This is a genomic window from Pseudomonas sp. P7779, assembly GCF_013386315.1.
In the GTDB taxonomy this organism is placed as follows: Bacteria; Pseudomonadota; Gammaproteobacteria; order Pseudomonadales; family Pseudomonadaceae; genus Aquipseudomonas.
On sequence record NZ_JACARZ010000005.1, the window covers coordinates 224,132 to 280,926 of the forward strand.

Genomic DNA, 56,795 nt, shown 5'->3' on the forward strand with positions numbered 1-56,795 from the left:
TGATGGCGCTGGTGGCTGGTTTGCTGCTGTGGAACCTCAAGCCAGTGCTGCTGATGTTCGGCCAGACCGAAACCAACGTCGCGTCCGCCGGCCAGTTCCTGACCATCCTGCCGTTCGCCCTGCCCGGCTACCTGACGTTCATGGCGCTACGCGGCTTCACCAGCGCTATCGGCAAGGCCACGCCGGTGATGGTGATCAGCCTGGGCGGCACGGTGATCAACTACCTGCTCAACCACGCGTTGATCGAAGGCATGTTCGGCCTGCCGAAACTCGGGCTGGTGGGCATTGGCCTGGTCACCGCCATCGTTGCCAACTGCATGGCCCTGGCGCTGATCTGGTACATCAAATACAACCGTGCCTACGACGCGTATCCGCTGCGCAAGGGTCTGCTGCGGCCCAACCTGCATTACCTGCGGGAACTGTGGCGCCTGGGCCTGCCGATTGGTGGCACCTATGCGGTGGAAGTCGGGCTGTTTGCGTTCGCCGCGCTGTGCATGGGCACCATGGGCAGTACGCAATTGGCTGCGCACCAGATCGCCCTGCAGATCGTGTCGGTGGCGTTCATGGTGCCGGCGGGCATGTCGTACGCGATCACCATGCGTATCGGCCAGCATTATGGTGCCGGGCAGTTGCTGGAAGCGCGGCTGGCCGGGCGAGTTGGCATAGGCTTTGGCGCGGTGGTGATGCTGGGCTTTGCAGCGGTGCTGTGGTTGTTCTCGCACCCACTGATCAGCCTGTTCCTCGACCAGCATGACCCAGCGTTTCGCGACGTGATCAACCTCGCCGTCAGCCTGCTGGCGGTGGCCGCATGGTTTGAGCTGTTCGACGGCGTGCAGACCATCGCCATGGGCTGCATTCGCGGGCTCAAGGATGCCAAGACCACCTTCCTGGTCGGGCTGGGCTGCTACTGGCTGATCGGCGCACCGGCCGCATGGTTGATGGCGTTCAATCTCGGCTGGGGGCCGACGGGCGTTTGGTGGGGCCTGGCCCTGGGCCTGGCGTGCGCGGCAGTCAGCCTGACCTGGGCGTTTGAACGGAAGATGAAGCGGATGATTCGCCAGGAGCCTGAAACCCACCAAGGATTTCAAGCCGCGCAGCCGGAGTAACGGCTGTACTCGGTCAAATGTGGGAGCGGGCTTGCTCGCGAATGCGGTGGGTCAGCCATGAATTGGTTGGCTGAAATACCGCATTCGCGAGCAAGCCCGCTCCCACATTTTTGATCGGGTTCACAACATCAGATCACGCCGCCCACCAGTTCCTGGCTGTCACCAAACGTCAGATAGTCCACCAGTTCCGCCAACGGCAACGGCTTGCTGATCAGGTAACCCTGGGCCTGATCGCAGCCGAACAACCGCAGCAACGCCAGTTGCTCGGCGGTTTCCACGCCCTCGGCGACCACTTCCAGGTTCAGGTTATGAGCCAGGTTGATCATGGCGTGCACCAGCTTGCGATTCTCTTCGCGCTCTTCCATGCCGCCGACAAAGCTCTTGTCGATCTTCAGCAAGGCAATCGGCAGGCTGTTGAGGTGCACGAACGACGAAAAGCCGGTGCCAAAGTCATCCAGGGAAAAGCGCACACCCAGGCGGCCCAGCGCATCCATGGTCTGCTTGACCAGGTCGCTGCGGCGCATCACGGCGGTTTCCGTCAGCTCAAATTCCAGCCACTGGGCTTCCACGCCGCGCTCGGCAATCAGCCGGCTGAGGGTGCTGAGCAGTTGGCTGTCCTGAAACTGGCGGAACGACAGGTTGACCGCCATGTGCAACGGCGCAATCCCGCGTTCGCGCAGGTCCTGCATGTCGCGCAGGGCCCGGGAAATCACCCAGTAGCCCAGCGGCACGATCAAGCCGCTCTGCTCGGCCAGCGGCACGAACTCGCTCGGCGGCAACAGGCCGCGCTCACCGTGGCGCCAGCGCACCAGTGCTTCCAGGCCGACGATATGCCCATCGTCGAGGTCCAGGCGGGGCTGGTAATGCAGTTCCAGTTCGTCACGGCGCAACGCCCGGCGCAGTTCGCTCTCAAGGTCGGCGAGGCTGCGGGCATTGCGGTTGATGCGTTCGTTGAAGATATGAAAGGTGCAGCCCTGGGTGCTTTTGGCTTGCTGCATGGCGATGTGGGCGTGCCACATCAACGGGTCGGCGCCGGCCTTGGCGCGGGCATGGGCCACGCCGAGGCTGCAACCGATCAGCAGGCTTTCGCCATCGACCCAATAGGGTTCGGCCATGGCTTCGACGATGCGCTCGGCCATCCATTCGGCGCGCTGGGGCGCACGACGGGTGTCGATCAGCAGGGCGAATTCGTCGCTGCCCAGGCGCGCCAGTTGATCGCCGGCCTCCAGCTGGCTCTTGAGCCGCGAGACCACTTGCAGGATCAGCCGGTCGCCGGCCTGGTGGCCGAGGGCGTCGTTGGCGTGACGGAAGTTGTCCAGGTCGAGGTGGCCGAGGGCAACGCCACGGCCTTCGTTTTCCGCCAGGCGGGCGGTCAGCAGGGTCTGGAAGCCCTGGCGGTTGGCGATACCGGTCAGCGGGTCCTGTTCGGCCAGGCGTTGCAGGGTGTTTTCCAGTACACCGCGCTCGCGCACATGCCGCAGGCAACGGCGCAATGTATCGACATCCAATGCATTCAGGATCAGCCAGTCGCTGACGCCGAGGGGCGAAACCAGGGGTTCCTCTTCCAACAGCAATACCGTTGGCAAGCTGCAGCGACCGGGGCCGGGCTGAAGGTTGGCCGTGGTCAACAGCACCGCGCTGTGATCGTCGTCGAACAGGTTGCTCACAGACTCCCAGTTTGGCGCGCTGATCAGCACAGCTCCGTCGCCCATCGGCGCCAGGCACTCGCGCAATAACGCTGCCCACGCTGGCTCATCGGCCAGTAGCAGCAAACGCAAGGGTTCGACAGGCGTAGACAAGCTAGCTCCCTAGACTCTGCAAAATTTCGTTGGCGGCGGGCATTATGACGTGCGCCCCGATAATGACCAATGATATGGGTTATCAAATGCGCACTGTGCAGCTCTAGACCGAACAATAGTCCTAAATACCCTGCACATCCTGCGGCAAAGTAACAAAACCGGCAAATTTAGATCGAGTGGTACGTCACACTGTCGTTCAGAGGCAGCAGAATCTTGCCAGCCTGTTAAAATGCCCGCCCTTTTGATCAATGACCTCCTGAATTTCGTATGTCCCGACTCAATCCCCGGCAGCAAGAAGCCGTGAACTACGTCGGCGGCCCTCTATTGGTGCTCGCCGGTGCCGGTTCCGGCAAGACCAGCGTGATCACCCGCAAGATCGCGCACCTGATCCAGAGCTGTGGCATCCGTGCCCAGTACATCGTCGCCATGACCTTTACCAACAAGGCGGCGCGGGAAATGAAAGAGCGCGTCGGCACCCTGCTCAAGGGTGGCGAAGGCCGTGGCCTCACCGTGTGTACCTTCCACAACCTGGGGCTGAACATCATCCGCAAGGAGCACGTGCGGTTGGGCTACAAGCCGGGCTTCTCGATCTTTGACGAGACAGACGTCAAGGCGCTGATGACCGACATCATGCAGAAGGAATACGCGGGCGACGACGGCGTCGACGAGATCAAGAACATGATCGGCTCGTGGAAAAACGACCTGATCCTGCCCGCCGAAGCCCTGGAAGCTGCGCGCAACCCCAAGGAGCAGACTGCCGCCATTGTCTACACCCACTACCAGCGCACGCTCAAGGCGTTCAACGCAGTGGACTTCGACGACCTGATCCTGCTGCCGGTGAAGCTGTTCCAGGAACACGCCGACATCCTCGAAAAGTGGCAGAACAAAGTCCGCTACCTGCTGGTGGACGAATACCAGGACACCAACGCCAGCCAATACCTGCTGGTGAAGCTGCTGATCGGCAAGCGCAACCAGTTCACCGTGGTGGGCGATGACGACCAGTCGATCTACGCCTGGCGCGGCGCCCGCCCGGAAAACCTGATGCTGCTCAAGGACGACTACCCGTCCCTGAAAGTGGTGATGCTGGAGCAGAACTACCGCTCCACCAGCCGCATCCTGCGTTGCGCCAACGTGCTGATCTCCAACAACCCCCACGAGTTTGAAAAGCAACTGTGGAGCGAGATGGGCCACGGCGACGAGATCCGCGTGATCCGCTGCCGCAACGAAGACGCCGAAGCCGAGCGCGTGGCCGTCGAACTGCTCACGCTGCACCTGCGTACCGACCGGCCCTACAGCGATTTCGCGATCCTGTACCGCGGTAACTACCAGGCCAAGCTGATCGAGCTGAAGCTGCAGCACCACCAGATTCCGTATCGCCTGTCGGGCGGCAACAGCTTTTTCGGACGCCAGGAAGTGAAAGACCTGATGGCCTACTTCCGGCTGATCGTGAACCCGGACGACGACAACGCCTTCCTGCGGGTGATCAACGTCCCACGCCGGGAAATCGGTTCGACTACCCTGGAAAAGCTCGGCAACTACGCCACCGAACGCAAGATCTCGATGTACGCCGCCACCGACGAAATCGGCCTGGGCGAGCACCTCGACACTCGTTTCACCGACCGCCTGGCGCGCTTCAAGCGCTTCATGGACAAGGTGCGCGAGCAGTGCGCCGGCGAAGACCCGATCAGCGCCCTGCGCAGCATGGTCATGGACATCGACTACGAGAACTGGCTGCGCACCAACAGCTCCAGCGACAAGGCTGCCGATTACCGCATGGGCAACGTGTGGTTCCTGATCGAGGCGTTGAAAAATACCCTGGAGAAGGACGAAGAAGGCGAGATGACCGTCGAGGACGCCATCGGCAAGCTTGTGCTGCGGGACATGCTTGAACGCCAGCAGGAAGAGGAAGACGGCGCCGAAGGCGTGCAGATGATGACCTTGCATGCGTCCAAGGGCCTGGAATTCCCCTACGTGTTCATCATGGGCATGGAAGAGGAAATCCTCCCGCACCGCTCCAGCATCGAAGCCGACACCATCGAGGAAGAACGGCGCCTGGCCTACGTGGGCATTACCCGCGCGCGTCAGACCCTGGCCTTCACCTTTGCCGCCAAGCGCAAGCAGTACGGCGAGATCATCGATTGTGCCCCGAGCCGGTTCCTCGACGAACTGCCGCCGGATGACCTGGCGTGGGAAGGCAACGACGACACACCAACCGAAGTCAAAGCCGTTCGCGGCAATACCGCCCTGGCGGATATACGCGCGATGTTAAAGCGCTAGAATCGACTACTTTTTAATCTACTTTCGGCGCGTGTTGCGCCAACAGAGGAAGCTTTCGTGGAAGCACTGCACAAGAAAATTCGCGAAGAAGGCATCGTGCTTTCCGATCAGGTACTCAAGGTCGACGCCTTTCTGAACCACCAGATCGACCCAGCGCTGATGAAACTGATCGGCGACGAGTTCGCTGCGTTGTTCAAGGATTCGGGGATCACCAAGATCGTCACCATCGAAGCCTCGGGCATTGCACCGGCGATCATGACCGGCCTGAACCTCGGCGTACCGGTGATTTTCGCGCGCAAGCAACAGTCCCTGACCCTGACCGAAAACCTGCTGTCGGCGACGGTGTATTCCTTCACCAAGAAAACCGAAAGCACCGTGGCGATTTCCCCGCGCCACCTGACCAGCAGCGACCGCGTGCTGATCATCGATGACTTCCTGGCCAACGGTAAGGCGTCCCAGGCGCTGATCTCGATCATCAAACAGGCCGGCGCGACCGTTGCAGGTTTGGGGATTGTGATCGAGAAGTCGTTCCAGGGTGGCCGTGCGGAGCTGGATGCCCAGGGTTACCGGGTTGAGTCGCTGGCGCGGGTGCAGTCGTTGGCGGGTGGGGTTGTGACCTTTATCGAGTAATCGGTGCGGGTACGGTTAAACATGTGGGAGCGGGCTTGCTCGCGAAAGCGGTGGATCAGTCGACCTATCCGGTGACTGACACACCGCTTTCGCGAGCAAGCCCGCTTCCACATTTGATCTCCTGTGTTTGTTAGTGCGCGGTAGCTTGTAGGCCCGCTAGCAACAGGCGCTGATACAAGTCCTCCTTCAACCCCTCCGGCTTATCCAGTCGCATCCGTACCAAATGCTCGGGAAACGCTTCCGGCTCCGGTGCATCCAGCGCCGCCTTGCCCAGCTCCAGAATCTCCGTCAGCTTGAATTTGCTCTTGAGCCAGTTCAACGCCCGCAACAAATCCCGCTCTTCATCGGTGAAGTCACTGCCCAGCGGATACTCCGGGAACAGCCGTGGATGCCGCGCCTGAATCCCCTGCAGACGCTCCGGCGTGTTGTCGGCAAACCGCGGATCCAGCTGGAAATCCTTCGGCAACTTCCCGGCCTTCTGCGCCTGTTCGATCAAATCTTCCTGGAACCGTGAGTCGGTGATATTCAGCAGCGCCTCGATCACCCTGGCATCAGTCTGCCCGCGTAAATCCGCGATGCCGTATTCGGTGATGACGATGTCTCGCAGGTGCCGGGGGATCGTGCAGTGGCCGTATTCCCAGACGATATTGGAACTGACCTCGCCGCCCGATTCGCGCCAGCTGCGCAGGATCAGGATCGAACGCGCGCCTTCCAGCGCATGGCCCTGGGCGACAAAGTTGTATTGCCCGCCAACACCGCTGAGCACGCGGCCGTCTTCCAACTGGTCGGCCACGCCCGCGCCCAACAGGGTCACGGTAAACGCGCTGTTGATGAAGCGCGCATCCAGGCGCTGCAAACGCTTGAGTTCTTCCTGGCCGTACAGCTCGTTGATGTAGCTGATGCGGGTCATGTTGAATTCCAGGCGCTTGCTCTGCGGCAAGTCCCGCAAACGCTCGTAAAAGCTACGAGGCCCGAGGAAGAAGCCGCCATGCACCGAGATGCCGTCGGTCTGTGCCGCTTCGTCCAGGGTGCCGGCGTTGGCCCGCTCCTGGGTCGCGACGTCCGGGTATACCTTGCGCCGCACAATCCCGGCATCGGCCAGCACCAGCAGGCCATTGACGAACATTTCGCTGCAACCGTACAGGCCACGGGCAAACGGCGCGACGCCGCCTTCGTGGCTGATCAGCGGTGCCCATTGGTACACATCCAGGTCGGTGAGCAACAGGCGATACGCCTCGTTATCGGCCTGGCGCGCCAGCAAGGCCGCAGTCAGTGCATCGCCCATGGAGCCGATGCCGATCTGCAAGGTACCGCCGTCGCGCACCAGGGTGCTGGCGTGCAAACCGATAAAGTGATCCTGGAAACCCACCGGCATGTTCGGGGTGGAGAACAGCGTGGTGCTGTCCTTCTCGTCGATCAGGAAGTCGAACTCATCCATGCCCAGCTCGGCGTCGCCGGGCATGTAGGGCAAATCACTGTGAACCTGGCCCACCACCAGGATGGTTTCACCGGCCTCGCGGCGCTTGGCGATCATCGGCAACAGGTCGAGGGTGATGTCGGGGTTGCAGCTCAGGCTCAGGCGATCCGGATGTTCGGCACTGCTGGCCACCAGTTGCGCGACGAGGTTCAGGCCGGCGGCATTGATATCACGGGCGGCGTGGCTGTAGTTGCTGCTGACGTAATCCTGCTGCGCCGAAAGGCTGTGGAGCAAACTGCCGGGCTGCATGAAGAACTGTTGCACGTGAATGTTCGACGGCAGGCTGTCCTTGCGCAGTGCGGCGAGGAAGTCCAGCTCGGGATAGTCACCGAAGACCCGTTCGATAAAGGGCTCGAGAAAGCGCTTCTGCAAACCATCGCCCAAGGTAGGGCGACCCAGGGCCAGGGCGGTGTAGATGGTCAGCGCCCGGTCCGGCAACTTGGCGATACGCCGGTACAGCGCGTTGACGAACAGGTTGGGTTTGCCCAGGCCCAGGGGCATGCCCATGTGAATATGCGCCGGCAGCCGTGCCAGTACGTCGTCGACTGCTTGCTCGATTGAACACAACTGCACCATCCGACTTCTCCCGAACATTCCATGAATTGGGGTTGGACCGAGCTTGCCGGGTCTTTGCTGCAAAGAACAGCCTCAAAAGGCAAATCGCGGGCACAAAAAAGCCGCTGGTCAGCGGCTCTTTTGGCGAAGATCGGTTTATTTAAGACCCGACATCTTCTCGATTGCACCTTTAAGCTCGGCATCCGAGCAATCGGCGCAGGTGCCTTTTGGCGGCATGGCGTTCAAGCCGGTAATGGCCTTGGCCAGCAGGCCATCGAGGCCACCCTGATGGTCCGCGCGGTCTTTCCAGGCGGCGGTGTCACCGATTTTCGGTGCGCCCAACAGGCCGGTACCGTGGCAAGCGTTGCAGTGCTTGGCGATTACGTCATCCGGCGATTTCGCACCGCCGCCGCCGCCCGCAGCCACTGCCACTTCCATCCCCTTGCACTCTTGCCCCTGGACGCACACCTGGCCTACAGGCTCCAGGCGCTTGGCAATTTCATCATTGGTCGCAGCTTGAGCGCTGACAGCCCATAGGGCCAGTACGGTTGCTGGTGCAGCCAGCATTTTCATAATTAGGTTCACGCGTTCACCCTCAATGGTGGCTATTCACGCCTGCGGCCACGGTTTCGCAGGCGGCGAAAGTATAACGGTTAGCCCGCCCCGCCGAAACAACCCTATTAACCAAGGGGAGATTCAGCAAGACAGAATGCTGCTGCGGGCGTCTCTGCGACATAGGCAGGACGCCTCTTTTCTTAAAAGTTCGCGGGTGTGGCTGCGCTGATTAGTCGCGCCGGCACTTCGAACGGATTGCGAAAACGGTGCGGCTTGGTGCTTTCAAAGTAGTAGCTATCGCCGGCTTCGAGCACAAAAGTTTCAAGGCCGACCACCAGTTCCAGGCGACCTTCTACCAGGATCCCGGTTTCCTCGCCCTCGTGGGTGAGCATCTCTTCGCCGGTATCAGCACCTGGCGGGTAGATCTCGTTGAGGAACGCAATCGCCCGGCTCGGGTGCGCGCGGCCCACCAGTTTCATGGTGACGGCGCCGTCGGAGATATCGATCAGCTCATTGGCTTTATAGACGATCTGGGTCGGTTTTTCCTGGAGGATCTCCTCGGAAAAGAACTCCACCATCGACATGGGAATGCCGCCCAGCACCTTGCGCAAGGAGCTGATGGAGGGGCTGACACTGTTTTTTTCGATCATCGAAATGGTGCTGTTGGTGACGCCCGCGCGCTTGGCTAGCTCACGCTGGGAAAGACCTTTCAGTTTACGGATGGATTGCAGTCGTTCGCCGACGTCCAATGCAGGAGCCTCCTAGGATTCAGGCGTTGTTGTAATTGAGCGTTATCATGGCGACAGCGTTCAGTATTTACAACACTTTGGCCTAAATCCCGGGATCTGCCATTCGTGGGTGCCGCTCAAGCGCCGGAATAGAGCCGTGGCACTCGGCGCAGGTTGCAGAAGATCTGGTACGGAATGGTGTCGGCGGCGGTGGCAACATCACTGGCGAGGATGTTTTTGCCCCACAATTCGACGGTGGAACCGAGCCCGGCCTGGGGCACGTCGGTCAGGTCGACACACAGCATGTCCATCGACACACGGCCCAGCAACTGGCTGCGCTGGCCGGCCACCAGCACCGGGGTGCCGGTGGGTGCGTGGCGCGGGTAGCCGTCGGCGTAGCCCATGGCAACTACCCCGATGCGCATCGGTTTCGGGGTAATGAACCTGGCGCCGTAGCCCACAGGTTCGCCGGCCGGCAGTTCACGTACGCAGATGACTTTCGATTCGAGGGTCATCACCGGCTGCAAACGCGCGGCGATGGCCTGGTCTTCGCCAAACGGCGTGGCGCCGTAGAGCATGATGCCCGGGCGTACCCAGTCACTGGAAACGTTCGGCCAGCCCAGCACCGACGGCGAGTTGCGCAGGCTGACCTGGGCCGACAAGCCCTGGCGCGCCGCTTCAAACACCGCTACTTGCTCTTCGCTGCTGGTGCTGTCCAGCTCATCGGCGCGGGCGAAGTGGCTCATCAGCACGATCTTCGCGACTTTGCCGCTGGCCAGCAGGCGCTGGTAAGCGTCGTGATAATCCTTGGGGTGCAAGCCAACGCGGTGCATGCCCGAATCAAGCTTGAGCCAGACGGTCAGCGGCTTGCTGAGTTGCGCCTGTTCAATCGCGTCCAGCTGCCACAGCGAATGCACCACGCACCAGAAATCATGCTCGATGATCAGCGGCAGCTCGTCGGCTTCGAAAAAACCTTCGAGCAACAGCACCGGCCCGCGAATCCCGGCGGCCCGCAGCTCCAGCGCTTCCTCGATGCAGGCCACGGCAAACCCGTCCGCCTCGGCTTCCAGCGCCTGGGCAACACGCACGGCACCGTGGCCGTAGGCATCCGCCTTGATCACGGCGAGGGCCTTGGCCCCACCCGTGACTTCACGGGCCAGTTGGTAGTTATGGCGCAGGGCTTGGAGGTCGATCAGGGCACGGGCAGGACGCATGGCGGCAGGCTTCTAGGCGGCGGTGGGAAGAAAAAACCGGTACCCGCTGACAACGCAGGCACCGGGAGAGGATTTTTTGCTTACGGCAGAGCGGCCACAACCGACAGCTCCACCAGGATTTCCGGTTCGCAGAGTTTCGCTTCAACCGTGGCACGGGCCGGCGCGACGCCTTTTGGCAGCCACTTGTCCCATACCGCGTTCATCCCGGCGAAATCGGCGTCAATGTCTTTCAGGTAGATGGTCACCGACAGCAGCTTGGTCTTGTCGGTACCGGCCAGGTCCAGCAAACGCTCAATATTGACGAGGGTTTCGCGGGTCTGCTGTTCAATCCCGGCACTCATGTCGTCGCCGACCTGCCCTGCCAGATACACGGTACCGCTGTGAACAACGATCTGGCTCATGCGCTCATTGGTGAGCTGGCGCTGGATTGACATGTTTTGCAGACTCCTGGTGGTTGCCATAACGGGAAATATCGAGGCCTTCGGCACTGATTTGCGGGGTTTTCTTCGCCATCAGGTCGGCCAGCAAACGACCAGAGCCACAGGCCATGGTCCAACCGAGGGTGCCGTGGCCGGTGTTCAGAAACAGGTTTTTGAACGGGGTAGCACCCACGATCGGCGTGCCGTCTGGCGTGGTCGGGCGCAGGCCGGTCCAGAAACTGGCCTGGCTCAAATCACCGCCCTGAGGATAAAGGTCGTTGACGATCATCTCCAGGGTTTCCCGCCGACGCGGGTTCAGCGACAGGTCAAAACCGGCTATCTCAGCCATGCCACCGACGCGGATACGGTTGTCGAAACGGGTGATCGCGACCTTGTAGGTCTCATCGAGAATGGTCGAGGTCGGGGCCATCGCCGGGTTGGTGATCGGCACGGTCATCGAGTAACCCTTGAGCGGGTACACCGGCGCCTTGATTCCCAGCGGCTTGAGCAATTTCGGCGAGTAGCTGCCGAGGGCCAGCACGTAGCGGTCGGCAGTTTCCAGCTTGCCGTCGATCCACACGCCGTTGATCCGGTCACCGGCGTAGTCCAGGCGCTGGATATCTTGCTCGAAGCGGAATTCGACACCCAGTTGCTTGCACATTTCGGCAAGACGGGTGGTAAACATCTGACAGTCGCCGGTCTGGTCGTTCGGCAGGCGCAGGGCACCGGCGAGGATATCGGTGACGCTGGCCAGGGCTGGTTCAACCCGGGCAATGCCGGCGCGGTCCAGCAGCTCGTAAGGCACACCGGACTCTTTCAACACGGCGATGTCCTTGGCAGCACCGTCCAGCTGAGCCTGGGTACGGAACAGTTGGGTAGTCCCCAAAGTGCGCCCTTCGTAGGCGATGCCGGTCTCGGCACGCAGCTCGTCGATGCAATCGCGGCTGTATTCGGACAGGCGCACCATACGCTCCTTGTTCACCGCATAACGGCTGGCGGTGCAGTTGCGCAGCATCTGCGCCATCCACAAGTACTGGTCGATATCGGCGGTGGCCTTGATCGCCAGGGGCGCATGGCGCTCCAACAGCCATTTGATAGCCTTGAGCGGCACACCCGGCGCAGCCCATGGCGAGGCGTAGCCTGGCGAGATCTGCCCGGCGTTGGCGAAACTGGTCTCCATGGCCACAGCCGGCTGACGGTCGACCACGACCACTTCAAAACCAGCTCGTGCCAAATAGTAGGCACTGGCCACGCCAATGACACCGCTACCCAAGACCAGAACGCGCATTTTTATTCCCTCATCACGGCTTGACCGCTGACGTTTGTTGTTCAGCACAAAGATGTGGGCAGTATAAAAAGCAATCACCAGTGCATTTCACTATATAACTGCCTATATTTGGCGACAATTCTCGGCAAAAACCCTTTTCACGGAGGAGCATCCCCTATGCGGACCAACACTCAGACCAAGCGGGAGCTGGACAAGATCGACCGCAACATCCTGCGCATCCTGCAGGCCGACGGGCGAATTTCGTTTACTGAACTGGGGGAAAAGGTCGGGCTGTCGACCACGCCGTGCACCGAGCGGGTCCGGCGCCTGGAGCGCGAAGGGATCATCATGGGCTACAACGCCCGGCTCAACCCGCAGCATTTGAAGGGTAGCCTGCTGGTGTTTGTCGAGATCAGCCTCGACTACAAGTCCGGCGACACCTTTGAAGAATTCCGACGCGCCGTGCTGAAACTGCCCCACGTGCTGGAGTGCCACCTGGTGTCGGGGGATTTCGACTATCTGGTGAAGGCGCGCATTTCGGAGATGGCGTCGTACCGCAAATTGCTCGGCGATATCCTGCTCAAGCTGCCCCACGTACGGGAGTCCAAGAGCTATATCGTGATGGAAGAGGTGAAAGAGAGCCTGAACCTGCCGATCCCGGATTAAGACAGCACCACAGGCCAATGTGGGAGCGGGGACATCCGCTAGACCAATACCTGACGCGTCGACGCCATGTACGCATGAATCTGCTTTTCCACCCGTGGGTGGATCAGCTCCACCGGGCGGCGGTCGTTGGGGCATGGCAAGGTCGGCGTGGTGCCGAACAAGCGGCAAATCAGCGGGCGCTCGTCGTACACGGTGCAGCCATTGGGGCCAAGGTGCACGCAGTTGAGTTCGTCCATCGCCGCTTCCTGCTCGGCAGCGGTCTTGCGCGGCAGGCGCGACATTTCCTCGGTGGACGTGGTCACCGGCCCACAGCAGTCGTGGCAACCCGGGACACACTCGAACGAGGGAATCTGCCGGCGCAGCGCGTTGACTTTCTGACTGTTGCAACTCATCGACACAGGGACCGAACGGCGAATAGGCGTGGATTCTGCCCTAAAAGCCCCCGGTGAGACAGCTTCGCCCGACCGCTGTATCCTGCGTCAAATTTTCCAAACAGGGATGCTCCCCATGACCGCCAGCGCCCGGCACGCCAATTCCTACTACGCCGCCAGCAGTTTCCCGCAGCCTGATTATCCGGTGCTGACAGGTGAAATCGTGGCCGATGTGTGCGTGGTCGGCGGCGGCTTTTCGGGGCTCAACACCGCTCTGGAACTGGCCGAACGGGGTTTCAGCGTGGTCCTGCTGGAAGCCCGCAAGATTGCCTGGGGCGCCAGCGGGCGTAATGGCGGGCAACTGATTCGTGGCGTCGGTCATGGCCTGGATCAGTTCACCAACGTCATCGGCACCGAGGGCGTGCGCCAGATGAAATTGATGGGCCTGGAAGCCGTGGAAATCGTGCGCCAGCGGGTCGAACGTTCGCAGATCGCCTGCGACCTGACCTGGGGCTACTGCGACCTGGCCAACAAACCCCGCGACCTGGAACACCTGGCCGCCGACGCCGAAGAGCTGCAAGGCCTTGGCTATCGCCATGAAGTGCGCCTGCTGCAAGCCAGCGAGATGCGCAATGTGATCGGCTCCAACCGCTATGTTGGCGGCATGATCGACATGGGCTCCGGCCACCTGCACCCGCTGAACCTGGCTCTCGGCGAGGCAGCCGCTGCACAGCAGTTGGGCGTCCAGTTGTTCGAGCATTCCGAGGCGGTGCGGATCGATTACGGCCCGGAGGTCAACGTTCACACCGCCCAGGGCAATGTGCGCGCCAAGACCCTGGTGCTGGGCTGCAATGCTTATTTGAACGGCCTCAACCCGCATCTGAGCGGCAAGGTGCTGCCCGCCGGCAGCTACATCATCGCCACCGAGCCCTTGAGCGAAGCCCAGGCAGCCGAGTTGCTGCCGCAAAACATGGCGGTGTGTGACCAGCGGGTGACGGTGGATTACTTCCGGCTGTCAGCCGACCGACGCTTGCTGTTCGGCGGTGCCTGCCATTACTCCGGACGGGATCCGAAGGACATCGGTGCCTATATGCGTCCGAAAATGCTGCAGGTGTTCCCACAACTGGCCAACGTGAAAATCGACTACCAGTGGGGCGGGATGATCGGCATTGGCGCCAACCGCCTGCCGCAGATTGGCCGACTGGCCGACCAGCCCAATGTGTATTTCGCCCAGGCCTATGCCGGCCATGGCCTCAACGCCACCCACCTGGCAGGCAAGCTGTTGGGCGAAGCCATCAGCGGCCAGCAAAGCGGGCGCTTTGATCTGTTTGCCAAGGTGCCGCACATCACTTTCCCGGGCGGCAAGCATTTGCGCTCGCCGCTGCTGGCGCTGGGAATGCTCTGGCACCGATTGAAAGAACTGGTCTGAATCAGCCGCGCCAGAAGGGCTTCAAGCCTTCCCGGCGCGCCTGCTCGGCACTCAGGCCCACGTCTCGCAGTTGCTCGGGGGTCAGCTCCAGCAAGGTTTTGCGCGTATGCATGCGGTGCCAGAACAACGCCCATGAACTGAGTGTGGGGACCTTGGTACGCGCCGCCATGCGCCGCTCCTGCCCGGCTTCCAGTTCCTGACTGTGTAACGCCAACCGCACATCGCTCATACCGCTCATTTTCTGCCCCTCATTAACGTGTTGCCATGAGTACGTAGGATGAGCCGGCGCGTAAAACCATGACAGATTCAACCACCCTGTATTAAATCCATACAGATACTGCCTATCCGCCGCTGAATCCTGTATTTTCGGCCTATCTGTACTGGTAACCGGGAAGCACCGCCATGACCCTATACGTCAACCTCGCCGAACTGTTGGGCACGCGCATCGAGCAGGGCTTCTATCGCCCGGGCGACAGATTGCCGTCAGTTCGGGCCTTGAGTGTGGAGCATGGGGTCAGCCTGAGCACCGTGCAGCAGGCCTACCGCTTACTGGAAGACAACGGACTGGCGATGCCCAAACCCAAATCCGGCTACTTCGTACCGGTGGGCCGCGACTTGCCGGCATTGCCCGCCGTAGGCCGCCCGGCCCAGCGCCCGGTGGAAATTTCCCAGTGGGACCAAGTGCTGGAGCTGATCCGCGCGGTGCCACGCAAAGACGCCATACAGTTGGGCCGGGGCATGCCGGATGTATTGTCGCCGACCATGAAACCCCTGCTACGCAGCCTCGCCCGGATCAGTCGGCGCCAGGACATGCCGGGGCTGTATTACGACACTATCCACGGCAACCTGGACCTGCGTGAACAGATTGCCCGCCTGATGCTCGATTCAGGCTGCCAACTGACGCCCCAGGACCTGGTGATCACCACCGGCTGCCACGAGGCCCTGTCCGCCAGCATCCACGCCATTTGCGAGCCCGGCGACATCGTTGCCGTCGACTCGCCAAGCTTCCACGGCGCCATGCAAACCCTGAAGGGCCTGGGCATGAAAGCCCTGGAAATCCCCACCGACCCACTCACCGGTATCAGCCTGGAAGCGCTGGAACTGGCACTGGAACAATGGCCGATCAAAGTCATACAGTTGACCCCCAACTGCAACAACCCACTGGGCTACATCATGCCGGAGTCGCGCAAACGCGCACTGCTGACCCTGGCCCAGCGCTTTGACGTGGCGATCATCGAAGACGACGTGTATGGCGAACTGGCCTACAGCTACCCGCGGCCACGCACCATCAAGTCCTTCGACGAAGATGGCCGCGTCGTACTGTGCAGCTCTTTCTCGAAGACCCTCGCACCCGGCCTGCGGATTGGCTGGGTCGCACCCGGTCGCTATCTGGAGCGTGTGCTGCACATGAAATACATCAGCACCGGCTCCACCGCGACCCAGCCGCAGATCGCGATTGCCGAGTTTCTGAAAGGTGGGCATTTCGAGCCACATTTGCGGCGGATGCGCACGCAATACCAGCGCAATCGCGACCTGATGCTCGATTGGGTCAGCCGCTATTTCCCGGCAGGCACCCGCGCCAGCCGCCCCCAGGGCAGTTTCATGCTGTGGGTGGAACTGCCGGAAGGCTTCGATACCCTGAAACTCAACCGGCTGCTGGTGGATGAAGGTGTACAGATTGCCGTGGGAAGTATCTTTTCCGCCTCCGGCAAGTACAGGAACTGCCTGCGCATGAACTACGCTGCCAAACCAACGCCGCAGATTGAAGAGGCTGTACGCAAGGTCGGCGCGACCGCCATCCGGTTGCTGGCCGAAGCGATGGACTGACCTTTTACGGGAAATAGCCGTCATATGCCGACAATCGCCCTGATTCGGAACCCATGTCATTGATGACCCACCGGCTATTACCGTTTTTCCTGCTGGGCATCCTGGCCCTGGGCGGCTGCGCCACCATCGACGCGCCACGCACACCCAGCGAGGCGCTGCCGGCCAGCGAATCTTCCTTCGGCCGCTCGATCCAGGCCCAGGCCGCTCCCTACAAAGGCCGCTCCGGGTTCCGCCTGCTGCCCAACAGCAGCGAAGCCTTCATGGCCCGCGCCGAACTGATCCGCAACGCCCAGACCAGCCTCGACTTGCAGTACTACATCGTCCACGACGGCATCAGCACCCGCATGCTCGTGGATGAACTGCTCAAGGCCGCCGACCGTGGCGTGCGCGTGCGCATCCTGCTGGACGACACCACGAGCGACGGCCTGGACCAGATCATCGCCACCCTCGCCGCCCACCCGCAGATCCAGATTCGCCTGTTCAACCCGCTGCACCTGGGCCGCAGCACCGGCGTGACGCGGGCCATGGCGCGGCTGTTCGACCTGTCGCTGCAACACCGGCGCATGCACAACAAGCTGTGGCTGGCAGACAACAGCGTGGCCATCGTTGGCGGGCGCAACCTGGGGGATGAGTATTTCGACGCCGAGCCCAACCTCAACTTCACCGATATCGACATGCTCAGCGTGGGCCCGGTGGCCGAGCAACTGGGCCACAGTTTCGATCAGTACTGGAACAGTGCCCTGAGCAAACCCATTGGTGACTTCGTCAGCAGCGCTTCCAAAGGCGACCTGGCCAGTGCCCGCGTACGCCTGGAAGATTCCCTTGCCGAGTCTCGCCAACAAAACCATGCCCTGTACAACCGCCTGCGCACCTACAAGACCCAGCCGCGCATGGACATCTGGCGTCGCGAGCTGATCTGGGCCTGGAACCAGGCGCTGTGGGATGCGCCGAGCAAGGTGCTGGCCAAGGCCGATCCGGATCCACGGCTGCTGCTGACCACCCAACTGGCGCCGGAGTTGGAAGGTGTCAGCCATGAGCTGATGATGATTTCGGCTTACTTCGTGCCCGGGCGGCCCGGGCTGGTGTACCTGACCGGTCGCGCGGACGCCGGCGTATCGGTAAGCCTGCTGACCAATTCCCTGGAAGCCACCGACGTACCGGCCGTGCACGGCGGTTATGCGCCCTATCGCAAGGCGCTGCTGGAACACGGGGTGAAGCTATACGAGTTGCGCCGCCAGCCGGGAGACGGTGGCGGCAGCGGCCCTCATCTGTTCCGCAAAGGTACATTCCACGGTTCGGATTCCAGCCTGCACAGCAAGGCGATCATCTTTGATCGGGAGAAATCCTTCATCGGCTCATTCAACTTCGACCCGCGCTCGGTGCTGTGGAACACCGAAGTCGGGGTGCTGGTGGACAGTCCCGAACTGGCGGAACACGTGCGCAACCTGGCACTGGAGGGCATGGCGCCCCCGTTGAGCTACCAGGCAAAGCTGCAGGATGGTCAGGTGGTATGGGTGACCGAAGACAACGGCCAACTGCACACCCTGACCCGCGAACCCGGCAGTTGGTGGCGCCGGTTCAATGCCTGGTTTGCTACATCCGTCGGGCTGGAACGCATGCTTTAAGAACAGCGACGGGACCTGTGGGAGCTGGCTTGCCTGCGATGGCGGAGTGTCAGTTTACGTATCCGGTGCTGACACTCCGCCATCGCGGGCAAGCCCGGCTCCCACAGGTGATCGCATTTCAAGTTCAGGCGGGTTGTGCGGCGCCGAACGCACCTTGGCGCAGCAACAGGATCACCAACCCCAACGCCCCCGCCGCCATCAACAACGGCAACGCATGCCCGCTGATCCACTGGCTGCCGGCACCGGCCACCAGCGGGCCGATCAGGCAGCCAATGCCCCACAGCTGCGCGATATGCGCATTGGCGCGCACCAGTGCGTCGTCGCGGTAGCGCTCGCCAATCAGGATCAGCGACAGGGTGAATAACCCGCCGGCGCTGGCCCCGAACAGCACCCACACCGGCCAGATCATCAGCGTATCGAGCAACAGCGGAATCGCCAGGCTCGTCACCAGCAGCATCAGCGCGCAGCCGAGAAACAGCGTGCGCCGAGGCAGGTAGTCCGCCAGCGCGCCAATCGGCAGTTGCAGCAACGCATCACCGACCACCACCGTGCTGACCATCGCCAGAGCAATCTCGGCGGTGAAACCCTGTTGCAGGCAATACACCGGCAACAACGTAAGAATCATCGCCTCGAATGCGGCGAACAACGCCACCGCCCAGGCAATCGCCGGCAAGCCCTGGCAGAAGCGCAGCAGGTCGCCAAAGGTCACGCTGAAAGACTCGGCAGTCGGCGCACCGGAACGGCCCAGCAGCAGGATCGGCGAGCACGTCAGCAGACCGACACCCACCCAGAAGCCAATATCGTTGTCCGTACCCAGCGCGCCCAGCAGCAACGGGCCCGACAGCTGGCTCAAGGCATAGCTGCAGCCATACAGCGCCACCAGACGGCCGCGCCAGCGTTCGATCACCAGTTGGTTGATCCAGCTTTCGCCGAGGATAAACACGATGGTCAGGATCACCCCGATCATCAGCCGCAACACCAGCCATACCGGGTAGCTGGGCAATACCGCCAGCAAGCCGATGGAAATCGCCCCCGCCCACAGGCACAGGCGCATCAGGTTCGCCGTGCCCAGGCGCGAGGCCAGGCCGCTGGAGACCTTGGCACCCAGCAGCACACCGAAGGCCGGCATCGCCGCCATGACTCCGATGGCGAAGCTGCCATAGCCCCAGCTTTCCAGGCGCAGGGACACCAGCGGCATGCTCACGCCCAAGGCCAGGCCCACGCTCAAGACCGACGCCAACACGGCGAAATAGGTCGCCCAACGCATTTCCACGCTCCTGTGGATGATTTGGAGATCACACAAAACAGTGTGGGAGCGGGCTTGCTCGCGAATGCGGTGTACCAGTCAATACATCAGCGACTGTGATACCTCATTCGCGAGCAAGCCCGCTCCCACATTTTTTACAGCGGTGTTCCTGGAGGCTTACAACTTGATCCAGGTCGCCTTCAGCTCGGTGTACTTGTCGAACGCGTGCAGCGACTTGTCGCGGCCGTTACCCGACTGCTTGAAACCACCGAACGGTGCGGTCATGTCGCCGCCATCGTACTGGTTGACCCATACGCTGCCGGCACGCAGGGCCTTGGCAGTCAGGTGCGCCTTGGAGATGTTCGACGTCCACACCGCAGCGGCCAGGCCGTATTGGGTGTCGTTGGCGATCGCAATGGCTTCTTCCACGCTGTCGAAGGCAATCACCGACAGCACCGGGCCGAAGATTTCTTCCTGGGCGATCTTCATGGCGTTGGTCACGCCGTCGAAAATCGTCGGCTCGACATAGGTGCCACCGCTTTCCTGCAGCGTGCGCTTGCCGCCGGCCACCAGCTTGGCGCCATCGGCATGCCCGGCTTCGATGTACGACAGCACGGTGTTCATCTGCTGGGTATCCACCAGCGCACCGACCGTGGTGGCCGGGTCGAGCGGGTTGCCCGGCTTCCAGGCCTTGAGGGCCTCGATCACCAGCGGCAGGAATTTATCCTTGATCGAACGCTCCACCAGCAGGCGCGAACCGGCGGTGCACACTTCGCCCTGGTTGAAGGCGATGGCGCCGGCCGCGGATTCGGCGGCGGCTTGCAGGTCCGGGGCATCGGCAAACACGATGTTCGGGCTCTTGCCGCCAGCTTCCAGCCAGACGCGCTTCATGTTCGACTCGCCGGAGCGAATCAGCAGTTGCTTGGCGATCTTGGTGGAACCGGTGAACACCAGGGTGTCGACGTCCATGTGCAGCGCCAGGGCGTTGCCCACGGTATGGCCATAACCCGGCAGCACGTTGAACACGCCTTTCGGGATGCCGGCCTCAACCGCGAGGGCAGCGATGCGGATGGCAGTCAGCGGTGATTTTTCAGACGGCTTGAGGATCACCGAGTTACCGGTGGACAACGCCGGCCCGAGTTTCCAGCAGGCCATCATCAGCGGGAAGTTCCACGGCACGATGGCCGCGACAACGCCGACGGGCTCACGGGTCACCAGGCCCAGCTGGTCGTGAGGGGTGGCTGCGACTTCATCGTAGATCTTGTCGATGGCCTCGCCGCTCCAGCTCAGCGCTTGCGCCGCGCCTGGGACGTCGATGTTCAGGGAGTCGCTGATCGGCTTGCCCATGTCCAGGGTTTCAAGCAGTGCCAGCTCTTCGGCGTTGGCCTTGAGCAGGCCGGCGAAACGGATCATGGTGGCTTTGCGCTTGGCTGGCGCCAGGCGCGACCAGGCACCGGAATTGAACGTGGCACGGGCGTTTTCTACGGCACGCTGGGCGTCGGCGACGTCACAGCTGGCAACGGTTGCCAGCAGGCGGCCATCGACTGGGCTCAGGCATTCGAACGTGTCGCCGGAAACGGCGGCGGTGTATTCGCCATTGATGTAGGCGCGGCCTTCGATCTTCAGATCCTTGGCGCGTTGTTCCCAGTCGGCACGGGTCAGGGTGGTCATGCGAGTGTCCTCCTCTTATTGAATACAAGGGCCGGGCGATGTACCCAGGCACCTTCGAAGAATTCTTGCCCGGCCAGCCAGCTGTTCGGCTCAAGGCAGCTGCCACCCTAAACCAGCGGCGATGGATGTTTCAATATATTTGACATAACGGCAGCAAACGCCCTTGCGATGTTCATTTTAATAAACATAGACTTTGAGCTCTCCAACCGCAGGCCAGACGGGACACGCCCATGAACATCCAGAATATCGTCGACTTCAGCCAGGCCAGGACCGAGCCAGATCGCTACCGTCCGGCTGCGGAGAAAATCCTCAAGGGCGACCCGGAGCAAACCGTCTACAACCACTACAACAGTCCGTGCGGCCAGATGAGCGCCGGGGTCTGGGAAGGTGAAGTCGGACAGTGGAAGGTCAACTACACCGAGCATGAGTATTGCGAGATCGTGCAGGGTGTTTCGGTGTTGCGCGATGCCGACGGCAACGCCAAGACCTTGCGGGCCGGTGATCGCTTCGTCATTCCGGCCGGCTTCAGCGGCACCTGGGAAGTGCTGGAACCCTGCCGCAAGATCTACGTGGTGTTCGAAGAAAAGGCCTGATCATTTAACAGGCACAAAAAAAAGCCCGCATCGTGAGATACGGGCTTTTTTTCACAAGAAAGAAAACCAATTACTTGATTTTGCCTTCTTTGTAGATCACGTGCTTGCGAACGCGCGGGTCGAACATTTTCTTTTCGAGCTTGTCCGGGGTAGTACGCTTGTTCTTGTCGGTAGTGTAGAAGTGACCAGTACCGGCGCTAGAGATCATTCGAATCAATTCACGCATGATTTAGCTCCTTAGATTTTGCCGTCGCGGCGCAGTTCGGCCAGCACGACAGTGATGCCGCGCTTGTCGATAACACGCATGCCTTTGGCAGATACGCGCAGACGAACAAAACGTTTCTCTTCTTCAACCCAAAAGCGGTGATGCTGCAGGTTTGGCAGGAAACGACGACGGGTTTTGTTGTTTGCGTGGGAAATGTTATTCCCAGTCACCGGACCCTTACCGGTAACTTGACAGACTCTCGACATGCCTCAGCCCTCTAAAACCACATGCCCAACCCGGCATGGGTTGGCCGCTTAATCTCTCAGTCATTTGGCGCCAGGCGCCGCGTTTCTTTAGGGTCTTACCGGCTACACCTACTAGCGAAGGAACCGGGCCCCTAGAAAAGAGCGCTGCTTTATACCAGAAAGACCCCAGTGCAACAACAGGCCGTGTACTTTTATACGCGTAAATCCAGGCCATGGACGCCTGAACCGTTGCCAGGGTGGGCCGCTATAGAAGCTAACCGCTCGTCGCACAGAATGATTTACAGCGCCCGCGCGCACTGCAAAGTGCTCGGCAAAACGACCTGAGGCGCCATCAAAACAGTATTTGCGGCAAAAGCACAGGCAAAAATGGGCTAGTCATTTGTCAATCAGCCCACTACGGTAGGACTTTTCCAGACTGCACTCGCAGATGGGCCTTCGATCTGCAAAGGAAACCGAATATGCGCCTCGCTGCCCTACCGCTATTGCTAGCCCCTCTTTTTATTGCTGCACACGCCCAGGCGGCCACTACCCTGAGCGTCTGCACCGAAGCCAGCCCCGAAGGCTTCGACGTGGTGCAATACAACTCGCTGACCACCACCAACGCCTCGGCAGACGTATTGATGAACCGCCTGGTGGACTTCGACGCCACCAGCGGCAAGCTGGTCCCGAGCCTCGCGGACAGCTGGGAAGTGTCGCCGGACGGCCTCACCTACACCTTCAAGCTGCACCCGGACGTTAAATTCCACCGTACCGACTACTTCACGCCGAGCCGCAGCCTGACCGCCGAAGACGTGCGCTTCAGCTTCGAGCGCATGCTCGACCCGGCCAACCCCTGGCACAAGATCGCCCAGAGCGGCTTCCCCCACGCCCAGTCGCTGCAGTTGCCCACGCTGATCAAGAAGATCGACGCCCTCGACCCGCTGACCGTGCGCTTCACCCTGGACCACGCCGATTCGACCTTCCTCGCCGCCTTGAGCATGGGCTTTGCCTCGATCTACCCGGCGGAATATGCCGACAAACTGCTCAAGGCCGGCACCCCGGAGAAGCTCAACAGCCAGCCTATCGGCACCGGGCCGTTCATTTTCGGGCGCTTCCAGAAGGACGCGACGATTCGCTACAAGGCCAACCCGGATTACTTCGCCGGCAAGCCTGCGGTAGATAACCTGATCTTTGCGATCACCCCGGACGCCAACGTGCGCCTGCAGAGACTGCGTCGCGACGAGTGCCAGATCGCCTTGTCGCCCAAGCCCCTGGATATTGATGCCGCCCAGAAAGACGCCGACCTGAAGATCGAGAAAACCGCGGCCTTCATGACCGCGTTTGTCGCCATCAACAGCCAGCATCCGCCACTGGACAAGCCGGAAGTTCGCCAGGCGATCAACCTGGCCTTCGACAAGGCCAGCTATCTGAAGGCCGTATTCGAAGGCACCGCCGAAGCCGCCAACGGCCCTTACCCACCCAATACCTGGAGCTATGCCAAGGACCTGCCGGGCTATCCGCAGGACATTGCCAAGGCCAAGCAACTGCTGGATCGCGCCGGGCTCAAGGATGGCTTCAAGACCACGATCTGGACCCGGCCGTCGGGCAGCCTGCTGAACCCCAACCCCAGCCTGGGCGCACAACTGCTGCAGGCGGACCTGGCCAAGGTCGGCATCCAGGCTGAAATCCGTGTGATCGAGTGGGGCGAACTGATCCGCCGCGCCAAGGCCGGCGAGCACGACTTGCTGTTCATGGGCTGGGCCGGTGACAACGGCGACCCGGATAACTTCCTGACGCCGCAGTTCTCCTGCGCGGCCGTGAAGTCCGGCACCAACTTCGCCCGCTACTGCGACCCGGCGCTGGACAAGCTGATCAGCGCCGGCAAGACCACCAGCGAACAAGGCGTGCGCAGCAAGCTGTACCAGCAGGCCCAGGCGCAGATCCAGCAACAGGCGCTCTGGCTGCCACTGGCGCACCCGACCGCGCTTGCGCTGACCCGCAAGAATGTCGAGGGGTATCAGGTGAGCCCGTTCGGGCGCCAGGATTACTCCAAGGTCAGCGTCAAGCCCTGACCCCTGCCAGGGGCTGGCATGCCAGCCCCTACATCCACCCAAATTCCGCCATCGACAGCGGGTCACCCTCCCCCACAATGATGTGGTCCAGCACACGCACGTCCACCATCTCCAGCGCCTTTTGCAGCACCTTGGTCAATTTTCGATCAGCGATGCTGGGCTCGGGGCTGCCGGAAGGATGGTTGTGGCACAGGATCAGCGCCGCGGCGTTGTAGTCCAGCGCGCGCTTCACCACTTGTCGCGGGTAGACGATGGCGTTGTCGATGGTGCCTTGAAACAGCTTTTCGAAACCCAGCACTCGATGCTTGGCGTCGAGAAACAGGCAGCCGAATATCTCGTGAGGCTCGTGGCGCAGCAGTGCCTTGAGGTAGTCGCGCACGGCCTCCGGGCTTTCCAGCACCGAATCGTTGCGCAGGCGTTCAGCCAAATGGCGGCGCGCCATCTCCAGTACGGCTTGAAGCTGGGCGAACTTCGCCGGCCCCAACCCCAAATGCTGGCTGAACACCGGCTGCCTCGCCTCCATCAGCGCCCGCAGGCTGCCAAATTGCGCCAGCAGATGGCGCGCCAGGTCCACGGCACTTTTGCCTGACACCCCGGTGCGCAGGAAAATCGCCAGCAATTCCGCGTCGGAAAGGTTCTCCGCTCCCAGCTCCAACAGCTTCTCCCGCGGACGCTCTGCCGCAGGCCAATCGCGAATACTCATGGCACCTCCGTGTGCATGTGCGCCGCTGTTGCATGGCGGACGCTGTGGTATCTTAGGCCATCTTTTTGCGTGCGATTTCACCTGGGGAGGGGGCATCGCAACGCCATCACTGAACTGGAAAGGCAAGCCAATGCAGCGTCTGTATCGGAAACGCATCGTTCTCGGCGTCGGCGGCGGCATTGCCGCCTACAAGAGCGCAGAGCTGGTTCGCAGGCTTCTCGACCAAGGCGCCGAAGTGCGCGTGGTCATGACCCGTGGCGGCAGTGAATTCATCACCCCGTTGACCATGCAGGCCTTGTCCGGCCACCCGGTTCACCTCGACCTGCTGGACCCTGCGGCCGAAGCCGCCATGGGCCACATCGAGCTGGCCAAGTGGGCCGACCTGGTGCTGATCGCCCCGGCCACCGCCGACCTGATCGCCCGCCTGGCCCAAGGCATTGCCGACGACCTGCTGACCACCCTGGTACTGGCCACCGACGCCACCGTCGCGATCGCCCCGGCCATGAACCAGGCCATGTGGCGCGACCCGGCCACCCAGGCCAACACCCAACTCCTGCAAAGCCGCGGCCTCAAGGTTTTCGGCCCGGCCTCCGGCAGCCAGGCCTGCGGCGACGTGGGCATGGGCCGCATGCTCGAAGCCACCGACCTGGCCCACTGCGCCGCCGACTGCTTCCAGCACCTGGCCCTGACCGGCAAGCACGTGCTGATCACCGCCGGCCCGACCCAGGAAAACATCGACCCGGTGCGCTACATCACCAACCATAGCTCAGGAAAAATGGGCTTTGCCCTGGCGGAAGCGGCGGTCGAGGCAGGCGCCCGTGTGACGTTGATCACCGGCCCGGTGCATCTGCCGACCCCGGATCGCGTCACCCGAATCGACGTAGTCAGCGCCCGCGACATGCTGGCGGCCTGTGAAGCGGCGATTCCCTGCGACCTGTTCATCGCTTCGGCTGCGGTAGCGGACTACCGCCCCGAGGTGGTTGCGCCGCAGAAACTCAAGAAAGACCCTACAAGCGGCGACGGCCTGCTCCTGCAAATGGTCCGTAACCCGGACATCCTGGCGACCATCGCCACCCGTGAGGACCGCCCGTTCAGCGTCGGTTTTGCCGCCGAAACCGAGCATTTGCTGGACTATGCCGCACGCAAATTGAAAGACAAAAACCTCGACCTGATTGTCGCCAACGATGTCGCCAACCCGAGCATCGGCTTCAACAGTGAGGAAAATGCCATCAGCGTGATCGACCGCGAGTTGCACGCTACCGTTTTCGCCCAGACCAGCAAGGGCAAGATTGCCCGCCAACTGATCTCTTTTATCGCCCAACGGCTGAACCAGGTTTAATTTCCATGCACGCTTTGCAAGCCAAGATCCTCGACCCCCGCATCGGCAACGAATTCCCGCTGCCGGCCTACGCCACACCAGGCTCCGCCGGCCTCGACCTGCGCGCCATGCTCAAGCAGGACACCGTGCTTGAGCCAGGCCAGACCATTCTGATTCCGACCGGCCTGTCGATCTACGTGGGCGACCCCGGCCTGGCGGCGCTGATCCTGCCGCGCTCCGGCCTGGGCCACAAACACGGCATCGTCCTCGGCAACCTGGTGGGGCTGATCGACTCGGACTACCAGGGCGAGTTGATGGTGTCCTGCTGGAACCGTGGCCAGACCGCGTTCAATATCGCCGTCGGCGAGCGCATTGCCCAACTCGTGCTGGTACCGGTGGTGCAGGCGCACTTCGAGCTGGTCGAAGAGTTCGACGAAACACAACGCGGCGCAGGTGGCTTCGGGCATTCCGGCAGCCACTGACTAAGCTGAATTGACTTAGCCGAACAAGCCGGGTGCCTCACCCGGCCTGATGCCAACGCATGGCCTTTCAGGATGAAGAATGCGCGGAACTTACCAGCAAGGTTTCCCCAGTGAAATCAGGGCATTAAGCGGGCAAAAGGGCGGAGCTTCGGCGCCGATGGCACTTTTGCACCACGAACTCTATGCCAAAAACGCCGTCTTACCCTTCAGTTTGAGCCTGCCGGTCAGCACCCTTGAGGCCAGCCCAGCCCCTTATCGATGGAGTTCCCCCCCGCAATGAGCAACCCAGCCCGAGTCGCCCCGACATTTCCCGACAGCATTTTCCGCGCCTATGACATTCGTGGCGTGGTCCCCAAGACCCTGACCGCCGAGACCGCCTACTGGATCGGCCGCGCCATTGGCTCCCAGAGCCTGGCACAGGGCGAGCCCAACGTTTCCGTAGGCCGTGATGGCCGCCTGTCCGGCCCCGAGCTGGTCGAGCAACTGATCCAGGGCCTGGCCGACAGCGGTTGCCACGTCAGCGACGTGGGCCTGGTGCCGACGCCTGCGCTGTACTACGCAGCCAACGTACTGGCCGGCAAGTCGGGCGTGATGCTCACCGGCAGCCATAACCCGTCGGACTACAACGGCTTCAAGATCGTCATCGCTGGCGATACCCTCGCCAACGAACAGATCCAGGCCCTGCACACCCGCCTGAAGACCAACGACCTGACCAGCGGCGAAGGCAGCGTCACCAAAGTCGACATCCTGCAGCGCTACTCTGACCAAATCACCGGCGACGTCAAACTCGCGCGCCGCCTCAAAGTGGTGGTGGACTGCGGCAATGGCGCGGCCGGCGTGATCGCCCCGCAACTGCTCGAAGCCCTGAACTGCGAAGTGATCCCGCTGTTCTGTGACGTCGACGGCAACTTCCCGAACCATCACCCGGATCCAGGCAAGCCCGAGAACCTGGTGGACCTGATCGCCAAGGTCAAGGAGACCGGGGCTGACGTCGGCCTGGCCTTCGACGGTGACGGCGACCGCGTTGGCGTGGTGACGGACACCGGCGAAAACGTGTTTGCGGACCGCCTGCTGATGCTGTTTGCCCGCGACGTGGTTGCGCGCAACCCAGGTGCCGAAATTATCTTCGACGTGAAGTGCACCCGCCGCCTCACACCGCTGATCAAGGAATACGGCGGTCGCCCGCTAATGTGGAAGACCGGCCACTCGTTGATCAAAAAGAAAATGAAAGAAACCGGCGCGCTGTTGGCCGGCGAAATGAGCGGCCATGTGTTCTTCAAGGAGCGCTGGTTCGGCTTTGACGACGGCATTTACAGCGCCGCTCGTCTGCTGGAGATCCTCAGCAAGGAAAAATCGACCGCGCAGGAGCTGTTCCAGACCTTCCCGAATGATATTTCTACGCCAGAGATCAATATCCATGTGACCGAGGAGAGCAAATTCAGCATCATTGACGCACTGCACGATGCGCAATGGGGCGAAGGCGCCGACCTGACCAGCATTGATGGTGTGCGAGTCGATTACGCCAAAGGCTGGGGCCTGGTTCGCGCATCCAACACCACACCGGTGCTGGTGCTGCGTTTCGAGGCGGATACCGAGGCTGAGTTGCAGCGCATCAAGGACGTGTTCCACGCCCAGTTGAAACGTGTTGCCCCTGATCTCCAATTACCGTTCTGATTTTTTACCGGAGCCCTGAATGACCCTCGAACGCGAAGCCGCCGCCAATACCGCCAAGGTCCTTTCCGAAGCGTTGCCTTACATTCGACGCTACGTCGGCAAGACGCTGGTGATCAAGTACGGCGGCAATGCCATGGAAAGCGACGAGCTGAAAACCGGCTTTGCCCGCGACATCGTGTTGATGAAAGCCGTCGGGATCAACCCGGTGGTGGTGCACGGTGGCGGCCCGCAAATCGGTGACCTGCTCAAGCGCCTGTCCATCGAGAGTCACTTCATCGACGGCATGCGTGTAACCGACGCCCAGACCATGGACGTGGTGGAGATGGTCCTGGGCGGCCAGGTGAACAAAGACATCGTCAACCTGATCAACCGCCACGGCGGCAGCGCCATCGGCCTGACCGGCAAGGACGCCGAACTGATCCGGGCGAAGAAGCTCACCGTGACCCGCAAGACCCCGGAGATGACCCAGCCGGAAATCATCGACATCGGCCAGGTGGGCGAAGTGATCGGCATCAACACCGACCTGCTGAACCTGCTGGTGAAAGGCGATTTCATTCCGGTGATCGCGCCGATCGGTGTCGGTGCCAACGGTGAGTCCTACAACATCAACGCCGACCTCGTGGCCGGCAAGGTGGCCGAGGCGCTGAAGGCCGAGAAGCTGATGCTGCTCACCAACATCGCCGGCTTGATGGACAAGGAAGGCAAGGTCTTGACCGGCCTGACGACCCAGCAAGTGGACGACCTGATCGCCGACGGCACCATCTACGGCGGCATGCTGCCGAAGATCCGCTGCGCGCTGGAAGCGGTGCAAGGCGGCGTTGGCAGCTCGTTGATCCTGGATGGCCGGGTGCCGAATGCGATCCTGCTGGAAATCTTCACCGATACCGGTGTGGGTACCCTGATCAGCAACCGCAAGCGCCCCTAAGCGCTGGTAAACAAAAAGGCCCCGTTCAATTCGATTGAACGGGGCCTTTTCTATGTACTCGGTCTAAAAATGTGGGAGCGGGCTTGCTCGCGAAAGCGGCGGGTCAGTCGACACATATATCAACTGACAAGCCGTATTCGCGAGCAAGCCCGCTCCCACATGGATCTTCTAAACGCCGAACTGCTCGCGATAAGCCTTGACCGCCGGCAAATGCTGCTTGAGCTGCGGGTCATCTTCCAGGAACTGCAACACCTGGTTCAGGGACACGATGCTCACCACCGGAATCGCGAAATCACGTTCCACTTCCTGGATCGCCGACAATTCACCGTTGCCGCGCTCCTGGCGGTTCAGCGCGATCAACACGCCGGCCGCCTTGGCGCCGTCCTGTGAAGCGATGATCTGCATCACTTCGCGAATCGCCGTACCGGCAGTGATCACGTCGTCGATGATCAGCACGTCGCCCTTGAGCGGCGCACCCACCAGGCTGCCGCCTTCGCCGTGGGCCTTGGCTTCCTTGCGGTTGAAGCACCAAGGCAGATCCAGCTCGTGATGTTCAGCCAACGCCACGGCGGTCGCGGCCGCCAGGGGGATGCCTTTGTAGGCAGGGCCGAACAGCACGTCGAAAGAAATACCGCTTTCAACGATGGCGGCCGCATAGAAACGACCCAGCTGCGCCAGGGCAGAACCCGAGTTGAAAAGGCCGGCATTGAAGAAGTAAGGGCTGGTGCGCCCGGACTTCAAAGTGAACTCACCGAAGCGCAATACGCCGCGATCGATGGCAAAACGAATAAAATCGCGTTGATACGCCTGCATGAAAAAAGCCTCAGATACCACGGATTTAGCTAATTAGGTAGACGGCGTGTATCATACACGCACGCGATTTTTGGGGCCATTTATGCGGATCATCAGTGTGAACGTCAATGGTATTCAGGCTGCAGTCGAGCGTGGTTTGCTCAGTTGGCTGCAAGCCCAGAATGCCGACGTCATCTGCCTGCAGGACACCCGCGCCTCCGCCTTTGAACTGGACGACCCAGCCTTCCAACTGGATGGCTACTTCCTTTATGCCTGTGATGCCGAAGTTCCCGCCCAAGGCGGCGTGGCTTTGTATTCGCGGTTGCAACCCAAGGCGGTCATCAGCGGCCTCGGCTTCGAGACAGCCGACCGCTACGGGCGCTACCTGCAAGCCGATTTCGATAAGGTCAGCATTGCGACCTTGCTGCTTCCATCAGGGCAGAATGGCGATGAAGACTTGAACCAGAAGTTCAAGCTAATGGACGACTTCGCCCGTTATCTGGATAAACAGCGGCGCAAACGTCGCGAGTACATTTACTGTGGCTCGCTGTACGTGGCGCAACAGAAGCTGGATATCAAGAACTGGCGCGACAGCCAGCAATCCCCGGGCTTCCTGGCGCCGGAACGGGCCTGGATGGACGAGATTGTCGGCAACATGGGCTATGTCGATGCCCTGCGGGAAGTCAGCCGCGAAGGCGACCAGTACAGCTGGTGGCCGGATAACGAACAGGCCGAGATGCTCAACCTCGGCTGGCGTTTTGACTACCAGCTGCTGACGCCAGGCTTGCGTCGCTTCGTGCGCAGCGCACGTCTGCCACGCCAGCCGCGCTTCTCGCAGCACGCGCCGCTGATCGTGGACTACGACTGGACCTTGACCATCTAAGGTCTTTTTCCAGGCACAAAAAAACCGACATCACTGTCGGTTTTTTTGTGGGCGGTGGTTATTTGATCAACCGCAATGTCCACGGATAACGATAAGCCACGCCCTTGTTGGCCTTGATGCCCGCAATGATCGTCATCACCACCGCGCCGATCACCAGCACGGTCATCAACACAAAGCCGATCACGATAAAACCCAGCAGGAAGCAGACCGCCCAGGCAATGCCCACGGTGATCTGGAAATTCAGCGCTTCCTTGCCCTGGTCATCAATGAACGGGTCTGCATCCTTCTTCACCTGCCAGAGAATCAAGGGCCCCAGCAGGCTGCCGAACGGGAACATCAGCCCGAAGAACGCCGCAAAATGACAGAGCATCGCCCACTGGCGAACTTCCTTGGACGGTGTCGGCAGTGGAAGTTGGCTGTCACTCATGGCGTCGCTCCTTGGGATTGAATCAGTCGGCCAATGCGGCGTTCTGCAGTTCGAAGATTTCGGTCATGCCCTTCTGGGCCAGGGCCAGCATGGCATTCAGGTCCGCCGGCTGGAATGGCGCGCCTTCGGCGGTGCCCTGCACTTCAATGAAACCACCGGTGCTGGTCATCACCACGTTCAGGTCGGTCTCGGCAGCCGAATCTTCAAGATAGTCCAGATCCAGCACCGGCTCGCCCTGATACATGCCGACCGATACAGCCGCGATCATCTGCTTGAGCGGATCGCCGCCTTTCAGGCCGCCACGTTTCTTGATGACTTTGAGCGCGTCGACCAGGGCAACCATGGCCCCGGTGATGGAGGCGGTACGGGTACCACCGTCGGCCTGGATCACGTCGCAGTCGACGTACAGTGTCACGTCGCCCAGCTTGGACATGTCCAGGGCTGCACGCAGGGAGCGACCGATCAGGCGCTGGATTTCCAGGGTGCGGCCGCCTTGCTTGCCACGGCTGGCTTCACGCTGGTTACGCTCGCCGGTGGCGCGCGGCAGCATGCCGTATTCGGCGGTCAACCAACCCTGGCCCTGGCCCTTGAGGAAACGCGGCACGCCGTTTTCGACGCTGACGGTGCAGATAACCTTGGTATCGCCAAACTCGACCAGTACAGATCCCTCGGCGTGTTTGGTGTAGTTGCGGGTGATGCGGATCGAGCGGAGCTGATCGGCAGCGCGACCACTTGGACGTTTCATAGGGGATACCTGTACGGAGGACGAAAAACTGCCGAGCATTATAGAGCCGCCAGCCCTGATCGGCACGGCTAAAAAATCCTGTTACAAACCCGGGCACCGAAGCCACTGTTTGGGGCCACCCGTCCCCTTGAGCTACAATCCTGCGCCTTCGCAGCCTGTCGGCTTCAATCTACCCATCAGCCCGCCTGTTTGCGGGACTGCATCGCGAGGTACCTCCATGGTGCACAGCATGACCGCCTTCGCCCGCGTCGAAAAAGCCGGCGTCCAAGGCACCCTGAGCTGGGAATTGCGCTCGGTCAACAGCCGCTACCTGGAGCCGCACCTGCGCCTGCCGGAATCGTTTCGCGACCTCGAAGGCGCGGTTCGTGAGGCACTGCGCCAGGGCATCTCCCGCGGCAAACTGGAATGCACCCTGCGCTTTACCGAGGAAACCACCGGCAAGCCGTTGCAGGTGGATCGCGAGCGCGCCGCCCAATTGGTCGCCGCCGCCGAAACCATCGCCGGCCTGATCAAGCAGCCTGCCGCCATCAACCCGCTGGAAGTCCTGGCCTGGCCCGGCGTGCTGGTGGCCGACGCCACTGACCCACAGGCGTTGAACGCCGAGGCGCTGACCCTGTTCAACCAAGGCTTGAAAGAACTCAAGGCCGGCCGCGAGCGTGAAGGGGCCGAACTGGCCCGCCTGATCAGCGACCGCCTGACCTCCATTGAAGAAGACGTGGTGACCCTGCGCGAACTGGTGCCGCAGATGCTTGCCACCCAGCGCCAGAAGGTCCTGGACCGCTTCGCCGACATGCAGGCCGAACTGGATCCGGTGCGCCTGGAGCAAGAGATGGTCCTGCTGGCGCAAAAAAGCGACGTGGCCGAAGAACTCGACCGCCTGAGCACCCACATCCTGGAAGTGCGCCGCGTGCTCAAGTCTGCCGGTGCCGCCGGTCGGCGCCTGGACTTCCTGATGCAGGAACTCAACCGCGAAGCCAATACACTGGGCTCCAAAGCCTTTGATCCGCGCAGCACCCAGGCGGCGGTCAACCTCAAAGTGTTGATCGAGCAAATGCGCGAACAAGTACAGAATATCGAGTAAGGCACCCTGACATGACCCACAGCACCGGCACCCTTTACATCATTTCCGCCCCATCGGGCGCGGGCAAAAGCAGCCTGGTCAAGGCCCTGACCGACGCTGACGAGCAGATCCGCATCTCGGTATCCCACACCACCCGCGCCATGCGCCCGGGTGAAGTGAACGGCGTGCACTACCACTTCGTCGAGCGCACCGAGTTCGTCAAGATGATCGAGCACGGTGATTTCCTGGAGCGCGCCGAGGTCTTCGGCAACCTCTACGGCACCTCGCAAAGCCACCTGCAGCAGACCCTGGACGAAGGCCACGACCTGATCCTGGAAATCGACTGGCAGGGCGCCGAGCAAGTGCGCCAGCTGATGCCCAAAGCCCGCTCGATCTTCATCCTGCCGCCTTCGCTGGAAGCGTTGCACCAGCGCCTGACCAATCGCGGCCAGGACAGCGACGAGATCATCGAAGGTCGCATGCGTGAAGCCGTCAGTGAAATGAGCCACTACGTCGACTACGACTACCTGATCATCAACGACGATTTCGCCCACGCGCTGGACGATCTGAAAGCGATTTTCCGCGCCAATCAGCTCCAGCAAAAGCGTCAGCAGCAGCGTTTCGGCAAATTATTGGCCGAACTGCTCGGCTGATTGGCTCTTCCCAAAACCGCTGCAGGGGCTTTACATTGGCACTTGTAGCGCGTTTGCGATGGCCTGCGAAAAATCAGCGCTTCCCTAAACGCTGGTGATTTTTTAAACTGTTCAGTCCGCTCGCCCAACCGGGCAGCGCGCATATTGCATTCGCTCCGAGGAATACCATGGCCCGCGTAACCGTTGAAGACTGCCTAGAACACGTGGATAACCGCTTTGAGCTGGTCATGCTCTCTACCAAGCGTGCCCGTCAACTGGCCACTGGCGGCAAAGAGCCCCTGGTCCAGTGGGAAAACGACAAGCCTACCGTTGTAGCCCTGCGTGAAATCGCTGAAGGCCTGATGAGCTACGAGTTCATCGCCAACGCCGAAATCGTTGAAGACGAACCGCTGTTCGCAGCGTTCGAGGACGAGTCCAACGAGGCCGTCTAAGCCTATGCCTGGTCGACGTAGCACGGCGCGGGGTCACAGCCAACGGCAGGAGTTAATACTTTGCCGAGCATAGACGCCCTCGCCGATCGCTTATCGACCTACCTCGGCCCAGACCAGGTCAACCTGGTCCGCCGAGCGTATTTCTACGCCGAACAAGCCCACGACGGCCAACGCCGCCGCAGTGGCGAGGCGTATGTCACGCATCCTCTTGCCGTGGCCAATATTCTTGCCGACATGCACATGGACCATCAGAGCCTGATGGCCGCGATGCTGCATGACGTGATCGAAGACACCGGCATTGCCAAGGAAGCGCTCAGTGCGCAATTTGGCGAAACCGTGGCCGAACTGGTCGACGGGGTCAGCAAACTGACCCAGATGAACTTCGAGACCAAGGCCGAAGCCCAGGCGGAAAACTTCCAGAAGATGGCCATGGCCATGGCCCGGGACATCCGGGTGATCCTGGTCAAGCTGGCCGACCGGCTGCACAACATGCGCACGCTGGAAGTGCTGTCCGGTGAAAAACGCCGGCGCATCGCCAAGGAAACCCTGGAAATCTACGCGCCCATCGCCAACCGGCTGGGCATGCACGCCATTCGTATCGAGTTCGAAGACCTCGGCTTCAAGGCCATGCACCCGATGCGTTCCGCGCGCATCTACCAGGCAGTGAAACGCGCCCGGGGCAATCGCAAGGAAATCGTCAACAAGATCGAAGAATCCCTGAGCCATTGCCTGGCGATCGATGAGATCGAGGGCGAAGTCAGCGGCCGGCAGAAACACATCTACGGCATCTACAAGAAGATGCGCGGCAAGCGCCGGGCCTTCAACGAGATCATGGACGTGTACGCGTTCCGGATCATCGTCGACAAGGTCGATACCTGCTACCGCGTGCTGGGTGCTGTACATAATTTGTACAAGCCCCTGCCCGGACGCTTCAAGGATTACATCGCGATTCCCAAGGCCAACGGCTACCAGTCGCTGCATACCACGCTGTTCGGTATGCACGGGGTGCCGATCGAGATCCAGATCCGTACCCGCGAAATGGAAGAGATGGCCAACAACGGCATCGCCGCCCATTGGCTGTACAAATCCACCGGCGACGAGCAGCCAAAAGGCACCCATGCCCGCGCCCGCCAGTGGGTCAAGGGCGTGCTGGAAATGCAGCAACGTGCCGGCAACTCCCTGGAATTTATCGAAAGCGTGAAGATCGACCTGTTCCCGGACGAGGTCTACGTGTTCACGCCCAAAGGCCGGATCATGGAGCTGCCCAAAGGCTCCACGGCGGTCGACTTTGCCTACGCGGTGCACACCGACGTGGGTAACAGCTGCATAGCCTGTCGGATCAATCGTCGACTGGCCCCGCTGTCGGAACCGCTGCAAAGCGGCTCCACGGTGGAGATCGTCAGCGCACCGGGCGCGCGCCCGAACCCGGCCTGGCTCAACTTTGTGGTCACCGGCAAGGCTCGCACCCACATCCGTCATGCCCTGAAACTGCAACGCCGTTCCGAGTCCATCAGCCTGGGCGAACGCCTGCTGAACAAGGTGCTCAACGGCTTCGACAGCTCACTGGACAAGATCCCGGCCGAACGCGTGCAGGCGATGTTGCACGAGTACCGCCAGGAACTGATCGAAGACTTGCTGGAAGACATCGGCCTGGGCAACCGCATGGCCTATGTGGTCGCGCGCCGCCTGCTGGGCGAAGGCGAACAGTTGCCAAGCCCCGAAGGCCCGCTGGCGATTCGCGGCACCGAAGGCCTGGTGCTCAGCTACGCCAAGTGCTGCACGCCGATCCCGGGCGACCCGATTGTCGGCCACTTGTCCGCCGGCAAAGGCATGGTGGTGCACCTGGACAACTGCCGCAATATCAGTGAAATCCGCCACAACCCCGAGAAATGCATCCAGCTTTCGTGGGCAAAGGATGTCACTGGCGAATTCAACGTCGAGCTGCGGGTCGAGCTGGAACACCAGCGCGGCCTGATCGCCCTGCTGGCCAGCAGCGTGAACGCGGCCGACGGCAATATCGAGAAAATCAGCATGGACGAACGCGATGGCCGCATCAGCGTGGTCCAACTGGTGGTCAGCGTGCACGATCGCGTGCACCTGGCCCGCGTGATCAAGAAACTGCGCGCCCTGACCGGGGTCATCCGCATCACCCGCATGCGCGCCTAGCCCATCCATTACAAGGAGTCATTCATGACCAAGACTGTTATCACCAGCGACAAGGCACCAGCAGCAATCGGTACTTATTCCCAGGCGATCAAGGCGGGCAATACCGTCTACATGTCCGGCCAGATTCCACTGGACCCAAAAACCATGGAGCTGGTTGAAGGCTTTGAAGCCCAGACCATCCAGGTCTTCGAAAACCTGAAGTCGGTTGCCGAAGCTGCGGGCGGTTCGTTCAAGGACATCGTCAAACTGAACATCTTCCTCACCGACCTGAGCCACTTCGCCAAGGTCAACGAGATCATGGGCAAGTACTTCGAACAGCCGTACCCAGCCCGCGCCGCCATCGGCGTTGCCGCCCTGCCAAAGGGCGCGCAGGTTGAGATGGACGCCATTCTGGTCATCGAGTAAAACATCCGGCGCAGCGCTTCCACGGGAAGGCTGCGCCGAATTGGTTCTTGGAAGGATTTCGTAATGCGCAAAGCGCTCGTTGCCTCTTCGTTGCTCGCCCTGTTGCTCGGCGGCTGCGCCAGCAATCCCGCCGACCTGGATGTGAGCGGCACCTGGATCAACCAGGCCGCCATCGACGCGGCAGCCAAGGGCGGCCCTTTGCGTGAAGCCCTGCAGAGCTATGGTCCGAACCTCGAATGGGAGGTGAACACCAAAGCGTCCCAGGCCCGCTACTACAACGGTTTTGAAGTAGCTGAAGGCAAATTGCTGGGTGAAAAATCCGGCGCCTGGAGTGTCGATTTCTACGGCAGCTCCGCCACTGAACTCAAGCGTAAAGGCAAGCTGCTGCTGCAAGGGGCCAATGATAACGAGCCCGAGCAACTGTTCGCCCGTGCCAAGGATCCAGCCCCCGAAGGCGCGCCACTGGGTGCCAACTTCGAACGCACCCTGTACGCCGCCTACATGGGCGGCACCTGGAAAATCAGCAGCGGCACTGGCGAAGGCGCCACCGTACAGTTCCAGGCCAATGGCCAGGTGACCGGCTTGCCCGGCGCCGATCAGTACTCGCTGTGCCTGGCGGGCGATTGCGCCTCCATGAGCGGCGGCTACGACAGTATCTGGCTGCAGTTGAACGGCCAGGGCAACCCGTGGATCTTTGCGCGCAAGGGCAAGCAACTGGAGATCTTCCAGGCGATCAACACCGCCCAGGCCGACGAGGTGCCCTCGTTTACCCCCGGGCCACGACAGTGGTTGCTGGAAAAACAGTGACGCAAAAAAAGGAGCCCTCAGGCTCCTTTTTCTTCACGCCGCGATCAACCCTCCAGGATCGCCGCATACCCTTCGCGATAACTCGGATAACGCGGCACCCAGCCCAACGCCTTGGCCCGGGCATTGCTGCACTGTTTGCTCCCAGCACGGCGGACGCTGGCGCTCTCGGCCCATTCGGTCACGCCAAGGTACTCGCGCAACCAGGCAACCACCTCGGCCAGCGGGGCCGGAGCGTCGTCGACGCCGATGTAGCACTTATCCAGCACACCCCCCTGCTCCACGTGCTGCAGCAAAAACGCCAGCAAACCCGCCGCGTCATCCGCGTGAATCCGGTTGCCATATAAAGGCGGATCAATCGCCACGCGATAGCCCTGGCGCACTTGGCTCAACAACCACTCACGACCTGGACCATAAATCCCCGTAAGGCGCACGACACTGGCGGGAATGCCGCTATCCAACGCCACTTGCTCGGCTTCCAGCATGACTTGGCCGGAATAACCGCCTGCCTTGGTCTCGGAGCTTTCGTCGACCCACTCACCGTTCTGCTGCCCATACACACTGCTGCTGGACACAAACAACAGGTGCTTGGGCTCCTGGCCGTAGTCGTTCAGCCACTCCAGCACATGCCGCAACCCTTGCACGTATGCCGCACGATAACCCGCCTCGTCGTGATCGGTGGCGGCCGCGCAATACACCAGGTAATCCACCCCGCCCACCGGCCAGGTATCGGGGCAGTCTTCATTGAACAGGTCGCCGGCAATCCCGATAACGCCCTTGGGAAGGCGCGAAATATCCCGCCGCAGGCCATGAACCTCCCAGCCCTGGGCCAGCAATTGGGTGGCCAGACGGCTACCGACATCGCCGCAACCGGCAATCACCACAGAAGGCGCAGACATCACAAAACTCCGTTCTTAAAGGTCAAGGTTAGCCCCCGCAGATGACCAGCGGCCAGCAAAACGACAAATAAAGTAACTGTATTACTTCTGTTAACAAGAATTACTTGCAATAATAACCGCCCATTTGTCCTCGACCCGTTACGGTCTGGAAGGACGCTCACTCATTTTTTTCTCTCAGGTCCGGCCAGCATGACACGCAATACATCCCCCGCTTCGCCAACCAAGCCTCACAGCCCATCCCGCGCCTGGCGTGCGATTGCTGCAGTGCTGTTCAGCGTCCTGCTGGCACCGACCGCCGCGTTCGCCGACAACACCGCGCCGGCCGCCCCGCCTGCAGCGAGCGCGCCAGCTACAGAGCAAAACGCTCCTGCGCCAGCCGCTGCACCGGCCGCGACCGACCCGGCCCTGGCCGCCGAAGGCGCACCGGCTGACGAATCCGGCGTCGTGCTGGAAGAAGACAACAGCCTGGGCATGGCCCACGACCTGTCGCCGTGGGGCATGTACCAGAACGCTGACATCATCGTGAAGATCGTGATGATCGGCCTGGCCATCGCTTCGATCATCACCTGGACCATCTGGATCGCCAAGGGCTTCGAACTGCTGGGCGCCAAGCGTCGCCTGCGCACTGAAATCGTCCACCTGAAAAAAGCCACCACCCTGAAAGAAGCCAGCGAAAGCGCGGCGAAGAAGGGCACCCTGGCGCACCTGCTGGTTCACGACGCACTCGAAGAGATGCGCCTGTCGGCCAACACCCGTGAAAAGGAAGGCATCAAGGAACGCGTCAGTTTCCGTCTTGAGCGCCTGGTTGCCGCCTGCGGTCGCAACATGAGCAACGGCACCGGCGTGCTGGCCACCATCGGTTCCACCGCGCCCTTCGTCGGCCTGTTCGGTACCGTGTGGGGCATCATGAACAGCTTCATCGGCATCGCCAAAACCCAGACCACCAACCTCGCCGTCGTGGCGCCCGGCATCGCCGAAGCCCTGCTGGCAACCGCACTGGGCCTGGTTGCCGCGATTCCTGCGGTGGTGATCTACAACGTCTTCGCCCGTTCGATCGCCGGCTACAAGGCGCAGGTGTCGGACGCTTCGGCAGAAGTCCTGTTGCTGGTCAGCCGTGACCTCGATCACCTGCCTTCCGAGCGCAGCTCGCAACCGCATATGGTGAAAGTGGGGTAATCGGCCATGGGCCTGCATTTGAATCAAGGCGACGACGAGCTCGTCGAGAACCACGAAATCAACGTCACGCCGTTTATCGACGTGATGCTGGTGCTGCTGATCATCTTCATGGTGGCAGCACCGTTGGCCACCGTGGATATCAAGGTCGACCTGCCCGCTTCCAGCGCGAAACCTGCGCCGCGGCCGGAGAAACCGATATTCCTCAGCGTGAAGGCGGACCAGCGTCTGTTCCTGGGCGAAGAAGAAGTCAAATCCGACACCCTGGGCGCGGTGCTCGACGCCAAGACCCAGGGCAAGAAAGACACGACCATCTTCTTCCAGGCCGACAAGGGCGTGGACTACGGCGACCTGATGAGCGTGATGGATGCCCTGCGGGCCGCCGGCTACCTCAAGGTAGGCCTGGTCGGACTTGAGACGGCAGCCAAGAAATGATCACGACGCGCCACAAACTGACGCGTTATGGCACCAGCCTTGCCGTCGTGCTGGGCGTCCACGCCGTCGCGATCATCATCGCGCTCCAGTGGTCGGCGCCACATATGGTCCAGCTGCCTCCGGCCGCCATGGTCATCGACCTGGCACCGATGCCGGCGCCACCACCTCCGGCCCCGCCGAAGGTGATCACGCCGCCACAGCCGCCTGCGCCAGTGGAAGAGCTGCCATTGCCGAAACTGGCCGAGGCACCTAAGCCGACGATCCAGGTGCCAAAGCCGGTCAAGCCCAAGCCAAAACCACAGCCGCCCAAGCCTGTGGAGAAGAAGCCCGATCCGCCCAAGGAAAAACCTTCCGAAGAGCCGCCGAGCGAAACTCCGCAGAACAACGCGCCTACGGAAAAATCCGCCCAGCCACAACCGGGCCCTTCACCGCAGCAGATCGCGGCCAAGGCCACCTGGGAAAGTACCCTGCTGGGCCACCTGCAGAAGTACAAGAAGTACCCGCCGGGCGCCCAGGCGCGTGGCAAGGAAGGCCTGAACCGCCTGCGTTTCGTGGTGGATGCCGATGGCAACGTGCTGTCCTACGAACTGGTGGGCCGCTCCGGCAACGCCGACCTGGACCGCGCCACCCTCGACATGATCCGTCGTGCCCAGCCGCTGCCCAAGCCGCCGGCCGACATGTTGAAAGGCGGAAGCATCGAGATCGTTGCACCATTCGTTTACAACATCGAAAAACGTCGCCGCTAAACCCTACCGTGGGCACTCTCGGGTGCCTACGGCTGTTGCTCCCTCCCCCCGCATCACCGCAACCTGAACCAGGCTTGAACGAGTCAACACCTAACTCGATCTTCACTTGTAACACTTAAAGACAACGCTAATTATCCGCGAATAGTTCTCATTAGCGGACATTCGGCATGCCCAACCTTGCCCGGCTGGCTCTCCTCCTATTGGCTTTACCCGTCGCTGCACAGGCGGACCAGCTGGTCACCCTGGTCATTCAGAACCACACCTTCAGCCCCTCGACGTTCGAGGTGCCGGCCGGTGAGCGCTTTCGCATTCAACTCACCAGCCACGATGAAAGCGTCGACGAGTTCGAAAGCTACGACATGAAATTCGAAAAAATCATTGTCCCCGGCAACACCATCACGGTGTTTGCCGGCCCGCTGCATCCCGGCACCTACACCTTCTTCGATGACTACCACCCCGACCAGGCCAAAGGCACGGTCACCGCCGTCGCAGCCAAGGAGTAAGCCATGCTGGCCTGTCTGTTGATCGTGTTTCGTGAAGTGCTGGAAGCCGGGATTGTGGTGGGCATCGTGATGGCCGCCACCCAGGGCCTGGCAAGACGTGGGCTGTTCATTGGCGGCGGAATCGCAGCCGGCGTGCTCGGTGCCGGCATCCTCGCACTATTTACCGGCGCAATTACCCAGGCGCTGCAGGGCTTTGGCCAGGAGATTTTCAACGCAGCCATCCTGGTGGTCACCGTGGTCATGCTGGGCTGGCACAACCTGTGGATGGCCAGTCATGGTCGCGAGCTGGCGACCCAACTGCGCAGCGCCGGCAATTCAGTACTCAAGGGTGAAAAATCACTCTGGGCCCTGGCCGTGGTCATCACCGTGGCCGTGCTGCGCGAAGGCTCGGAAATCGTGCTGTTCCTCTATGGCATCGCCGCCTCCAGCCAGACAGACCCACTGTCGATGCTGGCCGGCGGCGTGCTCGGTATCGTCGCCGGCGCCGCGCTGTCCTGGCTGATGTACCGCGGCCTGGTCGCCATCAGCCTCAAGCGCCTGTTCTCGATTACCGGCTGGATGATCGCCTTGCTTGCCGCCGGCATGGCTGGCCGGGCCGCCGCGATCCTCGCCGGTATCGACCTGATTCCCGCCTGGGGCTACCAGCTCTGGGACACCTCCTGGCTGGTCTCCGATGGCAGCCTCACCGGCCGCGCATTGACCGCGCTGGTGGGCTACACCGACCGACCTCTGGGCGTTCAATTGGTGGCGTGGCTCGTCACCCTCTCGCTCCTGGTGCTGGGTAACCGTTTACTGCATTCACGCCCGACACAATCACATTAACCGCCCCAGGAGCCCCACCATGAAACACCTGCGCAACCCCTTCGCCGCCGCACTGCTGCTCGTCAGCGCCGTGGCCGCTTCCTCCCTCGCCCAAGCCCGCGAATACCCGATTGGCGGACCGGTGCAGATCAATGACATGGAGATCGCCTCCTCGTACCTGGTGGGCATCGAAATGGCGCCCATGCCGCCAGGCATGGTGATGAGCAAGGACTCGGTACACCTTGAGACCGATGTGCACGCCACCGCCGACAACAAATACGGCCTGTCCAACGGTGAGTGGGTGCCCTACCTGACCATCAGCTACTCACTGGTCAAGGAGGGCTCGCCCGACTACAAGGAAATCGGCACGCTGTTGCCGATGGTGGCCAAAGACGGCGCCCACTACGCCAACAACGTGAAAATGGACGGCCCCGGCACCTACACCGTGGTGCTGCGCTATGAAAGCCCACAGATCAAGGGCTTCTTCCACCATGTAGACAAGGAAACCGGCGTGCCTGAATGGTGGGCTCCCTTCACCGAAACCTTCACCTTCAAGTACCCGCAAAAGTGAAATACGGGGCGGCGATACCCGATTAACCGGTGTCGCGGCCCCTACGCTGTCTGATAACGTGCGTCTATCGATTGCAGCCGGTATGCTTGGCCCGCAACCTCATGGACGCCCGCTATGACTCTTACAGAATTACGCTACATCGTTACCCTCGCCCAAGAGCAGCACTTCGGCCACGCGGCCGAGCGTTGCCACGTCAGCCAGCCGACGCTGTCGGTGGGTGTGAAGAAGCTTGAAGACGAACTCGGTGTGCTGATTTTCGAGCGCAGCAAAAGCGCCGTGCGCCTGACGCCCGTCGGCGAAGGCATCGTCGCCCAGGCCCAGAAGGTTCTGGAACAGGCCCAGAGCATTCGCGAGCTGGCCCAGGCCGGCAAGAACCAACTGACCGCCCCGCTGAAAGTCGGCGCCATCTACACCGTCGGCCCGTACCTGTTCCCGCACTTGATTCCGCAACTGCACCGCGTCGCGCCGCAGATGCCGCTGTATATCGAAGAAAACTTCACCCACGTGCTGCGCGACAAACTGCGCAACGGCGAGCTGGACGCGATCATCATCGCCCTGCCGTTCAACGAGGCGGATGTGCTGACGCTGCCGCTCTACGATGAGCCGTTCTACGTGCTGATGCCGGCGTCCCACCCATGGACGCAGAAAGACACCATCGACGCGGGCCTGCTCAACGACAAGAGCCTGCTGTTGCTGGGCGAAGGCCATTGCTTCCGCGACCAGGTGCTGGAAGCCTGCCCGACCCTGACCAAGGGCAACGACGGCGCCAAGCACACCACCGTGGAGTCCAGCTCCCTGGAAACCATTCGCCATATGGTCGCCTCCGGCCTGGGTATCTCGATCCTGCCGCTGTCGGCGGTCGACAGCCATCACTACGCCCCCGGCGTGATCGCCGTGCGCCCACTGACGCCGCCGGTACCGTTCCGCACTGTGGCGATTGCCTGGCGTGCGAGCTTCCCGCGTCCGAAAGCGATTGAAATCCTCGCCGACTCGATCCGCCTGTGTTCGGTGGCCAAGCCGCCTGCTGCGAGCTAAGTAACGGTATGACTGAGCTGTCGCAGGTATCGGTGACGGCACTCAAGGGTGTCGGGGAGGCCATGGCCGAGAAGTTGGCCAAGGTCGGGCTGGAAAATCTCCAGGACGTGCTGTTCCACCTGCCCCTGCGTTACCAGGACCGCACCCGCGTGGTGCCCATCGGCCACTTGCGCCCTGGGCAGGACGCCGTGGTTGAAGGCACCGTCAGCGGCGCCGACGTGGTGATGGGCAAGCGCCGCAGTTTGGTTGTGCGCCTGCAAGACGGCACCGGCGGCCTGAGCCTGCGCTTCTACCACTTCAGCAACGCCCAGAAGGAAGGCCTCAAGCGTGGTACCCGCGTGCGCTGCTACGGCGAAGCCCGGCCCGGCGCTTCGGGGCTGGAAATCTATCACCCGGAATACCGCGCGATTACCGGCGACGAACCGCCGCCGGTAGACACCACCCTCACGCCAATTTACCCGCTCACCGAAGGCCTGACCCAGCAGCGCTTGCGCCAACTGTGCATGCAGACTCTGACGATGCTCGGGCCAAAAAGCCTGCCCGACTGGCTGCCCCAGGAACTGGCGCGCGACTATCAACTGGCGCCGCTGGATGATGCGATCCGCTACCTGCATCACCCACCCGCCGATGCCGACGTCGACGAGTTGGCTCTCGGGCATCACTGGGCCCAGCATCGCCTGGCGTTCGAAGAACTGCTGACCCATCAACTGTCCCAGCAGCGCCTGCGCGAGAGCATGCGTTCGCTGCGCGCGCCGGCCATGCCCAAGGCCAAGCGCCTGCCTGCGCAATACCTGGCCAACCTGGGGTTTGCACCGACGGGCGCCCAGCAACGGGTCGGCAACGAAATTGCCTACGACCTGAGCCAGAAAGAACCGATGCTGCGGCTGATCCAGGGCGACGTGGGCGCGGGTAAAACCGTGGTCGCCGCCCTCGCCGCGTTGCAGGCCCTCGAAGCCGGCTATCAGGTGGCGCTGATGGCGCCCACCGAGATTCTCGCCGAGCAGCACTTCATCACCTTCAAGCGCTGGCTCGAACCGCTGGGCCTGGAAGTCGCGTGGCTGGCCGGCAAGCTCAAGGGCAAGAACCGCGTAGCCGCCCTGGAGCAGATCGCCGCCGGCGCCCCGATGGTGGTGGGCACCCACGCGTTGTTCCAGGACGAAGTGAAGTTCAAGAATCTGGCGCTGGTGATCATCGACGAACAGCACCGCTTCGGTGTGCAGCAGCGCCTGGCCCTGCGCCAGAAAGGCGTGGGCGGCCGCATGAGCCCGCACCAGTTGATCATGACCGCCACACCGATCCCGCGCACCCTGGCCATGAGCGCCTACGCCGACCTCGACACTTCGATCCTCGACGAACTGCCGCCGGGCCGAACGCCGGTCAACACCGTGCTCGTCACCGACACCCGCCGCGTCGAAGTCATCGAACGGGTGCGCGGCGCCTGCGCCGAAGGCCGTCAGGCGTATTGGGTGTGCACGCTGATCGAAGAATCCGAAGAGCTGACCTGCCAGGCCGCCGAAACCACCTACGAAGACCTCACCAGCGCCTTGGGCGAACTCAAGGTCGGGCTGATTCACGGTCGCATGAAGCCGGTGGAAAAGGCCGCGGTAATGGCCGAGTTCAAGGCCGGCAACCTGCAATTGCTGGTGGCGACCACGGTGATTGAAGTAGGCGTCGACGTCCCCAACGCCAGCCTGATGATCATCGAGAACCCCGAGCGCCTGGGCCTAGCGCAACTGCACCAATTGCGCGGCCGCGTCGGCCGGGGCAGCGCCGCCAGCCACTGTGTGCTGCTGTACCACCCGCCGCTGTCGCAGATTGGTCGCCAGCGCCTGGGCATCATGCGCGAAACCAACGACGGCTTCGTGATCGCCGAAAAAGACCTCGAACTGCGCGGCCCCGGCGAGATGCTCGGCACCCGCCAGACCGGCCTGCTGCAATTCAAGGTCGCCGACCTGATGCGCGATGCCGACTTGCTGCCCGCCGTGCGCGACGCGGCCCAGGCGTTACTGGAGCGTTGGCCGGAACACGTCAGCCCGCTGCTGGATCGCTGGCTGAGACATGGGCAGCAATACGGCCAAGTGTGACGGCTGACTCACTTAGACAACCCTCACTTGTATCAAGCTGGTTATACTCCAATGACTGTAGGAAATTGGATTCAGGCCATGTCAGAAGTTGCCCTCGCCACAGCCCCACCGACTGCACCCTCGGTGATTCGGACGCTGCTTGCAAAGCTCGCCATCAGCTACACGGAAGTTACCGAACGCCCCGGCCTGAACCCGGCGCAGAAGGTTCAAGCCGTACTGCTCGATGATGCCGTGGGTGCACTCATGGTGCTGTTTCCACAGAACCAGTTGCTGGACCTTAATCGCCTCGCCGAGCTCACCGGTCGGCGCCTCACGGCCGTGTCGCCGGAGCGCCTGGAGCGCATGCTCGGCAAGCACAGCCTGAGCCTGCTGCCCGGCCTGCCGCCGCTGACCAGCTCTCCCTGCCTCTACGAAGAAAGCCTGTTGCGTGAGCCGACCGTGCTGGTGCACTCGGGCGAAGCCGGGCTGCTGCTGGAGATTTCCAGCGACGCGTTCAAGAGCATGCTGACCAAGGCCAGCGCCGCGCATTTCGGCGAGCCGCTGAGCAACATCCGGCCAAACCTGGATCGCCCCAATGACGACCGCGAGGAAATCACCCAGGCGATGCAGGCGTTCACCGCCCGCCGTATCCAGCAACGCCTGGAAGCGACCATCGAAATTCCACCGCTGGCCGATACCGCGCAAAAGATCATCAAGCTGCGGGTCGACCCCAACGCCACCATCGACGACATCACCGGCGTGGTCGAAACCGACCCGGCCCTGGCCGCCCAGGTGGTGAGTTGGGCCGCGTCGCCCTACTACGCCTCGCCGGGCAAGATCCGCTCGGTGGAAGACGCCATCGTGCGCGTGCTGGGCTTTGACCTGGTGATCAACCTCGCACTCGGCCTGGCCCTGGGCAAGACCTTGAGCCTGCCCAAGGACCACCCGCAACAGGCCACGCCGTACTGGCACCAGTCGATCTACACCGCCGCCGTCATCGAAGGCCTGACGCGCGCCATGCCCCGCGCCCAGCGCCCGGAAGCCGGCCTGACGTACCTCGCCGGCCTGCTGCACAATTTCGGCTACCTGTTGCTGGCCCACGTCTTCCCGCCGCACTTCTCACTGATCTGCCGGCACCTGGAGGTCAACCCGCACCTGTGCCACAGCTACATCGAGCAGCATCTGCTGGGCATCAGCCGCGAGCAGATTGGTGCGTGGTTGATGCGCTACTGGGACATGCCGGACGAACTGTCCACCGCCCTGCGCTTCCAGCACGACCCGACCTACGACGGCCAATATGCGGAATACCCGAACCTGGTGTGCCTGGCGGTGCGCTTGCTGCGCAGCCGCGGCATCGGCTCGGGGCCGGATGAATCCATCCCGGACGAACTGCTTGAGCGCCTGGGGCTGACCCGGGACAAGGCAGAGGATGTGGTGAGCAAGGTGCTGGATGCGGAGACGTTGTTGCGCGAGTTGGCTTCGCAGTTCAGCCAGGGATAAATCGGGCGCCTGTTACACCGTATTCGCGAGCAAGCCCGCTCCCACATTCAATCCCATTCCAAAGTTGGAACTCGGTCGAATGTGGGAGCGGGCTTGCTCGCGAATGCAGGCGACGCAGTATTGCTGAAGAACCCCTAGCCTTTGGGCTTTTTCTTCGGCTTCAAATACTTGGTCAACCCCTGGAACCAGATCACCAGCGCCGGGTTGCCCTTGATCTGGATCGACTTGTCCTGAATCCCCGTCATGAACGCCAGTTGCTTGTTCTTCGCCTGCATCGTGGCGAAGCCGTAGGCGGCGTCTTTGAAGGCGATGGCAAACGCAGGCGCGGGATGAACACCCGAGCGGCTGGTAATGCGCTGGTCTTTGACGATGAAGTGACGGGCAACCTTGCCGTCGAGGGTCTGCAACTGGAACGCCAGGTCCTTGTCACCCAACTGCTGCTGGAACGCAGGGTTGGTGCGGCTGGCTTTGCCCATCAACAGGCCAAGCATCCAGAGAAGAAAACGAAATTTCATGCACACGGCCTCAGTGTAATTATTGGGTGGCCGCAGCAGTTTAACGATTTGTGCAAATAACGCTACCGATCTCCCGTTTTAGCAGGAGATCGGCTGGCGTTTAACGCTTATAGCAACAACTTTCCTCAGACGTTAGGGCAAGGAACCGGTGCCCAGTCCGCCAGGTTCGGATCACGGCAAGTGCCTTCGATCTGCGCTTTACCGGCGCTGGCAACCTGCTTGCTTTCAGCTTGTTTGGTCTGGGCGGTCTGGATGGTTTTCTCGGTGGCTACGGCTTCTTTCGGCACGGTTGGCAGTACCGGCTTTTTCGCGACTTTTACCGGCTTCTTGCCTTTGGCTGGCGTCACCACCGGCGTGGTATCGGCAGTCGCAACAGTGACCACGTCAGCACGTTGTACGCCCACTTGTTGCAGATCCTGCTCGTACGCCTGGGTGTAGTTGTTCAGGTCTTCGCTGGCCTTGCCGTTCACCGCGACGATCAGGTCGTTGGACTCTTTCAGGCCCGAGACGATTTCTGCCAGGCGCTTGCGGCCTTCAACGTCGTTGACGGTCTTGGCCTTGCGGTCGGCCACCAGCTTGGTGAACGCGCTCTGGTAGCACTGCTGGGACGCCTTGGCGTACGCGGTGCTGCGGTCGATGTCCGAAGCGCGCTTGTTGACGTCGGTGGCGTAGGAGGCGATGCGCTGGTTGTCATCGGTGATCTGCTTCTGGCGCTCGGTGTAGTAACCCGCAGCACCACCGGCCAGGGCGCCGCCCGCTGCACCGATGGCAGCGTTGCGGCCGCGCTTGTCGGAGTCGCCGGTCAGGGCGCCCAGCAATGCACCACCGGCCGCACCCAGGGCGGCACCGGTGACCACCGACTTGGTCAGGTCCGAATCGGTAGCACGCAGGTGCTGCACCGGCTCGTAGCAGTTCGGGTAGTACTCGACCTTGGTGGTCGAGGCGACCTTGTTGGTCGGCGACGTTGCGCAACCGGTCAGCACCGTGCTGAAGCCTGCGGCAATCAGCAGCAGATGACGCTTGGAAACTGCCTTACGGGAAAAAATCATCGTTGTGTTCTCTTTTAAGTTTGACTTGCCCAGCACGGCCCACCGCCGCCTGAGTCCCTTCCAAGCTCGCCGTACAACCAGCGGTCAAGACCGCTGACCGCTCGCTGCGAGCAATTCCTTCAAAATCGTCGCCGGGTCGGCCCGCTGTTGCTTGCGGTAGTTGCCCACATGGCGAACGAATAACGTCGCACGCGTCACCAGGCTCTTGCCCAGTACCGGCTTGCGATCCAACTCTTCCTTGATCCGTTGAAACTGCGCCTGGATCACCGCATCGGTGTAGCGCGTGCCGGTGGCCAGGTTGTCGATGTAGATCGCCACCGCGCCGTCCAGCGCACTGCGCCCATTGGTGATCGCCGTGGCGAACAGCTGCGCGCTGGCCTCGTCCTTGGCGTCGATGGCCTGCTGGCGGCTCTTCTGCAAATTGATCAGGCGGATGTTGTAGTTGTTGATGGTCTCGGCCACCAGGGCCGCGGACTGAATCAGGTTGCCGGCCGCTTCTTCGCGCTGCTGGGCGATCAGCGAGACGTTGCGCTTGAGCTCTTCGTTGACCAGCCCAAGTTCGGCTTGCAGGCGCGGGTCGACGCTGGCGGCGATGATGCTGTCCAGGCGCTTGGTCGGGTCCTGGGCGTCGTCGATGGCATCGGTCAACGAGGCCAGGCGACCTTCCTTCTGCCACTGGGCGAACAGTTCCTTGTAGCGCGAACGCGGTGCCGACAAGGCGCCAATCGCCACGCGAAAGCCGGTGGTCTCGTTGCTTTGTTCGGTACCGTCGGCGGCGAACAACGGGTACTCGCGGCGCATGCCGGTGAACAGCGTGCCCTCGCCTTCCAGGTAGTTGCCGCCCTTGACCACGAACCCACCATAGGTGCCCTGGCGACGCCCGGCGTGCACCAGTTGAAAGGACTCCTGGACCATTTCCGCTGCGTTGCCGATCACATCGAACATGCCGATCGGGTTGGGCAGCTTGGTGCCGATGGGCATCAGCCGTGCGGCCTGACCGGTGCCACCCGCGACCTGATTGAACACCGCGTAATCGGCAAGGGGACCATCGCTTTCGCTGCCCTCGGTACGCCGTGGAAACAGCCGGCCTTCAAGGTCCTGACGGCTGACCGCCTGGCCACCGCGCGCGGCAAACTCCCACTCCACTTCGGTAGGCAGGCGCACAAAGCCCAGGCCGCCGTCGTCCGCCGAAGCACCGCGACCACTCACCGGCAGCAGCTCGCGGTGATATTTCATCAACCAGGCGCTGTACACCGCCGAGAAACGTTCGGCTTCAAAGCGCGACAGCTTGACCTTGGGCAAGCGCGCCGCCATCCCGGTAGGTACATCGCACGCCGGGGCGGGTTCGCCACTGGCCAGGGATTGCGCCTGGGACATGACCTGCGCATATTGCCGCGCAGTGACTTCGTACTTGCCGATGAAGTACAGCATCGGCTTGAGCGGGGTCTTGGCGTCGGTCTTCGGCATCAGCGGCGCAATGACCTTGTTCCAGTCCTTGGGCAGGTCCTTGAGGGTGAACTGGCCGTTGATGAAGTCGCGGCGATAACCGGAAATGAACGACTGCTGATAGCCCGCTTCACCTTCGCTGAACGGGTAGCCGAGGCTGATCTCGCGGTCATCCAGGGTGCCCTGGGCCAGCACGTAGGCATAGCGGAACACCATGTTGCCTTCGCAGGGCAGCGGCAGGCTGACGTCATCCGGCAACGGCTTGGGGTTGTCCAGCTTGTCGCTCGCCTCATCGGCCCAGGCCACGCAGGACAGGGTCAGCGCCATGGCGGCGCCCAGTAACTTATACATCTCTGACTCCTTCAGAAGCCTGGATACGCGCCACACGCCAACCACCACACGCCGCCGCCACGGCGCTGACGCCGAGGACAGCTGCCAGGGCCAGGCCGTAGTGACGCGCCAGCAGGTGGCTGGCGTATTCGCCCGACACCTGCACGAATAATTGGTTCAGGCCGGACTCTGCCAAGCCATATAAAAGCCCACTCAATGCAGCGGCAAACCCCGCGCTGTAGAGCGCCTGCAACACCACAAACAGCAACAACCCGGCGGTGGAAAACCCCAACAACCGCAATACCGACAGCTCCCGGCGCTTGCGTGCAACCGACGCCAGCGCCGCGGCAAAGATCGCGGCAAACGCGCCCGCCAACGCCAGCCCGGCGATGATCCAGAACACGATCGACAGGTTGCGGCTCAACGACTGCACCTGGGCGATGGTCTGGGCCTGGGTCGACACCAACAGATTCTGCCCGGCGAAATACACCCGCAGCGGCTCCACATCCACCAGGCGCCGCGCATACAAACGGAACGCCGGGTATACCCGTTGCTCGCTGACGCCCACCGCATCGCCGTCCCAGCCAAACGCCGGCACCGCGCGGCCATCGCGATAATCTTCCGCTGCTTCCAGCAAGCCCAAGGGCGCAAACAATCCATCCCGGGCGAAGGCTTCCAGCGGCGCTACCTGCAGCACTTGAACCCGTAGGCGTTGCGACTCGACGCGCCCCGCCACCTGGCGCCCAAAACTCGCCTCCAGCCAATCCCCGGCCTTTGCCCCGAGCTTTTCGGCAGCGGTGTGGCTCAGCACGATCTGATCCAGGCCCTTGGGCATCGGCAGGCCGGCCAGCAATGGGTCGTTGGCGGCGGTCGGCAGCATCTCCACCGTCACCGCCTCCAACTGCGCCGTCGCCGCAATCTGCCGGGTGCGCGGCAAGGCGAACGCCACGTCGCTGCGCTGGCGGAGCTGCTCGACAAATTCACTGCTGAATCGACCACCGCCCAACGGAATAATTTCCCGGGTGGCCGGGTCGTTCTCCAAACGTTCGGTCAAACTGCTAACCAGTCCAAATTTCAGGCCGAACAACACCAGCAACGGCGCGATCACCGCCACCAGCGCCAGCACCGAACACACCGACAGCCACGCATCGTTGCGGTAATCCTGCCAGGCCAGGGAAGTCACCAGGGCGATACGCATCAGCACGCCTCCCCAAGGGTGGCGGTGACGCCGCCGTCGGCGTCGCGACGGCAACTGATGCGCCGCACCTGCAAGCCGCTGGCCCGGGCCAGGGGTTCATCATGGGTAGCAATCACGCAGCACGCGCCGTTATGCCGGGCCTGGGCCAACAGCGCCTGCATCACCCGCTCGGCGTTCAACGGGTCGAGCGCAGCGGTGGGCTCATCCGCCAGCAACAGCTGCGGACCGTGGGCCAGGGCTCTTGCGCAACTGACCCGCTGACGCTGGCCGACGGACAACGCCGCCGGCTTCTTGTCCAACTGATCAGTGATTTCCAACTGCTCGGCCAACCGCGCCACGCTGCCGTCGTCTTTCAAACCCAGGAGTTGCCGCGACAACGCAATGTTGCCGCGCACATCGAGAAAGCCCAGCAGGCCGCCGGTTTGCAGCACGTAACCCAGGTGCCGACTGCGTAGCTCCGCCAGCGCGCTTTGCTGGTCACCACGCCAAAGCCCGGCAATGTCGACGCGGTTGAAATCGAACTGCCCGACCTGATCCGGCGCCAACACCAGCGCGAGCAAATCCAGCAAGGTGCTCTTGCCACAGCCACTCGGCCCGACCACCGCCAACTGTTCACCCGCACGCAGTTGCAAGCCCGGTATCACCAGGCTGTAGCGCTGGGCACCAACGCCCCGGCTCTTGTGCACTGCGCTCAAGTTCAGCATTACGGCAGCGTCGACAGCGGCACGCGGTACAACGCATCACCCGGCTCGGCATCGCCGAAACGGACCCAGTTGGCCACATCGTTATGGAAGGTTTCGTAGAGGCGGATCTTCGAATCCAGCTCGTCGATAAAGTCTTCCTGCTCGGCCACGCTCAACGACAGCCACAAATCCTGGGTCATGTTCAGCGACTTGCTGCGGTACGGCAGGCCTTCCAGGTATTCGCCAAGGATGCCGCCGTCCGCCAGGTTGCCGCCCTTTTTCAAGGCCTGTGGATCACGGCTCATATAGGCCGAGGCGCTGGCGATTTCCTGGAAGAAATCCTTCGGTGAGGTCTGGGTTTTGCGCGCGGCGTCGACGATCAGTTTCAAGGACTGCTGCAAATCGTTGAGCTGCAATTTGGTCAGCATCACGCACACCTGAAAGGCCGGCAGCGCGGTATTGGTCAGGTCGCGATCGGCGGTCCAGGCACTCACCAGTTGCGGTGCCTGGCTCGCGGTTTTGCGGCCAAGGAAATCCATGTGCATCGCGTAACCGACGGCGGCGGATTTGTCCGCCAGGGTCGGCGCGGCACTGAGCAGCGGCACCGGCTGCGGCGTGTTGCTGCGCACCTGATGCACCAGGTTGGCGAACACCGTGCCGATCTCGTCGACCCGCTCGCCGAACTTGCGCACATCGCCACCGGGCACCGGCGTGTACAGGTCGCCGATCTGCGGGTTGGCGTCGGCGGTCAGGGTGCGGTACTGGGCTTCGGCGCCGCTGTGGGTTTTCTTCCCGGCGTCGGTGCGCAGGTGCAAGGCATAGATCTTGATCTGCTTGCCCAGCGCCGCCTGGCGCACTTCGGCTTCGTTCATCTGGGTGGTGGCAAACGGGTCGTTCTTGCGCAACGCACCGGCGTCGGTCACCAGCAGGATCAAGCGCCCGCCGTAGCCGGACCAGTCCATGCCTTCCACCGCCTGCATGACACCGGCGAACGCGTCTTCGTTGAACGAGTGGCTGGACACCGTCGACGCTTTGACCTGCCGCGCCATGTCGAGGAAGCGCTGCGGGTCGCGACCTTGGTCGAGGGTGATCAGGGTCTTGGCCACATACTCCAGGCCGGGGGTTTTCTTGATGCTGTTGCGAAAACCCACCAGGCCAAAGCTCACGCTGTCCAGTTCGCCACGCTCGGCGATGCGGGTTTGCAGCTCGTGGACCACGTCGCGAACCTGGTCGATGTAGGGCTGCATCGACACCGTGGTGTCGACCACCAGCACCACCGCAGTGCGGAAGGCGTCGGCGCTGGCATCGATCGCCGGCGTTCGGCCGACAGCCTTGGCGATGACATTAGGCGTGTTGCCCGGGTCGATGGAGGCGACGTTGAGCAACTGCACCGGCTGGCCGTTTTCGTCGAAGCTCTCTTTGGAGTCGAAGATCGGCAGCAAATAGAACTGGTTCTGCGGGACGGCGCTGGCGGTCGGTTCCAGGGCCAGCACCTGCTGGTTGTCCTCGGTGTTTTTCTGCACCTTGAGCAGCAGGTTTTTCGCCGCTGCGGGATCGGCTAAAAGCTTCTCCACTTCAGCGGACTGACGCAGGAACATCACCGGCGCCCGGCCCGAACGCTCGGTGAACTTGAGCACCAGGCTCTGCTTCCAGTCGCTGGCTTGCGCCGCCGGCAGCCAACCGTCGCTGCGCCCGTCGGTGGCGGCGCCAACCCGCAGCCAGGGGCTGCCGTCGACGTCCTTGCGTTGGTAGACATAGAGCACGGAAAACGCCGGCAAACCTTCGCCAGGCGCCCCGCCCGCTTCGTGGGAAAGCTTGGCGCCGGGCTTGCTCAGTACCCGCTGGAACAGGGTTTTCTTGCCGGCCATCAGCAACGGGCGTTGACCGCCGTCAACCTGCGCCGCTACCGGTTGCGCGGCAGGCGGCGTGACGGCCTTGGCCGCCTCGACAACCGGCGACGCGGCGGCTGGCGCGTCATCTTTCAACCACCAGTAACTTGCGCCCGCAATCGCCAGCGCGACTGCCACGGCAACTGCCGCCAACGCCAGCACCGGCCCACGGTTTTGTCCGGACACGGCCGAGTGTTGCGTCGGCGTCACCACCGGTTGCCGCACGGGTTGTGGCTGCGGCTTTTCGGTCGGGATTTCGATGGAAACCGGCGTGAGTCCGGCCAGGTCATTGGAGACCGCAACCGGAATCGGCAGGGGCCGAATCAACGTCGCCTCTACCTGCTCCTCCTTCGGCAACTGATCCAGCGCCCGCAACAACGCCGCCGCATCCGGGAAGCGTTCCGCCGGGTCTTTGGCCAGCAGCTTGCGCAGCACCTCCTGATAACGCCCATGGTGCACCGGCAACTCCGGCAGCGGTTCAGTCAGGTGCGCCAGCGCAGTGGAAAGCGCATCGGTGCCGTTATAAGGCAGCTTGCCCACCAGGATTTCGTAGAGCACCACGCCCAACGCATACAGGTCGGCGCGCCCATCAATCTCCTGGCCCCGGGCCTGCTCCGGGCTCATGTAGCTCGGCGTGCCGACGGCAAATCCGGCCTGGGTGAACTGCGTGCGGTCATCCAGGGACTTGGCGATACCAAAGTCCGACAACACCGCCGTGCCATCCGCGCGGAACAGAATGTTCGCCGGCTTCACATCGCGATGCACCAGACCCTGAGCGTGGGCGTAGCCCAGCGCCGACGCGATCTGGCGGATATACGTCAGCCCTTGCTCCGGCGTCAGGCCCGCGGCGATGCGCTCCTTGAGCGTGCCATTGGGCAGGTATTCCATGGCCATGTAGTACAGCTCACCGACATTGCCGATGTCATGGATGGTCACGGTGTGCGGGTGGGACAGGCGCGCCAGGGTCTTGCCTTCGCGCAGGAAGCGCTCGCAGAAGCTCGGGTCGGCCGCCAGCGCCGCCGCCATGATCTTCAGCGCCACCTTGCGCTCCAGGGAACGCTGGGTCGCCAGGTACACGCTGGCCATGGCGCCAACGCCGATTTCGCCTTCGATGTCGTAGCCGGGAATGATGATGTTCATGTCGACACCTTCACAACGATGGCGGTGATGTTGTCCGGCGCGCCGCGATTGAGCCCCAGGTGCACCAGGCTGCGGACGATTTCGTCCGGCTCGGCATGGCTCAGTACTTCACGGATCTCGTAGTCTTCGACGGTCTTGTTCAGGCCGTCGCTGCACAGCAGGTAGCTGTCGCCGGGGGCGATCAACAGGTCGACCGACGACAACGCCAACTGTGCTTCCACGCCAATCGCGCGGGTGACGATATTCGCCCGTGGATGCACCCGCGCATCGGCTTCGCTGAGCAGGCCGCTGTCCTGCAAGTCCTGCACGTAGCTGTGGTCGCGGGAAATGCTTTCCAGCACGCCGTCCCGCAGGCGGTACAGGCGGCTGTCGCCGGCCCACAGGCACACGCCGCGCAAGCCCCGGGTGGCAAGCAACACCACGGTGCTGCCCATCATGGTCACGCCACGGTGGGCGGTTTCTTCGCGCACCGCGCCGTTGACTCGCAGCAGGTCGCTACGCAACGCCGCCGTGTATTCCTCAAGAGAACGGCCCACGGGAATGCTGCGCAGGCTGTCGACAATCAGGCTGCTGACGTAATCCCCCGCCGCGTGCCCGCCCATGCCGTCGGCCACCACCCACAGGCCGTTTTCCGGCAGGTCGAGGCAAGCGTCTTCATTGACTTGGCGAACCATGCCGACGTGGCTTTTGCTGGCGGATTTGAACGTGGACCGCATCTACACAACACCTTCTTGGCCGAGCAAAAATTGCGCAAAATCGTCGGCAGCAGGCAAGCCCTGACACCGCATTAAACCGGGAGAAATCTGTTGCGAACCACGGCCCCACCACAGGCTCGCGCCTTCGCAGGCCTGTTCGGCAAGCGCAGTCATCCGCGCCTGCGGGTCTGTGGCGTTGACACGCTGCAAGCCCGCAAAGCGACTACCCAAGGTGCGAGGTTGGCAGGCTGGAGCGCCGAGGGATTCGATCCCGCCGCTGAAACCTTCGAAGCTGGCGCTGGCGTCCAGCGTGCTCAGCAACAACTCTTCCACCTGTTCAAACCAGGTGTCCGGGCCGCCAACGACGGAGGCCGGGTCGGTGTCGTGATCCAACAGCGCAGCCACCGTCAGCGGGAAATAGCGCCCCACCCGGTCGATGCTCGGCATCACCACGCCCACCGCCGCGTCCGGCCCGCACACGCCCGGCGCCAACACGAAGCGCCACAATGGGCTGACCAGGTAAGCATTCAGCCAGTCAGCCCCGAGGCGGGTCTGGCTGGCGAGCAATCCGGACGCCAGCCAACTGTCCCAAGGGCCGATAAAACTCTGGGGCAGCGCGCGGCTGACAAAGTCGCCGCGGCACGCCAACTTGCCGTAGAAACCCAGCGTGGTCATAGCC

55 protein-coding genes and 1 pseudogene (2 of these 56 running past the window's edge) are annotated in these 56,795 nt (G+C 62.0%); 29 read left to right on the top strand and 27 right to left on the bottom strand.

Annotated features, from left to right (window positions below):
- Positions 1-1,106, top strand: partial view of a NorM family multidrug efflux MATE transporter gene (locus HX869_RS02685; RefSeq protein WP_102370156.1) — the 3' portion only. It extends 298 nt beyond the left edge of the window; the window shows 1,106 of its 1,404 coding nt (coding positions 299-1,404); the start codon falls outside the window, past its left edge; the stop codon is at positions 1,104-1,106.
- A 128-nt stretch (positions 1,107-1,234) separates the two neighbouring features.
- Here HX869_RS02685 and HX869_RS02690 read toward each other — a convergent pair whose 3' ends face one another.
- Complete coding sequence (locus HX869_RS02690) at positions 1,235-2,905, bottom strand: bifunctional diguanylate cyclase/phosphodiesterase (protein WP_008439412.1); 1,671 nt, start codon at positions 2,903-2,905, stop codon at positions 1,235-1,237.
- 267 nt (positions 2,906-3,172) lie between these two features.
- On the opposite strand from HX869_RS02690, the gene rep reads away from it, so the two are divergent.
- Together rep and HX869_RS02700 are read left to right on the top strand one after the other, a co-directional pair.
- Complete coding sequence (gene rep / locus HX869_RS02695) at positions 3,173-5,182, top strand: DNA helicase Rep (protein ID WP_008439414.1); 2,010 nt, start codon at positions 3,173-3,175, stop codon at positions 5,180-5,182.
- Positions 5,183-5,239: 57 nt separating this feature from the next.
- On the top strand, positions 5,240-5,812 hold the full coding sequence (locus HX869_RS02700; protein WP_008439415.1) for a xanthine phosphoribosyltransferase: 573 nt from the start codon (positions 5,240-5,242) through the stop codon (positions 5,810-5,812).
- A gap of 130 nt (positions 5,813-5,942) precedes the next feature.
- Here the strand turns inward: HX869_RS02700 and HX869_RS02705 are convergent, their stop codons facing one another.
- From HX869_RS02705 to dadA, 6 genes are all read right to left on the bottom strand, one after another.
- Entirely contained in the window at positions 5,943-7,865 is a 1,923-nt protein-coding gene (locus HX869_RS02705) for an acetyl-CoA hydrolase/transferase C-terminal domain-containing protein (RefSeq protein WP_003208758.1), read from the bottom strand.
- Between the two features lie 135 nt (positions 7,866-8,000).
- Positions 8,001-8,417, bottom strand: coding sequence for a cytochrome c5 family protein (locus tag HX869_RS02710; protein ID WP_003208757.1), 417 nt, complete (start codon positions 8,415-8,417; stop codon positions 8,001-8,003).
- Between the two features lie 182 nt (positions 8,418-8,599).
- On the bottom strand, positions 8,600-9,148 hold the full coding sequence (locus HX869_RS02715; RefSeq protein ID WP_003208755.1) for a cupin domain-containing protein: 549 nt from the start codon (positions 9,146-9,148) through the stop codon (positions 8,600-8,602).
- Positions 9,149-9,264: 116 nt separating this feature from the next.
- Complete coding sequence (gene alr, locus HX869_RS02720) at positions 9,265-10,341, bottom strand: alanine racemase (RefSeq protein ID WP_102370158.1); 1,077 nt, start codon at positions 10,339-10,341, stop codon at positions 9,265-9,267.
- Positions 10,342-10,421: 80 nt separating this feature from the next.
- Positions 10,422-10,775, bottom strand: coding sequence for a RidA family protein (locus HX869_RS02725; protein WP_003208752.1), 354 nt, complete (start codon positions 10,773-10,775; stop codon positions 10,422-10,424).
- Positions 10,747-12,048 carry a D-amino acid dehydrogenase gene (gene dadA / locus HX869_RS02730; protein ID WP_178902709.1) on the bottom strand — a complete coding sequence of 434 codons (1,302 nt, stop codon included), beginning with the start codon at positions 12,046-12,048 and terminating at the stop codon, positions 10,747-10,749. Before dadA ends, HX869_RS02725 begins: the two co-directional genes overlap by 29 nt.
- 156 nt (positions 12,049-12,204) lie before the next feature.
- On the opposite strand from dadA, the gene HX869_RS02735 reads away from it, so the two are divergent.
- Positions 12,205-12,693, top strand: coding sequence for an Lrp/AsnC ligand binding domain-containing protein (locus tag HX869_RS02735; protein WP_003206849.1), 489 nt, complete (start codon positions 12,205-12,207; stop codon positions 12,691-12,693).
- 38 nt (positions 12,694-12,731) lie between these two features.
- On the opposite strand, the gene HX869_RS02740 is transcribed toward HX869_RS02735, so the two are convergent.
- Positions 12,732-13,085, bottom strand: coding sequence for a YkgJ family cysteine cluster protein (locus tag HX869_RS02740; protein WP_008439419.1), 354 nt, complete (start codon positions 13,083-13,085; stop codon positions 12,732-12,734).
- A gap of 115 nt (positions 13,086-13,200) precedes the next feature.
- Here HX869_RS02740 and HX869_RS02745 point away from each other — a divergent pair, with 115 nt between their 5' ends.
- Positions 13,201-14,493, top strand: a complete 1,293-nt coding sequence (locus HX869_RS02745; RefSeq protein ID WP_178902710.1) for an FAD-binding oxidoreductase — start codon at positions 13,201-13,203, stop codon at positions 14,491-14,493.
- A gap of 1 nt (position 14,494) precedes the next feature.
- Here the strand turns inward: HX869_RS02745 and HX869_RS02750 are convergent, their stop codons facing one another.
- On the bottom strand, positions 14,495-14,731 hold the full coding sequence (locus tag HX869_RS02750; RefSeq protein ID WP_178902711.1) for a DUF1127 domain-containing protein: 237 nt from the start codon (positions 14,729-14,731) through the stop codon (positions 14,495-14,497).
- A 164-nt stretch (positions 14,732-14,895) separates the two neighbouring features.
- Between HX869_RS02750 and HX869_RS02755 the strand changes: the two genes are divergently transcribed.
- Positions 14,896-16,320 carry a PLP-dependent aminotransferase family protein gene (locus HX869_RS02755; protein WP_177116587.1) on the top strand — a complete coding sequence of 475 codons (1,425 nt, stop codon included), beginning with the start codon at positions 14,896-14,898 and terminating at the stop codon, positions 16,318-16,320.
- Positions 16,321-16,382: 62 nt separating this feature from the next.
- Positions 16,383-17,945 carry a phospholipase D family protein gene (locus HX869_RS02760; RefSeq protein ID WP_178902719.1) on the top strand — a complete coding sequence of 521 codons (1,563 nt, stop codon included), beginning with the start codon at positions 16,383-16,385 and terminating at the stop codon, positions 17,943-17,945.
- Positions 17,946-18,069: 124 nt separating this feature from the next.
- On the opposite strand, the gene HX869_RS02765 is transcribed toward HX869_RS02760, so the two are convergent.
- Complete coding sequence (locus tag HX869_RS02765; RefSeq protein WP_102370161.1) at positions 18,070-19,212, bottom strand: MFS transporter; 1,143 nt, start codon at positions 19,210-19,212, stop codon at positions 18,070-18,072.
- Positions 19,213-19,368: 156 nt separating this feature from the next.
- A complete protein-coding gene (locus HX869_RS02770; protein WP_003213259.1) occupies positions 19,369-20,862 on the bottom strand; it encodes an aldehyde dehydrogenase in 1,494 nt (497 codons plus the stop codon).
- A 230-nt stretch (positions 20,863-21,092) separates the two neighbouring features.
- On the opposite strand from HX869_RS02770, the gene HX869_RS02775 reads away from it, so the two are divergent.
- Positions 21,093-21,455, top strand: a complete 363-nt coding sequence (locus HX869_RS02775; protein ID WP_003213261.1) for a cupin domain-containing protein — start codon at positions 21,093-21,095, stop codon at positions 21,453-21,455.
- 70 nt (positions 21,456-21,525) lie between these two features.
- Here the strand turns inward: HX869_RS02775 and rpmG are convergent, their stop codons facing one another.
- Both rpmG and rpmB read right to left on the bottom strand, forming a co-directional pair.
- Positions 21,526-21,681: a 50S ribosomal protein L33 gene (rpmG, locus tag HX869_RS02780; protein WP_003176906.1), complete on the bottom strand. Its 156-nt coding sequence runs from the start codon at positions 21,679-21,681 to the stop codon at positions 21,526-21,528.
- 11 nt (positions 21,682-21,692) lie between these two features.
- On the bottom strand, positions 21,693-21,926 hold the full coding sequence (gene rpmB, locus HX869_RS02785; RefSeq protein WP_003213263.1) for a 50S ribosomal protein L28: 234 nt from the start codon (positions 21,924-21,926) through the stop codon (positions 21,693-21,695).
- Positions 21,927-22,384: 458 nt separating this feature from the next.
- On the opposite strand from rpmB, the gene HX869_RS02790 reads away from it, so the two are divergent.
- Positions 22,385-23,977: an ABC transporter substrate-binding protein gene (locus HX869_RS02790; RefSeq protein ID WP_178902712.1), complete on the top strand. Its 1,593-nt coding sequence runs from the start codon at positions 22,385-22,387 to the stop codon at positions 23,975-23,977.
- 28 nt (positions 23,978-24,005) lie between these two features.
- Here the strand turns inward: HX869_RS02790 and radC are convergent, their stop codons facing one another.
- The gene (gene radC, locus HX869_RS02795; protein WP_087693709.1) at positions 24,006-24,680 is read right to left on the bottom strand and encodes a DNA repair protein RadC; all 675 of its coding nucleotides are present in this window, start codon (positions 24,678-24,680) and stop codon (positions 24,006-24,008) included.
- Between the two features lie 130 nt (positions 24,681-24,810).
- Between radC and coaBC the strand changes: the two genes are divergently transcribed.
- From coaBC to argB, 4 genes and pseudogenes are all read left to right on the top strand, one after another.
- Complete coding sequence (gene coaBC / locus HX869_RS02800) at positions 24,811-26,019, top strand: bifunctional phosphopantothenoylcysteine decarboxylase/phosphopantothenate--cysteine ligase CoaBC (RefSeq protein WP_008439425.1); 1,209 nt, start codon at positions 24,811-24,813, stop codon at positions 26,017-26,019.
- A 5-nt stretch (positions 26,020-26,024) separates the two neighbouring features.
- Complete coding sequence (dut, locus tag HX869_RS02805; protein WP_003213270.1) at positions 26,025-26,480, top strand: dUTP diphosphatase; 456 nt, start codon at positions 26,025-26,027, stop codon at positions 26,478-26,480.
- A gap of 252 nt (positions 26,481-26,732) precedes the next feature.
- Positions 26,733-28,154, top strand: a pseudogene (locus tag HX869_RS02810) (phosphomannomutase/phosphoglucomutase); the annotation flags it as partial.
- 19 nt (positions 28,155-28,173) lie between these two features.
- On the top strand, positions 28,174-29,079 hold the full coding sequence (gene argB / locus HX869_RS02815) for an acetylglutamate kinase (RefSeq protein WP_003213275.1): 906 nt from the start codon (positions 28,174-28,176) through the stop codon (positions 29,077-29,079).
- 168 nt (positions 29,080-29,247) lie between these two features.
- Here the strand turns inward: argB and pyrE are convergent, their stop codons facing one another.
- Positions 29,248-29,892, bottom strand: a complete 645-nt coding sequence (gene pyrE / locus HX869_RS02820) for an orotate phosphoribosyltransferase (RefSeq protein ID WP_003213276.1) — start codon at positions 29,890-29,892, stop codon at positions 29,248-29,250.
- Positions 29,893-29,974: 82 nt separating this feature from the next.
- On the opposite strand from pyrE, the gene HX869_RS02825 reads away from it, so the two are divergent.
- The gene (locus tag HX869_RS02825; RefSeq protein WP_003176915.1) at positions 29,975-30,754 is read left to right on the top strand and encodes an exodeoxyribonuclease III; all 780 of its coding nucleotides are present in this window, start codon (positions 29,975-29,977) and stop codon (positions 30,752-30,754) included.
- Between the two features lie 58 nt (positions 30,755-30,812).
- On the opposite strand, the gene HX869_RS02830 is transcribed toward HX869_RS02825, so the two are convergent.
- Together HX869_RS02830 and rph are read right to left on the bottom strand one after the other, a co-directional pair.
- Positions 30,813-31,181 (bottom strand): DUF4870 domain-containing protein, encoded by a 369-nt coding sequence (locus HX869_RS02830; protein ID WP_003213278.1) that lies wholly within the window; start codon positions 31,179-31,181, stop codon positions 30,813-30,815.
- 22 nt (positions 31,182-31,203) lie between these two features.
- The gene (gene rph, locus HX869_RS02835) at positions 31,204-31,926 is read right to left on the bottom strand and encodes a ribonuclease PH (protein ID WP_003213280.1); all 723 of its coding nucleotides are present in this window, start codon (positions 31,924-31,926) and stop codon (positions 31,204-31,206) included.
- Positions 31,927-32,143: 217 nt separating this feature from the next.
- Between rph and HX869_RS02840 the strand changes: the two genes are divergently transcribed.
- From HX869_RS02840 to HX869_RS02865, 6 genes are all read left to right on the top strand, one after another.
- Positions 32,144-33,007, top strand: coding sequence for a YicC/YloC family endoribonuclease (locus tag HX869_RS02840; RefSeq protein WP_102604063.1), 864 nt, complete (start codon positions 32,144-32,146; stop codon positions 33,005-33,007).
- Positions 33,008-33,018: 11 nt separating this feature from the next.
- On the top strand, positions 33,019-33,639 hold the full coding sequence (gmk, locus tag HX869_RS02845; RefSeq protein ID WP_003213284.1) for a guanylate kinase: 621 nt from the start codon (positions 33,019-33,021) through the stop codon (positions 33,637-33,639).
- 167 nt (positions 33,640-33,806) lie between these two features.
- Positions 33,807-34,070, top strand: coding sequence for a DNA-directed RNA polymerase subunit omega (gene rpoZ / locus HX869_RS02850; RefSeq protein WP_003176920.1), 264 nt, complete (start codon positions 33,807-33,809; stop codon positions 34,068-34,070).
- A gap of 60 nt (positions 34,071-34,130) precedes the next feature.
- Positions 34,131-36,236, top strand: a complete 2,106-nt coding sequence (gene spoT, locus HX869_RS02855; protein ID WP_008439435.1) for a bifunctional GTP diphosphokinase/guanosine-3',5'-bis pyrophosphate 3'-pyrophosphohydrolase — start codon at positions 34,131-34,133, stop codon at positions 36,234-36,236.
- A gap of 24 nt (positions 36,237-36,260) precedes the next feature.
- Positions 36,261-36,641: a RidA family protein gene (locus tag HX869_RS02860; protein ID WP_003213288.1), complete on the top strand. Its 381-nt coding sequence runs from the start codon at positions 36,261-36,263 to the stop codon at positions 36,639-36,641.
- Positions 36,642-36,704: 63 nt separating this feature from the next.
- Positions 36,705-37,448 carry a hypothetical protein gene (locus tag HX869_RS02865; RefSeq protein ID WP_003213290.1) on the top strand — a complete coding sequence of 248 codons (744 nt, stop codon included), beginning with the start codon at positions 36,705-36,707 and terminating at the stop codon, positions 37,446-37,448.
- A gap of 44 nt (positions 37,449-37,492) precedes the next feature.
- Here HX869_RS02865 and HX869_RS02870 read toward each other — a convergent pair whose 3' ends face one another.
- Positions 37,493-38,344, bottom strand: coding sequence for an SDR family oxidoreductase (locus tag HX869_RS02870; RefSeq protein ID WP_178902713.1), 852 nt, complete (start codon positions 38,342-38,344; stop codon positions 37,493-37,495).
- 189 nt (positions 38,345-38,533) lie between these two features.
- Here HX869_RS02870 and exbB point away from each other — a divergent pair, with 189 nt between their 5' ends.
- The 9 genes from exbB to HX869_RS02915 all read left to right on the top strand — a co-directional run bounded on the left by exbB (position 38,534) and on the right by HX869_RS02915 (position 47,171).
- On the top strand, positions 38,534-39,520 hold the full coding sequence (gene exbB / locus HX869_RS02875; protein WP_087693713.1) for a tonB-system energizer ExbB: 987 nt from the start codon (positions 38,534-38,536) through the stop codon (positions 39,518-39,520).
- A gap of 6 nt (positions 39,521-39,526) precedes the next feature.
- Complete coding sequence (gene exbD / locus HX869_RS02880; RefSeq protein ID WP_003213296.1) at positions 39,527-39,952, top strand: TonB system transport protein ExbD; 426 nt, start codon at positions 39,527-39,529, stop codon at positions 39,950-39,952.
- Complete coding sequence (locus HX869_RS02885; protein WP_003213297.1) at positions 39,949-40,698, top strand: energy transducer TonB; 750 nt, start codon at positions 39,949-39,951, stop codon at positions 40,696-40,698. The genes exbD and HX869_RS02885 overlap by 4 nt, the downstream gene beginning before the upstream one ends.
- A 167-nt stretch (positions 40,699-40,865) precedes the next feature.
- Positions 40,866-41,201 (top strand): cupredoxin domain-containing protein, encoded by a 336-nt coding sequence (locus tag HX869_RS02890; RefSeq protein ID WP_003213299.1) that lies wholly within the window; start codon positions 40,866-40,868, stop codon positions 41,199-41,201.
- Between the two features lie 3 nt (positions 41,202-41,204).
- On the top strand, positions 41,205-42,023 hold the full coding sequence (locus HX869_RS02895) for an FTR1 family protein (RefSeq protein ID WP_178902714.1): 819 nt from the start codon (positions 41,205-41,207) through the stop codon (positions 42,021-42,023).
- 19 nt (positions 42,024-42,042) lie between these two features.
- Positions 42,043-42,573 (top strand): iron transporter, encoded by a 531-nt coding sequence (locus HX869_RS02900; protein ID WP_087693714.1) that lies wholly within the window; start codon positions 42,043-42,045, stop codon positions 42,571-42,573.
- 114 nt (positions 42,574-42,687) lie between these two features.
- Positions 42,688-43,608, top strand: coding sequence for a hydrogen peroxide-inducible genes activator (locus HX869_RS02905; protein ID WP_003213305.1), 921 nt, complete (start codon positions 42,688-42,690; stop codon positions 43,606-43,608).
- 8 nt (positions 43,609-43,616) lie between these two features.
- The gene (recG, locus tag HX869_RS02910; RefSeq protein ID WP_003213306.1) at positions 43,617-45,692 is read left to right on the top strand and encodes an ATP-dependent DNA helicase RecG; all 2,076 of its coding nucleotides are present in this window, start codon (positions 43,617-43,619) and stop codon (positions 45,690-45,692) included.
- Positions 45,693-45,770: 78 nt separating this feature from the next.
- Positions 45,771-47,171: an aminoacyl-tRNA deacylase and HDOD domain-containing protein gene (locus HX869_RS02915; RefSeq protein WP_008439447.1), complete on the top strand. Its 1,401-nt coding sequence runs from the start codon at positions 45,771-45,773 to the stop codon at positions 47,169-47,171.
- 134 nt (positions 47,172-47,305) lie between these two features.
- On the opposite strand, the gene HX869_RS02920 is transcribed toward HX869_RS02915, so the two are convergent.
- The 9 genes from HX869_RS02920 to tssM all read right to left on the bottom strand — a co-directional run.
- Positions 47,306-47,686 carry a hypothetical protein gene (locus HX869_RS02920; protein ID WP_008439448.1) on the bottom strand — a complete coding sequence of 127 codons (381 nt, stop codon included), beginning with the start codon at positions 47,684-47,686 and terminating at the stop codon, positions 47,306-47,308.
- A gap of 125 nt (positions 47,687-47,811) precedes the next feature.
- Positions 47,812-48,735 carry a type VI secretion system-associated lipoprotein TagQ gene (tagQ, locus tag HX869_RS02925; protein WP_003213311.1) on the bottom strand — a complete coding sequence of 308 codons (924 nt, stop codon included), beginning with the start codon at positions 48,733-48,735 and terminating at the stop codon, positions 47,812-47,814.
- 84 nt (positions 48,736-48,819) lie between these two features.
- On the bottom strand, positions 48,820-50,532 hold the full coding sequence (locus HX869_RS02930; protein ID WP_003213313.1) for an SUMF1/EgtB/PvdO family nonheme iron enzyme: 1,713 nt from the start codon (positions 50,530-50,532) through the stop codon (positions 48,820-48,822).
- Entirely contained in the window at positions 50,525-51,709 is a 1,185-nt protein-coding gene (locus HX869_RS02935; protein ID WP_178902715.1) for an FtsX-like permease family protein, read from the bottom strand. The genes HX869_RS02930 and HX869_RS02935 overlap by 8 nt, the downstream gene beginning before the upstream one ends.
- Positions 51,709-52,413 (bottom strand): ABC transporter ATP-binding protein, encoded by a 705-nt coding sequence (locus HX869_RS02940; RefSeq protein WP_008439454.1) that lies wholly within the window; start codon positions 52,411-52,413, stop codon positions 51,709-51,711. Before HX869_RS02940 ends, HX869_RS02935 begins: the two co-directional genes overlap by 1 nt.
- Positions 52,413-55,421: a serine/threonine-protein kinase gene (locus HX869_RS02945; protein WP_178902716.1), complete on the bottom strand. Its 3,009-nt coding sequence runs from the start codon at positions 55,419-55,421 to the stop codon at positions 52,413-52,415. Before HX869_RS02945 ends, HX869_RS02940 begins: the two co-directional genes overlap by 1 nt.
- Entirely contained in the window at positions 55,418-56,137 is a 720-nt protein-coding gene (locus tag HX869_RS02950) for a PP2C family serine/threonine-protein phosphatase (protein WP_178902717.1), read from the bottom strand. The genes HX869_RS02945 and HX869_RS02950 overlap by 4 nt, the downstream gene beginning before the upstream one ends.
- Complete coding sequence (gene tagF, locus HX869_RS02955) at positions 56,138-56,791, bottom strand: type VI secretion system-associated protein TagF (protein WP_177022389.1); 654 nt, start codon at positions 56,789-56,791, stop codon at positions 56,138-56,140.
- On the bottom strand, positions 56,788-56,795 hold the 3' portion of the coding sequence (gene tssM / locus HX869_RS02960) for a type VI secretion system membrane subunit TssM (RefSeq protein ID WP_178902718.1). The gene runs 3,493 nt beyond the window's last position; only the last 8 of its 3,501 coding nucleotides appear in the window; the start codon falls outside the window, past its right edge; the stop codon is at positions 56,788-56,790. The genes tagF and tssM overlap by 4 nt, the downstream gene beginning before the upstream one ends.

Bases quoted from the DNA above. Each gene is read 5' to 3' on its own strand.
- HX869_RS02830 (WP_003213278.1), bottom strand. From the start codon at position 31,181: ATGAGTGACAGCCAACTTCCACTGCCGACACCGTCCAAGGAAGTTCGC.
- rpmB (WP_003213263.1), bottom strand. From the start codon at position 21,926: ATGTCGAGAGTCTGTCAAGTTACCGGTAAGGGTCCGGTGACTGGGAAT.
- tagQ (WP_003213311.1), bottom strand. From the start codon at position 48,735: ATGATTTTTTCCCGTAAGGCAGTTTCCAAGCGTCATCTGCTGCTGATT.
- HX869_RS02940 (WP_008439454.1), bottom strand. From the start codon at position 52,413: ATGCTGAACTTGAGCGCAGTGCACAAGAGCCGGGGCGTTGGTGCCCAG.
- alr (WP_102370158.1), bottom strand. From the start codon at position 10,341: ATGCGTCCTGCCCGTGCCCTGATCGACCTCCAAGCCCTGCGCCATAAC.
- HX869_RS02870 (WP_178902713.1), bottom strand. From the start codon at position 38,344: ATGTCTGCGCCTTCTGTGGTGATTGCCGGTTGCGGCGATGTCGGTAGC.
- HX869_RS02735 (WP_003206849.1), top strand. From the start codon at position 12,205: ATGCGGACCAACACTCAGACCAAGCGGGAGCTGGACAAGATCGACCGC.
- dut (WP_003213270.1), top strand. From the start codon at position 26,025: ATGCACGCTTTGCAAGCCAAGATCCTCGACCCCCGCATCGGCAACGAA.
- dadA (WP_178902709.1), bottom strand. From the start codon at position 12,048: ATGCGCGTTCTGGTCTTGGGTAGCGGTGTCATTGGCGTGGCCAGTGCC.
- HX869_RS02840 (WP_102604063.1), top strand. From the start codon at position 32,144: ATGGTGCACAGCATGACCGCCTTCGCCCGCGTCGAAAAAGCCGGCGTC.
- recG (WP_003213306.1), top strand. From the start codon at position 43,617: ATGACTGAGCTGTCGCAGGTATCGGTGACGGCACTCAAGGGTGTCGGG.
- HX869_RS02775 (WP_003213261.1), top strand. From the start codon at position 21,093: ATGAACATCCAGAATATCGTCGACTTCAGCCAGGCCAGGACCGAGCCA.
- HX869_RS02900 (WP_087693714.1), top strand. From the start codon at position 42,043: ATGAAACACCTGCGCAACCCCTTCGCCGCCGCACTGCTGCTCGTCAGC.
- argB (WP_003213275.1), top strand. From the start codon at position 28,174: ATGACCCTCGAACGCGAAGCCGCCGCCAATACCGCCAAGGTCCTTTCC.
- exbB (WP_087693713.1), top strand. From the start codon at position 38,534: ATGACACGCAATACATCCCCCGCTTCGCCAACCAAGCCTCACAGCCCA.
- HX869_RS02710 (WP_003208757.1), bottom strand. From the start codon at position 8,417: ATGAAAATGCTGGCTGCACCAGCAACCGTACTGGCCCTATGGGCTGTC.
- HX869_RS02865 (WP_003213290.1), top strand. From the start codon at position 36,705: ATGCGCAAAGCGCTCGTTGCCTCTTCGTTGCTCGCCCTGTTGCTCGGC.
- HX869_RS02790 (WP_178902712.1), top strand. From the start codon at position 22,385: ATGCGCCTCGCTGCCCTACCGCTATTGCTAGCCCCTCTTTTTATTGCT.
- tagF (WP_177022389.1), bottom strand. From the start codon at position 56,791: ATGACCACGCTGGGTTTCTACGGCAAGTTGGCGTGCCGCGGCGACTTT.
- HX869_RS02895 (WP_178902714.1), top strand. From the start codon at position 41,205: ATGCTGGCCTGTCTGTTGATCGTGTTTCGTGAAGTGCTGGAAGCCGGG.
- HX869_RS02740 (WP_008439419.1), bottom strand. From the start codon at position 13,085: ATGAGTTGCAACAGTCAGAAAGTCAACGCGCTGCGCCGGCAGATTCCC.
- HX869_RS02755 (WP_177116587.1), top strand. From the start codon at position 14,896: ATGACCCTATACGTCAACCTCGCCGAACTGTTGGGCACGCGCATCGAG.
- pyrE (WP_003213276.1), bottom strand. From the start codon at position 29,892: ATGCAGGCGTATCAACGCGATTTTATTCGTTTTGCCATCGATCGCGGC.
- HX869_RS02750 (WP_178902711.1), bottom strand. From the start codon at position 14,731: ATGAGCGGTATGAGCGATGTGCGGTTGGCGTTACACAGTCAGGAACTG.
- HX869_RS02860 (WP_003213288.1), top strand. From the start codon at position 36,261: ATGACCAAGACTGTTATCACCAGCGACAAGGCACCAGCAGCAATCGGT.
- coaBC (WP_008439425.1), top strand. From the start codon at position 24,811: ATGCAGCGTCTGTATCGGAAACGCATCGTTCTCGGCGTCGGCGGCGGC.
- HX869_RS02930 (WP_003213313.1), bottom strand. From the start codon at position 50,532: ATGTATAAGTTACTGGGCGCCGCCATGGCGCTGACCCTGTCCTGCGTG.
- rep (WP_008439414.1), top strand. From the start codon at position 3,173: ATGTCCCGACTCAATCCCCGGCAGCAAGAAGCCGTGAACTACGTCGGC.
- rph (WP_003213280.1), bottom strand. From the start codon at position 31,926: ATGAAACGTCCAAGTGGTCGCGCTGCCGATCAGCTCCGCTCGATCCGC.
- HX869_RS02915 (WP_008439447.1), top strand. From the start codon at position 45,771: ATGTCAGAAGTTGCCCTCGCCACAGCCCCACCGACTGCACCCTCGGTG.
- rpmG (WP_003176906.1), bottom strand. From the start codon at position 21,681: ATGCGTGAATTGATTCGAATGATCTCTAGCGCCGGTACTGGTCACTTC.
- radC (WP_087693709.1), bottom strand. From the start codon at position 24,680: ATGAGTATTCGCGATTGGCCTGCGGCAGAGCGTCCGCGGGAGAAGCTG.
- HX869_RS02920 (WP_008439448.1), bottom strand. From the start codon at position 47,686: ATGAAATTTCGTTTTCTTCTCTGGATGCTTGGCCTGTTGATGGGCAAA.
- HX869_RS02945 (WP_178902716.1), bottom strand. From the start codon at position 55,421: ATGAACATCATCATTCCCGGCTACGACATCGAAGGCGAAATCGGCGTT.
- HX869_RS02950 (WP_178902717.1), bottom strand. From the start codon at position 56,137: ATGCGGTCCACGTTCAAATCCGCCAGCAAAAGCCACGTCGGCATGGTT.
- HX869_RS02825 (WP_003176915.1), top strand. From the start codon at position 29,975: ATGCGGATCATCAGTGTGAACGTCAATGGTATTCAGGCTGCAGTCGAG.
- gmk (WP_003213284.1), top strand. From the start codon at position 33,019: ATGACCCACAGCACCGGCACCCTTTACATCATTTCCGCCCCATCGGGC.
- HX869_RS02760 (WP_178902719.1), top strand. From the start codon at position 16,383: ATGACCCACCGGCTATTACCGTTTTTCCTGCTGGGCATCCTGGCCCTG.
- HX869_RS02770 (WP_003213259.1), bottom strand. From the start codon at position 20,862: ATGACCACCCTGACCCGTGCCGACTGGGAACAACGCGCCAAGGATCTG.
- HX869_RS02745 (WP_178902710.1), top strand. From the start codon at position 13,201: ATGACCGCCAGCGCCCGGCACGCCAATTCCTACTACGCCGCCAGCAGT.
- exbD (WP_003213296.1), top strand. From the start codon at position 39,527: ATGGGCCTGCATTTGAATCAAGGCGACGACGAGCTCGTCGAGAACCAC.
- HX869_RS02935 (WP_178902715.1), bottom strand. From the start codon at position 51,709: ATGCGTATCGCCCTGGTGACTTCCCTGGCCTGGCAGGATTACCGCAAC.
- HX869_RS02765 (WP_102370161.1), bottom strand. From the start codon at position 19,212: ATGCGTTGGGCGACCTATTTCGCCGTGTTGGCGTCGGTCTTGAGCGTG.
- HX869_RS02885 (WP_003213297.1), top strand. From the start codon at position 39,949: ATGATCACGACGCGCCACAAACTGACGCGTTATGGCACCAGCCTTGCC.
- HX869_RS02725 (WP_003208752.1), bottom strand. From the start codon at position 10,775: ATGTCAATCCAGCGCCAGCTCACCAATGAGCGCATGAGCCAGATCGTT.
- rpoZ (WP_003176920.1), top strand. From the start codon at position 33,807: ATGGCCCGCGTAACCGTTGAAGACTGCCTAGAACACGTGGATAACCGC.
- HX869_RS02705 (WP_003208758.1), bottom strand. From the start codon at position 7,865: ATGGTGCAGTTGTGTTCAATCGAGCAAGCAGTCGACGACGTACTGGCA.
- HX869_RS02890 (WP_003213299.1), top strand. From the start codon at position 40,866: ATGCCCAACCTTGCCCGGCTGGCTCTCCTCCTATTGGCTTTACCCGTC.
- HX869_RS02905 (WP_003213305.1), top strand. From the start codon at position 42,688: ATGACTCTTACAGAATTACGCTACATCGTTACCCTCGCCCAAGAGCAG.